The following is a 57,671-nucleotide window of genomic DNA, read 5'->3' as shown; positions in this document are numbered from 1 at the left end:
CCCTTCCCAGATCTCAACCTCAACCCCCACGCTGCCAGCGGACTCGACGGTCAATTGAAGCACAAGGTTCTAGGCCCGAGTGCACTATCGAGATCTACGATCACAAACACGATGCTCAACTTTGCCACCCACTTTTAACGCCGATTGCGTATCTAGACGCCTGGCATTAAGCCCCAACTTCCGATGGACACGCGGATCGATCCCCTCTGGCGACCAGCGCCATTGCAACATCGCGCAGAGCATGAGTATCAGGCGATGCCAATTTCAGGACAGGTTCTGAAAGACAGCCCGGAAAAATCCGATTAAGGATATCGACTCATCGAACGATCACGAATTTGCCGGATTCGGGTTGTTCATCCAGTATGCGGGAGGGCACTGAATACCAGCCACGGCCATCCAGGTCCGCGTCAGAAATCGCCATTCGCGATCGCTCGAACACTCGGCGTAATTGGGGGCATAACTGGGGGCATAATTCGATTTTTTCAGGCTGTAAATACCGATCTAGAGCCATGTCAAAATGTTCTTTGGCGACCCCGATAGCCTGTAATGCAATTCCACTAAACTCCATAAAAGCGTTTTATAACAACGACTTATTGATAATTTAAGTCTACTTCCGTCTGTCTAAATCCGATGGATTCCACGACTCATGGGGCATAACTGGGGGCAAATTCCGGCTCCTTAAAAGGATGCCCCCACCGACGCTCCAGATAATGCGGTTGTTTTCAAACGAAAACTCAGCGATGCCTTGATCCGCTTGCTGACCGAACCCGGCAAACACGCCGATGGCGAAGTCCCTGGGCTCTACTTGGCGGTAAGGGCGTCGAGCAAGGTCGGAAAATCCCCTTCCAAGGTTTGGCGATTGAAGTATCGCCTGCAAACCGCTTCTCCATCGGCGCATACCCCGACATTGGTCTCAAGGAGGCGCGCGACATTGCCCGCGGCGCACGCCGCGACGTGGCTAACCACACCGCTCCGCTCAAAACCAAGACCGCCAAGATCGAGGCGCAGTTGCTCAATGAGGAGCGCACCATCACGTACGTGGCCGAGCAGTGGTTGGCATTCAAGTCTGCCGAATTGGGGAGCAAATCCATCTCGGGCTTTACCGGAGCGCTGAACAACCACATCTTGCCTGCCATTGGTAAAAAACCGATCACCGAGATCAAGCTTGAGCACATCACCACGATCATTACCGAGCTGCGCCGCCAGCGCACACTGGCGATGGCCCGGCGCGTGCGCACCCGCGTGGTGGATGAAGAAGGCAAAGGCTGGGTGTTCGTCTCACCGGTTTACTTACCGAAAGACTTAACGGACATCTGAAGAGGCGTGGGAGCTGTGCAGGTTACTCAGATAAGTCTCGTTATCGCGAAAGTCAGCAGGGCAGATCCGGTACAAACTGAACACACGGCTTTCTGGCGTTTTGCGCAGGGGCGTTCGTAAGTTTCTGTTTCTAATAGCCCCCCGCTCCACGAGTTCAAGCATCCGCAGGCCTATGAGTAAAAAAGAAAAACAGCAGACCTGATATCGCCAGGCATGCCAGGCCTGCGCAGATCATGACGAGACCAAAGCCACCCGCCATCGCTGACCTGTAAAGATCGACAATCCAGGGCTGAGTCGACGGAAAAACATGGTCCACTATCGCTCGTCGAGCCAAATAAGCTCCATGACTTGGCCCACTGTCTTGTATTTCAACAGTAAGCCTATTGACCGCATAAACACTCATGGTGCTACCTAAAATAGCGATTCCCAAAGCCATTCCGGTCTGCCTCAAGGCGTTCATTGTCGCGGATGCAATGCCGGCACGTTCAGGCGGGACGCAGCCCATGACCATCATGCCGGTTGCGGGTACTGATAACCCTGTTCCAAAACCCAGTACGGCAAGGATCAATCCAATCCCGAGATAGGGAGTCCATGGATTGAAAACGACCATGGCGCACAAGGCCAGACCTATCAGCGCATAACCTGTGACCATCAGGAACTTCATCGAGAACCGCGCCACGAATCGCCCGAAAAACAAGGAGGCCAGTGCCATCATGACGAACTGCGGCATTAGTTTCCAACCAGTAATCTCCGGGCTGCTCCCCTGTACTTGCTGGAGAAAAAGGGACAAAAAGAAGAGGCTGCTGTAACTGGAGAAGCCGAGAATAAACGACGCCAGATTGGCCAGCACCAGCGGGCGACTACGGAATAATTTGATCGGAAACAGAGGCCGTTTGACGCGCAACTCAACCCATACGAATGCGATGAAGCCCACTGCGGCAGTAAGCAAAGGGATTAAAACCCTATCGGGCGAACTGCCATGTTCCCCGATTCCAATGAGGCCATAGCTGAGGGCCCCCAGCCATAGCATGCTAAGCGCCTGCCCTGCTGGATCGAACGCCGCGTGATCGAGATGCTTGCGCTCGGGAATACCATACGCACCCAGCACAGTTGCCAGAATGCCAAGCGGGACATTGACCAGGAAAATGCTCTGCCACCCGACACGCTCGACCAATATCCCCCCCACTAACGGCCCGCAAATCAACGCGAGTGCGCTAAAAGCGGACCACCCGCCAATCGCCCGCGCCCGCTGGCCGGGATCAGGGAATGCGTGAGCCAGAATCGGCATTGCCCCCGGTATAAGCATAGCGCCGGCAACGCCTTGGACAGCTCGCCCCCACAAAAGCATCGGCAGTTGGCTAGCCAGCGAGCAGATGACCGATCCAACCACAAAGAGCAAAACGCTACCAAGCCAAACCCGTTTGTGCCCATAGCGATCACCAAGAGGTCCGGCAGATAGCATCACCGCGGACAATGCGACTGCATAGATGTTGACGACCCATTGAAGACCCGCCAAGTCAGTTTGTAACGCTGTCTGAAGGGTAGGCAGTGCGACGTTGACGATGCTGATGTCCAGCGTCGCGAGAAATGTTCCGAGATAGGCGGCAGCGACCAAGGCGTGAATTCGATATTTGCGCATCGGAGTCCAATTTACGTTAAGGAACTTACCTTGATCCTATCCACTGACTGACAGTCAGTCAATAAGAAGACTTCGCTTGATGGCGTCGCCAAGATACAATTGACCGACCGATAGTCAGGGCTGAAAGGCTCGTACAGATGCCTCTTCCTCTCCTAGCCAGTCAACTTTTATGCAGGGCCCCAAACAGCGATGAAATATAAGAAAAGCCAAGTCGAGCCACCCACCTCGAAAACGCCGCGAACCAAGCCTGCGCACATACGCCTTGATGAACTGATGGCCGCCGCAGAAACGCTGTTTTTAGCGCAGGGCGTCGAAGCCACTACCATTGACGGGATCGCCGAACTGGCGCAGGTAGCGAAGGGTACTTTTTATATTTACTTTTCTTCCAAAAATGAGTTGCTTGAAGCGATGGGGCAACGTTACACCGCGCAGTTCCTGCGTCGTCTCGAGGAAGAGGTGGATAAGTGCGCTCCCGGAGATTGGCTGGCGCGCCTGCGCACCTGGATCCATACAAACGTTATTGCCTATGTCGAAACGTATAGAACGCACGACATCGTTTACACAAACCACCATCACCACAATCGTAGCAATCAAGAAAAAAATGCCATCCTGGAACAGTTGCAAGACATTCTGCTGGGAGGCAATGAAGCAGGCACCTGGCGATTTGATCAGCCCCGAATCACGGCCTTGATAATCTATGCCGGCGTGCATGGGGTCACCGATGATGCGATCGCTAATGAGGGCACCGACTGTGAGCAATTTGCTCGTGATGTTACCTCCGTGTGCCTTCGCCTGATTAACGTGGCTGAGGAGTCCAACTGAAAGCCCGGCCGCTGATGTTGAAAATCAGTGGCAAGCGTTATCTCCAAAGCGGCACCTATCGACTCCGCTTTAACCACGGTGGCCGCCTCTTCCCTGACCTTGCGGAACGTTACGTGATCGTTTTATCGGCGTCAGTGGCGTTTTTCCGCCCAGGCGATTCAGCTTCGTCGCTGCGTCCGCCCCCATATCCAGCGTCAATTCGTTGTTCTCGTGCCCGTCGGGCGTTGCAGCGATCCGCGTTAACTCCAGACCTCGCCGATTCGCTGTAATCGCGACCTACATTAACGCTCGTCCCAGGCTCAAGGCGCAGCACTTGCCTGCGTACCACTTCGCCTTCTTCGGTAGAACTCACAAAAGCCGCGAATCCTGTGTTGCCCCCTTCATTTCCTGCGACCCAAAAAAACTCATAAACACCCTGTTGACTGACCGGCAGTCATGAGTTAATAATTCTCATTAAGGATTAATCTGGAGTTCAAGGAATGACGTCGACACAGGTAATTGTGCTGCTGAAGGAAATAGGGTTACCGCCCGAGCTGCTCGCGTCAGCCGCCGGTGACTGGAGGCTGCGCACTGATCTGGGCCTGAGCTCGGCGGAAACGCTGGAGCTGCAACTGATGCTGGAGCAGTTGGGATGTGGCGGATTTTCGCTTTGGGATACGCATGACCATACCTTGCGAGAGCTTGAGCGACTGATCGAGTCAGCACACGCAACTGAGGGCCCTCGTGCCGGGGGTACGAAATGAGTCCTCATCCTGCATCACTGAACGAACAGTTGGCCGTGGTCCTAAACAAGGGCGGAGATGCACCTGCCTTAATTGCCGATGGCGAAATTATTTCCTATGCGCAATTGAAGTCGCGAGTTGCCTCTACAGCCGCACGGCTGCGAGCCCTAAGCATCTCGAAAGGCGATCATGTCGCGTTTCAGTTACCCAACTGCGCCGATGCTGTCATCTTGATGCTTGCGACGCTGATAACCGGCGCGGCTCCAGTGCCACTCCTTCCCGCCTATCGCGAACAAGAATTGCGACACGTCCTGAAAATGGTCAGGCCTCGTGTCATGGCCATGACCAAAGGTAACCGTCGCTTCAGCGCAGTGGGTGTGGCCAGCACTGTCAGTCGTGAAGAAGGTTTGGACGTGGTGCTGGGTCTTATTGATGAGCCTGACAACGGCGACAATTCAGACTGGCTAGCGCTTAGGGAATTCTGTTCAGCGTCATGTGACAACGCGTCAGCGCATGAACTGCGCGCGACACAGATGGGTGCAGAAGATACAGCGATGATGCTGCTGTCGAGCGGGACGACAGGACTCCCGAAGCCCATCGCTAGAAAAAACGCAGGCTACAGCTACATGATCGCTGAAGCTTGCCGGGTATTCGAACTCAGTCACTCCTCCTCCTATCTGGCGGTGCTGCCCATATCTCACGGTTTTGTCATCAACTGCCCAGGCATTCTCGGCACCCTCCTTTGCGGGGGAACCGTGGTTCTGTCCCCGGACACGTCCGCGCAAACGGCTTTGAGACTGATCACAAACCATGAAGTAACACATTCGACGCTGGTTCCAGCATTACTGGCCCAGTGGCTTGATCGAGTGAATCAGCAAGGGATTGCACCTCAGACATTAAGGCACATTCAAGTCGGTGGGTCGCGCCTGCCTGCTGATCTCGCAGCCCTTGCTGAATCAAGGTTAGGGATGCGTATCCAGCAGTGCTACGGGATGAGCGAGGGGCTTCTTTGCTTCACCCGCGGGACTGATTCGGACAGCGTCCGATTCAACTCACAGGGCCGCCCGTTGTCCGAGCAAGATGAGGTCCTGATTGTGGACAGCGACGGCACGCCGGTCCCGCCTGGCCAATCAGGTGAATTAATCACCCGCGGCCCCTACACCATATCTTCGTATTTCAACAATCCGCTGGCGACTTCCCGCGCCTTCACGCAAGACGGGTATTACCGAACCGGCGACATGGCCCACCTTGATTCGGCGGGCAACGTCTATATCGATGGGCGATTGACCGACTCAATCAATCGCGGTGGAGAAAAATTCAGCCCGGAAGAGATTGAAGCGCTTACTAAACAGCACGCGAAGATCCAGGACGTCGCGGTGGTGGGTATATCCGACCAGCGCTTCGGCGAAGTGCCTTGCCTGTTTGCCGTAGTGCACGAAGGAGAACAGCTTTCGTTATCCGAAGTCCGACGGCACCTGGAGATTGTTGGTATAGCGCAATTCAAACTGCCGGAGAGGCTAGTCCTGATAGAGGCGATTCCGCGCAAAGGCATCGGCAAAATTGACCGCGCGTCTCTACGCGCTCAAATCTACGGCGAGCGCCAAAGCGAAGCACAAGCATCCGGGTCGGGTGAGCTATGAAGCTCATACAAGCCCAGGCCGAAGGTGCCATTAGATTTAGCTTCGCGGCCTCAGTGCCTGTGCGACATCAACTGGTTGTGTTCCCTCACGCTGGCGGTAGTTCCGAGTTCTATAGAGCGTGGCGAGACCACCTGCCTGCGGACGTGGACCTCGTAATAATGCAATACCCTCAACCAGGCACGAGCAACGCGACAGTGAACTGGAGCGACCCACACGCAGCTATCCAACGCTGCATGAGGGGGTTGGCCAGTCTTCTTGGCATCGCGCCCACCACACTCTTTGGGCACAGCATGGGCGCCTTGCTCGCACTGCATATAGCGTCCTCCCTGGCATCGTCGAGATTCAGGGTGGCTCAACTCATCCTGTCGTCTCAGATGGCACCGGTGTCGCTGCAGACAATCCTTCAATCACAGCAGGATGTCGACCAGCTTGCAGAGCGTGCGATGGGGCTTGGCGAAGTGCCCGAGTTGAGCGCCTCTGCTGACACCGCTCAGACGGTTGTTGCTTCAGCTGTTCGTCAAGACCTGGCGCTTCTTCAAAAGCTTGCGAAGTTGCCGGTGGGTGACTTACCCACGACCCGCCTATTCGCGGGCGACAACGATCCGTTGATCGACAGAAAGCAGTTCTTCGAGTGGTCTCAATTGCTGCCCAAACATCCAGTGCTAGAGGTTTTTCCAGGCGGGCACTTCTACTTTCTCGGCAATGAGCCGTTGGTAGTGGACACCATCCTGGGCCCCTCTCGTACGGCGTGACCTCTACGTTCATTCAACCCAAACGCGTAATGGGAAATTTGTCATGGATTTCGACCTTTTCAATGCTCAATCAGCAGCTCCCAGCCCTGCCAAAGCGCTGGATATGTTTCCCCAACTCAGGGACTTCAGTGCGTCGCTGGGAAACACCCCGCTCGTGGAAGTGCCGGGGCCACAGAACGGAGGTCGAATCTTCGCCAAGCTGGAGTCGAAGAACCCTTCCGGGTCGATCAAGGATCGCGTGGCCTTCGGCTTGTTCTGTGATGCGATCAATGCTCACGACTTTGATCAGGGCCCGCTCAAGCTTCTTGATTCGTCCGGTGGCAACATGGCCAAGGCTTTAGCTCATTTGGGGCATCTATGCGGCCTGCCCGTGCACGTGGTGATACCCGACTCAGCGCCAGAGGTATTGCTTCAATCCTTGAGCGATAGCAACGCGATTGTCACGAAGGTGGACAGCAGCCATTTTCTGCTTGGCATCATCGCCCGCAGCCAGCAGATCGCCTGCACGGAGCCAGGCTGGACCTTGCTATCCCAGCATCTGAACTTGGTAAACACATCGGTGCATCAGTATCACACCGGCGCCGAGATCTGCCGTCAGCTCGACGGCCGACGCCCCGATGCCTGGGTAGCAGCCATCGGCACTGGAGGTACGCTTGCCGGCGTATACGCAGCGCTGGCGCAGCAAAACCAGGACCTGCGCGTCGTCGGGTGCACGCCTCGCGAACTGCCATTTGGCACGATGGAACCTCCAAACCGAACTGCCAGATTCGCAGGCGCAGGAGGATTTGGTTTCGGGTTCCGGCAACCGTTTGTCTCGTTGATTCCCTACGAAGTGCCGTTCCAGACCGTCTCACACGAGGAGTCTCTCAAAGCCATGTTCCGGTTCTTCGAGGAAACCGGCATCCCAATTGGCGGTTCGGCCGCGGCCAACTGGATCGTCGCGTGTAACGTCGCCTCTGAACTCGACAAGGAGGCCAGTGTAGTCACCATCTTCCCCGACGCCGGCAGCGACGCCGACCGCGAGCGGGGCCGGCAGTTGCTCGATAACGAGCGTCAAACGACAAGGAGCTAATGCTATGCCCATTAATGAACAGGACATGATGTCAAATCTGGTGAGCCTGGCCGATCTGGCCAGAGCTCAGTTGGACCTTCCCGACGGGCTCAACAAAGCCCGGCAGATTGTTGCAGAGCGCATAGGCACCGATCGCTTCGTCATGCTGCCACTGCTTGAACTCAGCGATATTCAGTTCAAGGCACAGGCTGACGACAGGCCCACTGTGGGCGATGTCAACTCGCATATTGATCGATGGATCGGGGATGACGGCGTCGAAATCGGCACCATCAGCGGCGAAGGTTGGAAGATCGCAAGCCTGGATAAAGACGTGATCTCCTATTATCGGGAAACCGCAGATACACGCTTGGGCAGAATCGAGACAGCGGGGGTCTGGAATTCATCCGCCATTTGGCAAGGGCGATGGCAATCATTGTTTGCCACCGGTGTCACCGGTGAGGTGACCGGGATGATTGGGGTACGGCAACTGTATCAAGAGGTCCCGCGCGAGCGCTATCGGGCCTTTGTATTGCTGATTCCGATCGAAGCGGCCGACGAAGCGATTCAGGGCCGGGTACGCCGCGGATACACGACTGATTGAATTCGGAGGTCGCATGTACGATCAGCACGTGGACCGCGACATTGCAGTCATTGGTATGGCTTGCAGGTTTCCTGGCGCCAACACCCTTGAGCAGTACTGGCACAACCTGGTGAACGGCGTCGAGTCGGTAATCGAACTCGGTGATACGCCTACCGATGCGCAGACCATGCCATTTGCCGCACCGTTGAATGACAACGTACTGTCATTCGATGCCACGTTTTTTGGCGTGGGTCATCGTGATGCAGCCTTGATGGACCCTCAGCACCGACTATTCCTCGAGTGCGCGTGGCATGCGCTCGAGCATAGCGGTATCAAGCCCGGACAAATGCCCGACACCGGTTTGTTTGCCGGCTGCAGTAGCTCAGCCTACCTTGGCCACTTGCAAGCGTCCGACCTCATGGAAAAATTCCAGCCGTCAGGGTTCGAGCTGCAAATTACCAATGATAAGGACTACTTGGTCACGCGGGCGGCGTGGCACCTGGGCATAGAGGGGCCGGTACTCGGTGTGCAGGCAGCCTGCGCTACATCGCTCGTCGCCGTCGCAGAGGCCGTCGAGGCCTTACGCGCAGGGCGATGTCGAGTAGCGCTGGCCGGTGGATGCACGTTGCGGTTTCCGCAACGTGCACCTTACCGGACTCAGCGAGGCATGATCTACGCACAGAATGGCCACTGCATGCCTTTCTCCAGCAAAGCGACAGGGACGGTGTTTGGCAGCGGTGTCGCGCTAGTGGTTCTGAAACCGTTATCCCTGGCGCTCGCTGAGGGGCAACGCGTGTTAGCCGTAATCAAAGGCTGCGCCGTCAACAACGATGGCGCCCGCAAGGTGGGTTTCACCACCACCAGCGTCGATGGACAACGACGCGTGATCAGCGCGGCCATGCTCGATGCCCATCTCACGCCCATGGACATGCGGGCGATGGAGGCGCACGGGACCGGGACAATTGCCGGTGATCCCATTGAGTTCAACGCATTGAACGACCTGTTTGCAATGCCCGGGAAAGGACACAACTCCTGCGCACTTGGCTCAGTGAAGGCCAACGTAGGGCACCTGGAAACATGCGCGGGCATGGCAGGGCTGATCAAGGCCGTGCTCCAGATCCAGCATGGTTTCATAGCGCCACAGATCCACATGGACGAGGTAAACCCTTCGATAGCATTGGATGCCAGCCCGTTTTATTTTCCCGCAATCGCTGAGCCGTGGCATACAACGGATAGTCGCAGCGCCATTGGGGTCAGTGCTTTTGGAATCGGCGGGACAAATGCGCACATAGTGCTGGCGCGTTCGCCACAAGCTCTCGATGAGACGACGACCGCCGCGACCGATTTTCCTTCAGTCATTCCCGTAACCGGGCAAAGCGAGGCTGCCTGCCACAGGTTGATACGGGCCTACCGCGCAGAACTCGCCGGGCTCCCCGCGGACCGCACGGCGTGGAGCGCCCAAACCACGCGTCGAGCGCTCAGGTATCGCGCAACCTTGTGTGTGGACAAGGACGGCGCACTGCAGGTCGCTGACCCGGTACGCGATACCGGCCGCCGCAAGCCGGACATCGTTTTCCAGTTCCCGGGCCAGGGCAGTCAGTTCCTCGGCATGGCCACCGGCCTGGCCAAGTCGAACCGACATTTCGCAAGTGATCTTCATGCCTTGGTACGTCTGCTGCGAGAACAAGCGGATGTCGATGTCTCCTTCCTGCTGGATGGAAATGCTGACACCGACCTGACCGATACCGCGACGGCACAGCCCGCGCTCGTTGCAGTTCAAATCGCGATGGCCCGGTTCCTCATTCGGCACGGCGTCGTACCTGACGCAATCGTCGGTCACAGCGTGGGCGAAATCGCAGGCGCCTGCATCGCCGGAATGCTGACCGCCGAAGAAGCACTGCTGTTCGCTGCTCGACGGGGCAGGTTGATGTCTGAATTGCCAGCTGGCTCCATGCTCGCCGTCTCCATGAGTGAGCAAGCCTGCCGGGATTGGCTCGCGGACGACGTTTCGCTAGCCGCCGTCAACGCCACAGAGGCCTGCGTTCTCTCCGGTACCAAGGCCGCGATCGAGCGCATACAGCGCTCATTGACCAGCCTCGGCATACGTTGCCGTGGTTTGACGGTATCCCATGGGTTTCACTCGTCCATGATGGCCCCCATCCTGGACGAACTGGCAGCCGCCGCGCCGACCGCCAAGGCGGCGCCTTCGGATATTCGCTTCCACTCGACCCTGCACGGCACAGCATTCGACTCGTCAGACCGCCTCGACGGAGCCTACTGGGCGCGGCACGCGCGTGAGCCGGTGAGATACCTGGAGGCGCTTACCACCATTGCGGTTCGTGAAGGGACGCTATTTGTCGAAGTGGGCCCCGGCACGACCTTGACGGCCTTGACAATGGCACTGCGGCCGCGAGACACCGCGATTCGCACGATGCGTGGCGAGCGAGACAAATCGCCAGAGCATGAGGTGTGGCATACCGCGCTTCAGAAAATCTGGATGGCCGGTGTGGACATTAACTGGCGCCCGTCGTGGAACCTGCCGGCCAGAACCATCCCGTTAACGCCCTACCCCTTCGACCGACAACGTCACGGCGTGACGCTTGAGACGCAGGGCAGCACACCTCGTACGGCCGAACCCGCACAGCAGCCTGAGTCGCGAAGGTACAACAGCGTTGCACAGGCCGCTGCCGCACTTTGGGAGAAGGTCACCGGGACGCCTCCATCCAGCCAGCATCAGTTGTTCAGTGACGATGGCGGGGATTCCTTGGCGGCGTTCCAACTGATTGCATTTGCAGACTCCGAACTCGGGGTCGTGTTGAACGTATCTGACTTCCTGGCTGATCCCACACCGTCGGGCCTATGTACATGCCTGACGGATGCCGGCGCCGCTAACAGCATTCACATTCATCCTAAAGAAGGGAACGCATAGTCATGGCAACCATCACTCATCCAACGTTCGGTGTCTATGAAGTCGAAACTGTAGTGGTAGACAGTCAGAGTTCATTCACCATCGCCTGCTCGCCCCACCGGCATGCGATGCCCAGCAATGGAGGTATCCGTTGGAGTCGATATAAAACACTGTCACATCAAAAAGATGAAGCAATCATGTTGGCAAGTGCGATGGATCTGAAACATGGTTTTTATCGAACCGGCTTCAGCGGCGGGAAAATCGTCGTAAATAGCAGTGCGCTACCTGATGAGGCCCCACACGTATTCGATGCCATCGGAGAAACCCTGAACCGCTATGCCGGCTCGATGTACACAGGGTGTGACATCAATACAAGCAGTGCGCATATGACGTACCTGAGAAAATCCACCCCGTGGATTCTGGATGCCATGGACAGCCCTCAGATCAGCACGTCAATTGCCACCGGATTTGGTGTCTGGAGTGCCCTGAAGGCGGTACTGAAGTGCTCTCCGAGAATCAACGGAACGCCTCTTGTAGCCATTCACGGCATGGGCAAGGTGGGCTTTGAAGTTGCCAGGCAATGTCTCGCCCATGGGTACAACGTGATCGGCTTCGACGTAAAGCCCATTAGCGATATTCCGGCCGGCCTGTGCATGTTGAGCGAGGAGGATTTCTGGTCAAGCGCCCCGGATGTGCTGTGCATTGCGTCCCTCTCCAGAATCCTTGATCTGCCCACGGTTGAACGTATACGCGCGCGCTGGGTTATCAGTAGCTCCAACACACCGTTTGACAGTACTCAAGCAGAAGCGAGGCTTCTGGCGCGTGGGGTTGGTTATGTTCCTGATTATGTAAGCAACGCCGGAGCGGTTATCTGTGACAGCATCGAGCGATCGTTCCCTGATGTTTTTCGTGCGATGACACAGGATCAGGCAAACAACTATACAGGGGCATTGATCGGTACCAAGACCGGCGAATTGATCAAACGGGCAGAACTGCTGGGATGCAATATTCCCACACTGTTATCGCGAACCTATTTTCATGCCGGAAATAATGTAGACCTCGACGTATCCCAACGGCACGATCCGTCTATCCACGCTGGTATAGACGCGCGCAGCTTCGCGGTTTAGACATAAGAGGACAATGAAGGGGATAGCTGTGGGTTTGTTATAACTTGGCCGCACCGCTGGCCCATCACAAGCATTTAAACTTTAAAGATCTCGCACATACCCAACTTATCTGGAAGAGCTATTCTTCCAACGTATTTAATTTGCTTGACGCGTCACGCAGTAACCGGGACTTCCATTACAACCGAGTCACTACGGCCCACGCGCATATAACACCGCTCAATTACCTGACGAACCCCAAAACATAACTAATTGCAGTGACGTTTTTTGTCGCCCACTTTAATTATCAGGAAGATACGATGCCCCCCAACACGCCAGAGACACACTACGATGTATTAATCATCGGCGGAGGAATACTCGGTCTCGCCAGCGCTTACTATGCGACAGCCAGAGGATTAAAAACATTGATTGTCGATCAGTACGGAATAGGCAACGACACCAATAGTTCCAAAGGCCTGGAGCGAATGTTCCGCTTGATGCAAGACAACGAGTCCGAAGCCCGGCTGGCCGAAGCGTCACTTGCAATATGGACAGAACTGCAGCGCGCGAGCGGAAAAACCCTGCTTGCTTCGGACGACCTTATCTTCTTTGGCCATCGGGATGCGCCGATGACTACCGAAGGTAACGTGCAACACATCAAACACACCATGGATAGCATGGGCATGCCCTACGAATACCTGGACTCCCCCGCCGCTATTCACAAAAGATTTCCGATGTTCAATCTGGCAGCCATGCCTGACGACTACGTAGGCCTGGTGCAGGCGGCAAGCGCGTCCATCAACGTGCAGGAAGCGGCCAGGACTTTTCTATTCGCCGCCCGGCAGACGGACCTCCTGCACGTATTGGATAAGCACGCCGTGATCCAGGTCGCCCCTCTTGAGGACCAGGCTGGCTATACGCTGTTGACTGAGGCTGATGGTCGCTCCGTGACCGTCCACGGAAAACATTTGATCACTTGCCCGGGGGTATGGGCAGATTCGGTGTTGAAGGGCTTTGGTCTCAAGCAAGCGCCCGGTTGGAAGATCTGGAAGATGAGTTACGCCTATTGGCCACTCAAGGAAACCCCCCCGAAGATTCCTATCTGGTTTGAGTTCGGGAATATCGATGCAAGCGACCAAGGTACGTTTTACGGCTTCCCACCCCTGGACTTCTCGCCAGACCGGCACAACATGGTAAAAATGAGCGCCGACTACACCTACGACACTTACGATGCGCCGTCAGCAATTCAACCGGGCGTGAACCCGAGATTGATGGAGGAACTCGTTGCGCACCTGGATCAACTGATTGCCCCCAATGCCGTCGACGCCACTCAATACCAGCATGCGGGGACGTGCCTTTACTCGATGAGCCCGGACGGCAAGCTGGTGATCGGGCGTATCCCGATGGCACCCGGCCAGCAGTCATTCCATGCCGGCGCCTCGATGTGCGTTATGGAGTCAGGCCGAGCCTTCAAATACGCGCCATTGTTTGGACGTATATTGGTTGAACTGGCTGTCGATGGGCACACCCGGTATCAGCACGACCTGGATATATTCTCGTCCACTCGTGATGGGCTGTTCGAACCTTCAACGTAACAGCGCTAAAACGGTGCCCACTACGAAGCGCGGTTTGTGCTCTCCCTTTCGTCTGCGCATCGTCAACACCGGTAGGTGCCCTGCTTCCAGGCAAGGGCACCGTTCACCCTGCACGCCAACAGCCCCTGAAGTACCGCCCAAAGAACAACCAGGCTACGGCTTGACCAGGCCCAGGTTTTCCCGGAAGCAGCGTCCTTCGTAACGCCTTCTGAGCAGCCCGCGCTTCTGCAGGAGCGGAACGACCTGCGCCACGAACTCGCTCGCGCCTCCCGGTAGGTGGGAGAACATGACGTTGAATCCATCGGCGGCCTCCTGCTGCAGCCACAGTGCCATCTGGTCAGCGACCATTTCGGCGGTCCCCACCATTTCCAGGCCCTGGTAACCGCAGACCCGCCTTGCCAACTCAAGAACGCTCAAGTTTTCCCGCGCCGCGAGCCGCACCACACGATCACGGCCGCTCTTGCTCGCATTGCTCTCGGGTATTTCAGGCAGTGGGCCTGCCGGATCGTAGGCAGAAATGTCGTGCCCCAACGCAATGGAGAGCGTCGCGAGGCAACTCTGATCATCTACCAGCTCATCCAGCCTCGATCTTTTGCGTTGCGCCTGCTCAAGATTGTCGCCTAATACGACAAGGACTGCGGGAACGATTTTCACCGCATCCGTGCGGCCTGCTGCCATAGCTCGTGATCGCATGTCAGCATAGAAAACCTGCGCAGATGCAAGATCGGTCTGATAAGTAAAAATGACTTCGGCCGTCTCTGCCGCAATCTGCCGCCCCGCTTCGGACGCACCGGCTTGTACTATGACGGGGCGCCCCTGAACAGGTCGAGCTACATTGAGCGGGCCTTTCACCGCGAAGTGAGGGCCTTGGTGATTGAGTGTATGCAGCTTGGCAGGATCAAAGTAGATGCCATTGGCTGCATCCATGCAGAAGGCATCCGCCTCCCAGCTTTCCCAAAGCCCCTCCATCACCTGCGAGAACTCTCGGGCGCGGCGGTACCTTGCGCCATGCTCAAGGTGGGACTGCGCGCCGAAGTTGGCTGCCTCGTTCGGATTACTCGACGTGACCAGATTCCACCCAGCCCTACCTGCACTGATGACATCCAGTGAGGCCAGGCGGCGCGCGAGCATGTACGGTTCGTTATAGGTGGTACTGGCGGTTGCGATCAGCCCGATGTGCCGCGTCACTGCCGCCAACGCCGGAAGCAGTGTCAATGGATCAAGCGTAACCACGCTGGAGCTTCGCATGAGCGTGTCGACGGAACCTGCGCGAACCGCAAGTGAGTCAGGCAGAAAGAGCCCATCAAACCGACCCTTCTCAAGGATTCTGGCGAACCACTTCATGTGCTCGAAGCGTCTGTGGAAGTCGGGTATGGCACCCGGATAGCGCCAAGCACCGGCATGAATGCTGGGCATGGCCAACAGGATGAGTTTCTTGAGTGGTCTGGTCATTGTAGGGTGCTCGACATGGAATTCGGTGCTCGCAAAGACCGATCCACAATCAGGAATGGAGCCCCTTGCGAGCAGTATTCGAGGCGCGCTTGCACGCCGTAGACTTTTTCCAGCAACGCCGGTGTCAGGACATCGAGGGGGCGGCCGGTGGCATGCACCCGCCCTTGATGAAGGACCACCACGTGGTCCGCGAAGCGCAATGCGTGATTGATGTCGTGAATGGCCATGACGACGCACATCGAGCGCGCTCGCGCCAACCGACGCAATAAATCGAGCACATCGAACTGGTTTTGCAAATCCAGTGCGCTCGTGGGCTCATCCAGTAACAAGACACTGGGTGCGCGGATCATTGCCTGGGCAATCGATACAAGTTGCCGTTGGCCGCCGCTCAATGCGGCCAGCTCGCGGTCGGCGAGCACGTTAATCTCCAGCGTCTGGAGCATACGGGTGACCTCATCCAACTCACTGCCATCAACGCCCCAGCCGCTGCCCTGCTTGCTCGCAAGCAGCACTGCTTCAAACACTCGCAGCGAGGAGTTCATGGAAATATCCTGGGGGACGTGTGCGGGGCGGTTGCGATGATGAATGGACCAGGTCTCGACAGCCTGCCCTGCCACAGTCACGGTGCCTGCGCCACCCAGCTCGCCCGCAATCCGGCGCAGCAGCGTGGACTTACCGGCAGCGTTCGAACCCAGCAGCGCCGTGATGCTACCCGCCGCCATGGGCCCGAAGCTGACGTTCTGCAATACCGCATGGCCGTCGAAGGCTACCGACACGTCCGCGATGTTGAGCAGTGCAGTCATCGCGTCTTCGCTCGCAGAATCAACGCAAAAAACAAGGGCACGCCCACCAGGGATGTCACTATTCCAATCGGCAGGGTTTGCCCGGCGACCAGCGATTTGCTCAGTACCGAGGCCGCCGACAGCATGCATGCCCCACATAGCGCAGAGGCCGGAAGGAGAAAGCGCTGGTCCTCGCCTACCAGCATTCGGGCAATATGCGGCCCCACCAATCCAACGAACCCGATGGTGCCCACAAAAGAGACGCAGATAGAGGCGAGCAGACTGCTGAGCAGAATGCCGCGCAGGCGCAGGCGCGCTACGGGAATCCCCAAAGCCGTCGCCCGGGCCTCTCCGAGTTGTAATGCCGTCAACGCCCAGGACTGGCGGGCGAACGTAAACGATACGATCAGGAGAATGACACTCATGATGCCGAGCTTGGGCCACGTAGCACGCGAAAGACTGCCCATTGTCCAGAAGACGACAGCAGACAGCGCCTGTTCGGGACCGATGTACTGCAGCGCCTCCAGCAGTGCCGAGAACGTGAAGACCAGGGTCGTGCCCAACAGTATGATCATTTCGGTGGTGATACCGCGTTTGCGACTCAGGCGATGAATGAACAAGGCCGCTGCCATCGAAACGAGGAACGCATTGACGGGGATGGCGTAGGCGACAGCCGAAGCAGGCAGAACGCTTACCCCCAATATCAGACCGAGTGCGGCGCCAAAACTCGCCGCGGCCGACAAGCCCAAGGTGAACGGGCTCGCCAGGGGGTTGCCGAGCACTGTCTGCATTTGCAAACCCGCAATCGACAGACTCGCGCCGACGACCAGAGCCGATAGCGCCACGGGTAGTCGAATGTCCCAAAGTATCACGCTCACCTGGCTCGACGACGCGTCTTGCATCAAGACGGACAGCAGCTCCATCAACCTGTAATGCGCCGGGCCTATGGAAAGGTCGATCATGAAAAACACAAGGGTAAGCAGGCCAATGCCGACGATCATGCTCAAGCGGCGTTTCGCCAGGCGGCTGTATAAGCTCCGCCCGCGGGTGAGTTCGGCCTGTGTGCCGATGGCTTGCTTCGTCATAGTGATGCTCCATCCAGGCTCAGCCAATAACCGGGCTGATAAGGAACCGGAAGAAAACGCGCGTGGAACTCGCGAAACGTAGCGTCCGGATCCAGCGATGCGAAGAGTTCGGGATGAAGCCACTTTGCTATCCGCTGCAGTGCGACAAAGTAATACGGATTGTCATAGAAGGGATGCCAGATGGCGTGGACCCTCCCCGCCTTCACCGCCGACAACGAACGATATGCCGGCCGGCGCATCAACCGGCGCAAACGCGCGAGCCCTTGCGCGGAGTCGGCGCCGGGTCCGAGGTTGACCCAGTCTCCCGCAGGCGAATAAAGCGACCAATTTGCGCCGGTCACCAGGATGACATCCGGGTCGCTGGCAATAACCTGCTCGGGATGCAAGGTACCAAAAGTACTGTGCAGGAAATGAGAACCGAGGTTGTCACCTCCAGCGACTGTCACAAGCTCACCGAAATTGCCTTCGCCGTAAGTCAGGCAGCAGTCGTCATACAGACCTGCGGCACGCTCGACCATTACACGAGGCCGCATTCGAACGTTTTCCAATGGCACCGTGACACGTTCGATCTGCTCTTGGCGAAAACGCAGGAATTCGTCGGCACGATCGGTTCGCCCAAGCAGTGCACCGAGGATCTGCACGCTTCGCACGGTGTTATCAAACATCTTGGTGCGAAAATCAACGAACACGATCGGAATGCCCACCTGTGTCAACCGTGCCATCAGGCCCGACGACTCGGCGGCGGCCTTTGAACTGAGGTTCATGATCACCACGTCCGGCGCCAACGAAATCGCTAATTCGCTACCAATGGAGTCGAGCGTCGCGGCCGGAAACGATGGAATGCGGCCCATCTCGGGAAACTTCCGCAGATATGCCCGATAGCCATCCAGGTCCGCAGCCTTGAAGTTCTCGCCCCAACCCACAACATCAGCAAATGGCCGGTCCGGAAGCAGCACCGCCAAGACGTAAGCCAGCGTGCCGTCCCCCAGCAGCACCCGCTTTACAGGTCGATCTATGTGTACATCACGGTCAGCAACATCCTTGAATGACACACGTGCGGGCGCAGCGGTGAGACTTCGAGAAAGGCTGATCAACATTCCAGCCGCCATCAGGCGCCCCAGAACACGGCGCCTTGAATACAGAACATCGCCCATTTGGCTCACCAGCGGTAAGTGAGAGAAGTGGTGGCCGTGCGATCCTGCCCGACAAAGCAATACAGGGCCGAGGTACAACTTGCGACGTATTCCTTGTTAGTCAGGTTGCTGACATTGAGCGCCAGCGAAGCGCCTTCAAGCGAAGGCGCAATTGAACCCAGTTCATAGTTCAACGCCAGATCAAAAAGCGTGACCGCCGGAACCTTGAACGTGTTCGCTGGATCGCCGTACGACGCGCCCAGGTAACGCGAGCCTGCTCCGATTTTCAGGCCGGACAAAGATCCGCGCCCTATGAGGTAATCAAGCCACAGGGCAGCGCTGTGTCGGGGGGTTTGTGTCAGGCTGTTGCCTTGGTAGGTCGTATCCTGGACCAAGGCGTTATCCAGGTAACTGTAACTGGCAAGCAGATTAAGATTTTCGACTAGCTCGGCAGTGGCTGAAAGATCGACACCACGGCTGCGCACCTTGCCCGCCTGGGTGTTGAACCCCAGATGGGCCGCATCGGCGGTTTTGACGTTGGTTTGTTCCAGATTGTAAATGGCGGCGGTCAGCAATGTTCTGGAGTCGGCGGGGTGAAACTTGATGCCTATCTCCGTTTGTGTCGTTTCAGTCGGGACGAACGCACTCCCGTTGTAACCGCTGCCTATCAACGGATTAAAAGACGTGGCATAGCTCACATAGGGAGAAATGCCGTTGTCAAACTGGTAACTCAGGCCTGTTCGCCCCGACCACTTCCCGTTGTTCATCTTGGTGGAGACCGAAGTAGGGGAATAACTTCGCGTCACGTCGTCTGTTTCGGATTTATCGTAGCGTGTGCCCAACGTCAGACGCCATCGGTCATAAGAAATCTGATCCTGTACATAGACGCCCAAGCGATCGAACTCCTGTTTCTCGGACCAAGGTGCTGCGCGGCTTGCCGTGAAGTCTGGTTTGACATGCGGGCGATAGTCCGAGCCGTAGGGGTCAACAAGATAAGGGCCACTGCTATAGAGGGCACTGGTTACAGTGCCCGAGGCAAAATCGGCACCCACGATAACGTCGTGCTTAGTAGGCCCGAGCTGGAGGCTGCCACTGACATAGTTGTCCATCGAGAACGTATTGGAACTGGAAGGGGAAATCTCATAAGTGTTTTTTAGCAGTGGCTTGCCATTGACCACCGAATACCCGTAGACAACGCTTCTTTGCAAATCCGAGGCGATATGCATGTAGCGCATAGTGCTCGTCACCTTCCAGTCGTTGTCGAAAGAGTGGGTGAAGTTGGAGCTGATGTAATTCTGTTCACGGGACGAGTCATCAAACGACATATCCCGGTAGTTCCTGTCCCGATCTATTGATGGATAGGGACTTTTATTCAGCCCAAGCAGATTGGCTGGCAAAGAGTTGTAGTTCGGTATTTCGGGCTCCCGAGAGTGAACAAGCTGGACAGTCCAAGAGGTTTGCTCCGTCGGCTGCCACGTCAGCGAAGGCGCAAGGTAGAGCCTTTTGTGGTGTACATCTTCGATCTGGTCATTCGCCTTCAACCCTGTCGCGGTAAAGCGATAGAGCAGCGTCCTGTCACTGTCGAGTGGACCGGTTGAATCCACGCCAAGAAACGTACGGCCGAAGCTGCCAAATTGTGTCGTGACCTCATGCGACTCCACCTCTTGGGGCTTGCGAGTTACCTGGTTGACTATGCCTCCGCCGGTTGATTGCCCATAAAGATAGGACGACGGTCCTCGCAATACTTCGACACGCTCCAGTGTGTAGGGATCGACCTGGGGCGACCAACTGCCAGGGTTACTGATTAAGCGCAGCCCGTCCAAATAGTAATCGGCTTCGACGCCGCGGATTTTTGTGAAGTCGAGCTGATCTCCGAAGGCCCCGTATTTTTCGCTATTGGCGCCTGCCGTATAGCGCAGTGCCTGGCTGGTCGTTTTTATTTGCTGGGTATCCATTTGCTCGCGCGTGACTACCGACACGGATTGAGGAATTTCCAGGATCGAAGTGTCGGTCTTGCTGCCCAACCCGGATTGTTCCGCAACATAACCGTGTACGAGACCGGATTCGCCTCCCTTGGTGCTCACCCCAGTGACACTGGTGGCCGGCAAGGTGACCACACCTGCAACGGGTGGGATTGGATCATTCTCGGTCGTGCGCTGCGCAAGGTCATCAGCGTGAGCCATTTGATAAGCACACAGGGTTAGCGCAGAGGCGATCACCGCACACTGCTGGGCGGTGCGGCGAAAGTAGTTTGGTTTCGAGCTTGGGGAGGGATGAATCAGCGGCCAGTTGTTCATTCTGTACACGGCGTCAAGCGGATTGGGAGGCAAATCCTATCCACTGACTGACTGACAGTCAATGTAAATGAGAAGTAACATTAACTGTGCCTTGCGTGCCTGTGTAACCACCGCAGCTCAATTACCGGGCGCGACTTGTATGGACCCGTGCAACGAGGGTGCTGCCGCGCCTGCGCAACGATGTGAAAATGCCCCCAAAGCCACCATTTTCCGCAGAAGGGATAAGGCATCATGTCGATACCCATTGGCCAACAGTTCAATATCATGGGGTGATCCAAGACATGCATGAACTTGGTGATGCTTACCACCGCGTAGCGTGCCCGGGCCACCCTTTGATGAGCGATCAACGACTACATTCTGTCGGAAATCGCCACTCAAGAACCTGATACACCTGGGGGCAAAACGGGGGCATATCTGAAACTTATCTGCCCGAGAACACAGCGCTAGAGCCTAGTCAAAATGTTCTTCGGCGATCCTGAGAGTCTTTAGGTTTCGTCGGGCAGGCTGTTTAGCTGATCATTTTTGCCTCTCCACAAACCATGTAGCTCCATTCACTTCCAGTGGATTGCTACATTGGGGGCACATCTGAGGGCATTGGATGCCCCCAGCATTGGGCCAAGTGGGCTATTGATGAGGATGGATGCACTGAGGGAGATGTGGATCCTCGCCCCTACCCCGTATCAATGACCGAGCCCTAGTGAACGCACAACCCACCACGCTGGACAAATGCGTGCAAAATTATGATGGCATAATGCCTCGATAACCGGCAAAATCCACACGTTTCCAACGGATTTGAAGGACCGGTTCCGATGACATGGCCAGTCATGCTGAAACTCGACAGCGCAGCCTACCCGCTCAGCGTGGTGCAACGCGCCGCTTATTGCCTGGCCGACACTGTCACGATCCAGGTCGGTATTGACGCCAATCAGATAAGCGTCACGGCCCACCCCGCTGAAGCAAGGTTAATGCTTTCCCCGGAGCAGGCTCACTCGCTGATCCTTCAGCATCTGAACGACTTCGCCCTACGCGATCATATCAACCGCGAAACAGCAGGGTTACGTGAAATCCTGGCCCGAGCCGCGCTCGCTGGATGTGGGATTTCCCAGTGACACTGATTGCGACAGACGCCAAGCACTACCGCTTGCTGCCTTTTCGATTCATGCGCATGAATACGGGACAAGACCGTGACATCCTACTCACCTCCGATACCGGTGAGTACATGCACGTGAACGACGCGCAATTACGAGCCCTCAGTTACTTCGACGTTCAAGCAAGTACGCCTTTTTACAAGGACCTGCTGGCCCGCCACTTCATCTACGAACCAGGTCGCCACGACCCGTTCCCGGAAATGGCCGCGCAGTATCGCAGCCGCAAAGACTTCCTCTTCCAAGGCCCTGCACTGCACTTGTTCGTGGTTACATTGCGCTGCAACCACACCTGCCAGTACTGCCAGGTGTCGCGGGCCCCTCTGGGCGGATCCGGCCACGACCTGTCGGAAGCGGATGCACAGGCGGCGGTCGATCGCCTGTTCGAATCGAACGCTCCCGCCCTGACTGTGGAGTTTCAGGGTGGCGAACCGCTTCTGGCCTTCGAGCGCGTCCGCCAGATTGTCGAATGGGTCGTTGAACGGAACGTGGTTGAACAACGGGATATCCAGTTCGTCATTACCACCACGCTGCACCACCTGACGGAGGAAATACTCGACTTCGCAGAACAAAATCGCATCCAGTTTTCGACCTCGCTCGATGGGCCGGCGCCCTTGCACAATGCCAACCGCCCTACCCCGTCACGAGACTCCTACGAACGCACTGTAAAAGGCATCCAGTGGGTCCGTGAGCGCCTTGGCCATGATGCAGTTTCCGCGCTGACCACGCTGACTTCAAGAAGCCTCGAACAACCTGAAGCGATCATCGATGAGTATGTAAGCCAGGGCTTCTCCAGCATCTCACTTCGGCCTCTGAGCCCTTATGGATTTGCCACCAAGAGTGCCCATCGACTTGATTACCCTATTGAGCGATACCTGGCCTTCTACAAGAAGGCACTGGCCTATTTGCTGCATATCAACCAACAGGGCGTATACCTCTCAGAGAGTTATGCGAGCTTGCTGCTGAAGAATATCCTGACACCCTTCTCCTCCGGCTATGTAGACCTGCGCTCCCCCGCTGGCGCAGGCACTGCGGCGCTGGTCTACAACTATGACGGTGACGTCTATCCCTCGGACGAAGCCCGAATGTTGCTGGAGATGGGTGAAGACGGTTTGAGGCTCGGCACCGTGCAGCAACCCTTGTCTGAATTACTCGCATCGCCCGTTATGAATGCGTTGCTCGCCAGTGGTGTAGCAGAGGCGCTGCCGGGCTGCTCCGATTGCGCACTTGTCCCGTACTGCGGTGCTGACCCCGTCGAACACTACGCCCGTCAAGCTGACCCGATCGGGCACCGAGTGTTCAGCAGCTTCTGCAAGAAGAACATGGGGCTGCTGAAGCATCTTTTCGGCCTGCTTTGCGATGGCGACGACAACGTGCAGAGGGTGCTGCTGTCTTGGTTGAACAGGCGCTCTTACAACAATGTCCGGTTCCCGGGTTACAGGGGCTGATGGCGATGCTGCGCAAAGATACCCACTTCGAAATCCATCACCTGAATGAGCCGAAACTGCTCAAGGTCATCACTCTGGATGAGTTCATCGAACAAGGCCTGGCTGTTTGTGCCGGAAGCGCTGAGTTCGGTGACCTGCTGCTTTGGCTACCAAACGAAGAACGGCTGCGGAGCCCGCATCTGCTCTCATTACCAGTGGGTGGATTCCTGATCCCGGAGCCATTGATCGGCGACTTCGACAGCGCGCGGCCACACCTGCACACCCCCAAAGATGCGGATGTCGTGCAGCCCGGCGATGTCATTGCCATCACACCAGGCAACGCGTTGGTGCGAGTGCTCTATCGACGAGGCTCAGACAGCAACCTGCTGTTCATGACCGATCGCTGCAACAGCCTCTGTCTGATGTGCTCACAGCCGCCCAAAGATATCGATGACCGTTGGCACATTGAGGAGAACCTACGGCTGATCGACCTGATGGACCCGGGCGAGGAAAATCTGGGAATCAGCGGCGGAGAACCAACGATTTATCGCGACGGCCTGCTCGAAATCCTGGCCAAGTGCAAAGCCGTTTTGCCGCAGAAATCCATTCATGTGCTCAGCAACGGGCGCCTGTTCCAAGACCCAAGCTGGATCGCAGCGCTCTCTACCATCGGCCATCCTCAGTTGAGCTGGGGCATCCCGCTGTATGCCGACAATGCCGAAGACCATGACCATGTGGTGCAGGCTCCAGGCGCGTTCAGCGAAACCCTGCAAGGTCTTTACAACCTGGCGCGCGCCAACCAGATCATCGAGATACGCGTGGTACTCAATCGCCTGACCACGCCACGCTTGCCCGAGCTCGCCCACTACGTGTTCAGGAACCTGCCCTTCGTGCGGCATGTTGCGCTGATGGGTATCGAAAGCACCGGCCTGGCCAGGAAAAACTACGAAGAACTGTGGATTGACCCGCTGGACTATCAGGAGTCGTTGAGCCAGGCCGTGTATTTCCTGTTCAACCGCGGAGTGCCGGTTTCGATCTACAACTTGCCCCTGTGCCTGATCCCGGCCCACCTCTCGCGTTTCGCCCGCCAGAGCATCTCGGACTGGAAGAACCTGTTCATTGATACCTGCCAGCAATGCGCTGCCGTCAAACATTGCTCTGGCTTCTTCAAATCGCACACCGACCGCTGGCAGAGCCGCGGCGTACAACTACTATCGACCGAGGCCTTTAGCGCCTATGCAAGGAGTGCACAGTGAAATTGCTCGACCGCTGGAAAGTCCTGATCAGTGGGATCAGCTTGCTGCCAATGGCAGGTACCACCCTGGCACAGGCGGGCCATCTGTCGCTCGCCGATGCGAACTGGCAACCCAACGACAAGCTACAGCCCCCGGTATTTGCCGATACGCTCAATGCGCCAGACACCGTCAACATCTATGCGGCACATCGCTCGCACAGTTCTCACCGGTCCCACAGTTCGCACAGTTCTCACTACAGCGGCTCGGGTGGCTATAGCGCACCTCGCTACTACAGCCCACCCGCTACCAGTACCCGAAGCTACAGCGCGCCGAGTGTTTCGAGCGGCACCTCAAGCAGCAACAGCCTTTACCAGTCGTCTGGCACTACCAGCGGGACTAGTTCGAGCACTTCAAAGAGCCGCGCGACCAGTGAGCAGAAAAGCAACCTGGTCACCCGTGTGCAGACCGCGCTGATGGTGCGCCAGTATTACCAAGGCACCATTGATGGTGTGATGGGCAAGGCGACACGTGGTGCGTTGATGGCTTTTCAGATGGACAGCGGGCTGACCGTGAATGGCCGGATGGATACGCCATCGCTGAATGCGTTGGGTATCAGGATTCCATAAGTCACTTCAGGTCAAAGCTAGCGTCCGTTCAGCAACGAAGGAATTATCCCATGCAGCACATCATTCAAGTCGACAACACTCTCTGGGCATTGATCAGCCGCCTGCAAGGCAAGGAACTGCAAACACCGTCGCGTAAAGCCCGTTTCCGTATCACGACCGTTGATGCAAATCGCGTTGTGATTGAGACAGGATCGGAAAACTCGCAGTTGGCGCTGACTCGAGCAGCTTTCCAGCAAACGTTGGACTACCTCGCCGGAAACAATCATTTCGGCCAAGCACAAGCGGTGGAAATCAGCTCCAACCATACGTACGAAAAAGCCGGCCCACTTTGCCAGGCGGCTCGTTACCGAGCAGAAGGCAAACCGGGGCGTACCAACATCACCTACATTCTGCCTATTCTGGAGCAGTGCCAAGCAGTAGGCATCCGGGCCATCCCCCCAAACAGCACTTGGCTGCTGCCCTGAGCCGAGTTATAGCCCCCCCTTTTAAGGCCTAAACTTGGTCGACCTAAGTGGGATTTGGCGCTTACTCAGCAATACGTACGGATACGGAAATGGCAAGGATTGATCTGCAAGTCCCCTTCTCAGAAAAAATGAAGCGAAATCACTCGGTGCCAGGTGGGACCCGAGCCTGAAGACTTGGTACATCCCTGAGGGGGTCGACATCGCCCCCTTGGTCACAAAGCAGATCCATCACTTCACCAACAAGTTCAAGCAGGCCTACAGCAAAACGGTAGGCAGCCGTTATCTGATGAATCACTGCGAAAATTGCGGAGCCAAGCTCGGTGATTTTTTCATGCACAGCGAACCTGGAGGAGCTTTCTTCCCGACCTCACCACAAGAAGCTCAGCGAATGACTCTCATCAGAATCAACGAACGGTTCGACGCAAACTGCAGCGTCGGCTTTGCATCCGAAGATTTTTTCGACTGGATGCAGGTTCGCGAACAACCCTAAATACTCTATCCAATACCGTACTGCTCGAGGACCTCAGCTTTCCACGACATCGGACCTTACTGAGTTTTCCAAGCCTTCAGGCCGAAGTGATTACCACCTTTCGTTTCGATGACTTCACCGCTTTCAGGGGAACGTGTCGCTTACCCTCAACCTATGAACGACTGAAAGCCATCTGAATCCATCTGGTTTCTGTCGGAAATCGCCACTCAAGAACCTGATACACCTGGGGGCAAAACGGGGGCATATCTGAAACTTATCTGCCTGAGAACACAGCGCTAGAGCCTAGTCAAAATGTTCTTCGGCGATTCTGACAGCCTCTGAAAAACGCCTGCGCAAACCGCTAGTAGCCAAACAACGACTTACTCTCCAGATACTCATCAAACCCACACTCCCCCCACTCGCGGCCGTTGCCCGACTGCTTGTAGCCGCCAAACGGTGCAGCCTGGTCGGCGCGGGCGCCATTGAGGTGGACCATGCCGGTACGCAGTTGACGGGCAATCCCCAGGCTGCGTTCAAGGCTGGCCGAGGTGACGTAACCGGACAGGCCGTAGGGGCTGTCGTTGGCGATGGCGATGGCCTCGGCTTCGCTGTCATACGGGATGATTGCCAGGACCGGGCCGAAGATTTCCTCACGCGCCACCAGCATGTCCGGGGTGACATCTGCAAATATCGTCGGCTGCACGTAGTAGCCACGCTCAACGCCTTCAGGCCGACCTGGCCCCCCGGCGACCAATCTCGACCCTTGGGCAATGGCCTGGGCGATCATGTGCTGTACCCGTTCGTACTGCATGGCGTTGGCGATAGGGCCAATGGCCGTGCTCGGGTTGCTGTCGTCGTAACACATCTGCGCGAGCACGTGCTGGGCAATCTCAATCACCGCCTGTTGCTGTGCACGTGGCACCAACAGGCGTGTCGGTGCATTGCACGATTGGCCGCTGTTACGCATGCAGCCCAACACCCCATGGCGCACTGCGCTGGGCAGACTGGCATCGTCGAGCAGGATGTTGGCAGATTTGCCGCCCAGCTCCTGGGACACTCGCTTGACCGTCTGTGCCGCCGCCTGGGCCACTGCAACGCCGGCGCGGGTGGAGCCGGTGAAAGACACCATGTCCACCTCTGCATGGCGCGCCAGCCCAGCGCCCACCCCTGGGCCATCGCCGTTGACCAGGTTGAATACCCCTGCGGGCACCTCGGCCTCATGCAGCAGCTGGGCAATGATCCGGGCTGACAACGGCGCACGCTCGCTGGGTTTGAGCACCACGGTGCAGCCCACCGCCAGCGCTGGCGCGAGCTTGCAGGTGAGTTGATTGAGTGGCCAGTTCCAGGGCGTAATCAGGCCGCACACGCCGATGGGCTCGCGCACCACTAGGGTGTTGCCCAGGCGTCGTTCGAAGCGGTACTCGCGCAACACTTCCAATGCCTGCATCAGGTGGCCCAGGCCAGCCGGCACATGGGCGCTGCGGGCCAGGGACAGCGGCGCGCCCATCTCCAGATGAACCGCTTCGATCAACGCTTCGCTGTGGCGCTTGTAGGCTTCGATAATGCGTTGCAGCAGTTCGATACGCGCCTTGAGCGAACTGGCGGCGAACCCCGCAAACGCTCGCCTGGCCGCGCCGACCGCACGCTCCAGGTCATGGCTGTCGCCAAGGATGATGCGCGCCACCACCTGCTCGGTGCGCGGGTTTACCACGGATTCGATGGTGGTGCCGTGGGGCTTGACCCAGGCGCCGTCAATGTAGAACTCAAACAGATCCGACATCCCTTGCACTCCCTTCAGGCAACGTGTTTCAGGGCGCTGCCCAGGGTGTCGAACACCAGGGCAATCTCCTGCGGGCTGATGAGCAGTGGCGGCGAAATCACAATTGTGTCGCCCGAGCCGCGCACCAGTACGCCGTTCTCGAAGCACCACTGCGCAACCTCGCTGCCCCGTGCGCCTGGAAACCCTAGGCGCGGCTCGAGTTCAACGGCGCAGAGCAGGCCGATAGCACGTACGTCCAGCACCGCGCTGACGCCCTGCAGCGCAAGTGCACTCGACTGCCACAGCCCACTCACGGCGTTGACGTGTTGGTTGATGCCCAATTCGCGATGCACCTCAAGGGTCGCCAACCCGGCTGCGCACGCCAGCGGGTGCGCTGAATAGGTGTAGCCGTGCATCAGTTCGATGACAGTGGCCGGCCCGGCCATGAACGCCTCATACACCGCACCGCTGACCAGTACGCCGCCCATGGGCACCGCGCCGTTGGTCAGGCCTTTGGCGGTGGTGATCAGGTCCGGGAGCACGCCGAAGGCTTGCGCGGCAAAGGGGGCGCCGACGCGGCCAAAGCCGGTGATCACCTCGTCGAAAATCAGCAGCACGCCGTGCCGCGTGCAGATCTCGCGCAAACGTTGCAAATAGCCCAGGGGCGGCGGATAAACGCCGCCGGAGCCGGTCACTGGCTCGACGATCACGGCGGCCACGGTGCTCGGGTCCTGGATATCCAGCAACTGTGTCAACGCATCGGCGTAACTGGCGCCCTGTTGCGGCTGCCCGACGCTGAAACGCATGCCGGCGTCATAGGGCAACGGCAGGTGCGAGACCTCGCCCAGCAGTGGGCCAAAGTCACGCTTCTGACGGCCGATACCAGAGACCGACAGCCCACCGAAGCCCATGCCATGGTAGCCCTTGGCGCGCCCGATAAACTTGGTCCGGCGGCAATCGCCACGCGCCTGGTGATAGGCCCGCGCGATCTTCAGCGCGGTGTCCACCGCTTCAGACCCTGAGTTGGTGAAAAACACCTGCTCCATGCCGGCGGGGCTGACGTCGATCAGGCGCTCGGCCATCTCCAGGGCCTGGGGGTGGCTCATCTTGAATGACGAGACAAAGTCCAGGCGCCCCGCAGCTTCGCGAATCGCCTCGACGATTTTCGGCTGGCCGTGCCCGGCATTGACGCACCACAGCCCGGCCATTGCATCGAGTACCCGGCGCCCGTCGGTGGTGGTGTAGTACATGCCATCGGCACTGGCGAACATCATCGGCTGTTGCTGGAACTGGCGCATCGGCGTGAATGGCGCCCAGAACCCGCGATTCACGCGCGCTGAAGGCTGGGAAAGATCGTTCATAGAGACTCCTGCAAAGCAATGATGGGATGGCCGGTCAGCGTCGGGCGCTGCAACGGGCCTGCGTTAACGTTGACGCTGCGGTCCACAGACAACCTGCCGTGTTCGATACGGCAGGTGATCCGGTCACAAAACGCCGTCTCGACAAACTGCCAGGTCATGCTCAACACCCCCGCTTCGGTCCAGCGCGCCTGCGCCACCACCGGGGTGAGCTCCGGCTGGTATTGGTGATGCAGATAGTGGCCGGTCATGCTGGTCCGGCTTTCGATGCCGGCCACAAGCCCGGCACGAATGCAATGGGTGCCACGGGGGTCGGTGAGGTAGAAATCACAATGCTCTGGGCCAAACTCCAGGCGCACTTCGCTGACCTGGTCTTCGTTGGCCTGCATGACGAACGTGCCACTGAATTCGGCCTGGCGCGGCGAACTCGCGGCGCCAGACATGACGGGCCGCTGTTGCCGCGCCAGCAGCGCCGCCAACCCGGCATCCGCCGCGCCGTCAGTGGGCACACCCAGCGCCGGCACCAGATGCTCCCACAGCAGGCTGTGCAAGCGCCGCTCGCCCAGCGCCAGCCCGGCGGTGAAGGCAATCACCGCGTTATGGCGCGGTAACACGATGCACTGCTGGCCAAACACTCCGGAGGCGTAGTAACCACCGTGCAGGGTCATCCACCACTGGTAGCCGTAGCCTTCGCGGCGCGTGACAGCCGCGTCGCTCGACTCGTCACGGCCCAGGTAGCGCTTGCCATCGAAGGCGCCCATCCATACATCGTCGACATGCCCACGGGTCGCGTCGGCCACCCATTCCCGGGACAGCAATTGCTGCCCTTCCCAATGACCTTGTTGCAAGTGCAGCACGCCGAACTTGAGCAAGTCCTCGGTGCGGCAACTGAGGCCGTTGCCCCCGGTGTTGAAGCCGCCCGGTGCAAGGTCCCACTCGATGGGCCCCATGCCCATGGGCTGGAAGATGCGCGCGTTGCACAGGGCGTACGCCGTCTGGCCGCTGACCACACTGACAATCGCCGAGAGCATGAAGCTCGACGCACTGCTATAGATGAACCGCTGCCCTGGCGGGTCTTCGACCGGCTCATTGAGGAACAACCGCACCCAACTGTCAGTGCGCCCGCGCCAGGCGCCACCGGAGATGCCCTGGCGATGCCCGGTGCGCATGGTCAGCAGATCCCGTACGGTCATGGCCGCCAGGTTAGCGCTGATGGAGGCCGGGCAATCGGCGGCAAAAAAGTCCACCACCTTGGCATCCAGTGACAACACACCGTCATCCACCAACAGCCCGACCGCCATGGACACCCAGCTTTTGGTCGCCGAGTGCTGAACATGCAAGCGTGCGGCGCTATAAGGCGCCCAGAACGCTTCGGCCACTACCGCGCCATCGCGGTACAGCATGAAACTGTGTAACTCCAGGCCCGCAGCGTTCACCGCATCGATGAAATCACTCACGCCACGCGCCGATACACGTTGTTGACTGGGCAGTGCCCGGCGCAACGGCAAACTCGTCATCTGATCTATCCCCTCATTTGCACTGCTTGGGCGTGCAACAGGCTGCTGTTGCACGCCATTACCGCTACCAGAGCGCCACGGTGTAGCCCAGGATCACTCGGTTTTCGTTGGTGTCACGGGCGAAGTTGCTGGTGGCGCTGGCGTTCTGCCAACGCAGCGATACGTCCTTGAACGTACCGCTCTGCACCACATAGCCCAGGCTCAAGTCCCTCTCCCACTCGCGCCCTTCGCCGTCAAAGCCGATGACCTTGGCGTTATCGCCCTTGGCGTAACGCGTGGAGAACAGCAGGCCCGGAATGCCCAGCGCAGCGAAGTCATAGTCGTAGCGGGCATGCCACACGCGCTCACGGGTCTGGGAGAAGTTGGCCAGTTGGTACTCGCTAAACAGGTAAGTGTTGGTACCGTCCACATAGGTGAACGGCGTCGAACCGTACTGCTCCTGGTAACCGCCGCTGAGGTTGTGGCCGTACAGGCCATAGCCGATGCGCGTGCTCAGCGCCCGGTTATCCACCTTGCCGGCCAGGGCTGCGGCGTCTTCGCTGGCGCTGAAGTAGCGGATGTCCGTCTTCAGGGTGCCCGGGCCCCACTTGAGGCTGTTTTTCAAGCCCAGGTAATGCTGTTGGTACAGGCTTTCCAATTGTGCGAACTGGTAAGTCACGAAGGTCGTCGGCGTGAGTGCGTATTCGCCGCCGGCGAAGCGGAATTCATCGCTCTTTGCGCTGCTTTTGTAGGCGCCGTATTGGCTGGTAAGCCCCATGTCCTCGTAGTGGGTCGAGTCGCGCTGCTTGACCTGGTCCAGTTGACCGGCGGTCAGGGTCAGCTTGTCGATGTCCTTGGAGGTGAGTGCCGTGCCGCTGAAACTTTGCGGGAACAGGCGGCTCAGGTTCGGCTGCAGGGTCGGCAGGTCTGGCACCATGTAACCCACGCGCAACTCGCTCTTGGCCAGGCGCGCCTTGCCGGTGAGGCCAAGTTTGGAGTAGTTGTCATGGGCTCGGCGGGCGTAGCTGGGAGCGCCGGGCTCGGCCATGCTGGAGCGCGCCAGCAGCCCCGTACCGGAGTTGTCCGGGCTCGAATCGAGCTTGATGCCCAACATCCCGACCGCGTCCAGGCCAAAGCCCACGGTACCGTCGGTAAAACCCGACTCGAGCTTGAGGATAAAACCCTGTGCCCATTCGGCACGCTTGTTCTGCCCGCTGGATTCGCGGTAGTCGCGGTTGAAGTAGTAGTTCTTCAATTCCAGCGCGGCTTTGCTGTCGGCGATGAAGTCGGCCTGGGCAAACAGGGGCATGAAACCGGCCCCCATGACGCTGGCACTGGCGACGACTTTGTTGATGCGGTTATTCATGTGTAGGTTCCTGGCAGACAGGTTGAGTGGGGTTGTTTTTGTTTTCTTCGGCCATGGCTTCGCCCGCTTCGCAAATCGGCGATTTGCGAAGGGTTGGGTTTTGATGCCGTGGCCTGAGGTGCAGCAGTACCTAAATCACACTGGCACGGAGGCGGTAGCTGCCGTCCGCGCGTTTCTCCAAGGGGCTGGCCGCCGCAAGTAGCCGGCGGGTGTAAGGGTGTTGCGGGGTGTCGAAAATCGTGTCACGCGGGCCCATTTCGACCACCTCGCCCTGGTTCATCACCGCCACGCGGTGGGCGATGCGCTCCACCGCCGAGAGGTCGTGGGAGATGAACAGGCAGGCAAAGCCATATTGGCGTTGCAGACGCTCGAACAGTTCGAGGATCTGTTTCTGGATGGTCATGTCCAACGCCGAAATCGGCTCGTCGGCAATCACCAGCTTGGGCCGGCGCACCAGCGCCCGGCCGATCGCCACGCGCTGGCGTTGACCGCCGGAGAGTTGATGGGCAAAGCGCTCGCGAAACTGTTCGGGCAAGCCCACGTCGACCAGGGTGTCGGTGACCCGTTGGCGTTTTTGCGCAACCGTCAGGGCCGGCTCATGGCGCAGCGGCTCGGCGAGGATCTGGCCGACCGTCATGCGCGGGTCGAGGGACGAATACGGGTCCTGGAAGATCATCTGGCATTGCAGGCGATGCGCGCGGTTGGCGGCGTTGAGGATATCCACGCCCTGGAACAGAATCGCCCCGGCGCACGGGTTGACCAACCCGACGACCGCACGCCCCAGGGTGGTCTTGCCCGAACCGCTGCCACCGACCAGGGCCAGGGTCTCGCCCGGCGCAATGCTCAGGTTCACCGAGTGCACCACGCGCTTGGGCACGCTGCGCCCCCAGAAACTCCGTGGCCCCGGGTGCTCGATACACACATCCCGGACCTGCAGCAACGGGCTGTCGGCCGCCGGCAATGGCCCCAGCGTCCCACGCCGGGGCAGCGCTTCGAGCAACTGCCGGGTGTATTCAGCCTTGGGGGCAAAGAGGATGTCTTCGATACGGCCCTGCTCCACCGCCTTGCCCGAGCGCATCACCACCACTTTATGGGCATACCGCGCCACCAGGGACAGGTCGTGGCTGATGAACAGGATCGCGGTGCCCTGCTCGCGGGTCAGCTCCAGCATCAACTCGATCACGTCCAGTTGCGCCAGGCAGTCCAGGGCCGTGGTCGGTTCGTCGGCGATCAGCAGCGCCGGGCGCAGCAACATCACCGAAGCCAGCATGATGCGTTGGCGCATGCCGCCGGAGAATTGGTGCGGGTAGGATGCCAGGCATTTTTCGCCGTCCTTGATGCCGATGCGTTGCAGCATGGCGATGCAGCGCCCGTGGATCGTCGCCGCATCCAGCGCGGTATGCAGCTTGAGCGCCTCGCTCATCTGCCGGCCAATGGTCAGCGCGGGGTTGAGCGAGACCATCGGCTCCTGGAACACCATGCCGATCCGCGCACCACGCACCGCACGCATGGCCTTGGCATCGCTGCTGTCCAGCGCTTGCCCCTGGAACAGGATGCGCCCGCCGCACACCTGCATGGGTGCCGGCAGCAAGCCAATGGCGGCGCGGGCGGCCATGGTCTTGCCACTACCCGACTCGCCCACCAGGGCGACGATTTCGCCAGGGGCCATGGTGAAGCTGAAGTCGTCGACGGCCAGCGGACCGTCCACGCCAACGCGAATCTGCAGATTTTCAACGGCCAGTAAAGGCACTGGAGCGCTCATGCTCATTTCCTCATGCGCGGGTCGAGACGATCACGCAACGCATCGCCGAACAGATTGATAGCCAGCAACGTCAGGCTGATAAAGATGCCCGGGAAGATCCCCAGCCACGGCGCCGTCGAGATATAGGTGCGGCTTGCCGAGAGCATGCTGCCCCAGGTCGCGGCCGGCGGTGGAACCCCGAGGCCGAGGAAGCTCAACGCGCTCTCCGAGAGCAACGCCCAGCCAAACATGCTGGTGGCCAGTACACAGAGGGGCGCCAGGCAGTTGGGGGTGATGTGGCGGAACATGGTGTACAGCTCGGAGTTGCCGATCACCCGCGAAGCCTCGATGAACTCCAGCTCACGCAGTGACAGCACGCTGCCGCGCACCACCCGCACCACCGATGGGGTGTAGGCGATGCCCAGGGCGAGCACGATGCCGTACTGGCTGGCGCCGACAATCGCCATGATGCCCAGGGCCATGAGGATGCCGGGGAACGCCAGCAGCGCGTCGTTGAGCATCATCAGCACCCGGTCGGTCCAGCCGCGCAGGTAACCGGCGAGCATGCCGATCACCGTGCCGCAGATCACCGCCACGCTGACCGAGAGCAGGCTGATCCACAGGCTGGTACGCGCGCCAATGATCAGGCGGCTGAACACATCGCGGCCAAACTCGTCGGTGCCAAGCCAATGCACGGCACTCGGTGCGTGCAGGCGTGAGAGCAGGTCCAATTTGAGCGGGTCGTAAGGCGTCCACACCACGCCGAGCAATGCCAGTAACACCAGGACCGCGAGCAAGCTGCCGCCGATCAGGGCGTTGAGCGGCGGGTAACGCCGGCGCCGCCGAGGCGAGATCACCGCCACGGTGGGCACGGCAGGAGTCTTGAGGTTCATAGCTTCACCCTTGGATCGAACAGCGGATACAGCAGATCCACCAACAGGTTGACCAACACATAGATGCAGGTGACCAGCAGCAGGCACCCCTGCAGCACCGGGTAGTCGCGGGAGAAGATCGCATCGACCATCAACCGGCCGATGCCGGGCAAGGTGAACACGGTTTCCAGCACCGCAATGCCGCCGAGCAGGTTGCCCAGGATCAGGCCAATCAAGGTCCAGGTCGGCGCAAATGCGTTGCGCAAGGCGTGTCGCCACAGCACCGCGCTTTCCGACAAGCCCTTGGCCCGGGCATGGGCGATGTACTCCAGGCGTAGCACCTCGATGGTGCTGGCCCGGGCCATCCGGGCAATGGCGCCGAACTCCACCAGCGTCAGGGTGACGATCGGCAGCACCACATAGGTCAGCGCTTTCATAGGGTCGGTGGCGAAGCCGACGTAACCGATCACCGGCAACCAGCCCAACTGAATGCCGAAGACATACAGCAGCAGCAAGCCCAACCAGAAGCTCGGCACCGACAGCAACAACGTTGCCGTCGCCACCAGCCCCAGGTCCATCGCACTGTTTTGCTTCCAGGCTGCGAGCAAGCCCACCGGCACCGCGAGCAGGGTCGCCAGCAACACCGCCACCAGCACCACGGTCGCACTGACGCTGAAACGCTCGACCAGCAACTCCAGCACCGGCTGACGGCTGCTGATGGACACCCCAAGGTCGCCACTGAGCACCGACTTGATCCAGATCAGGTACTGGGTCAGCACCGAGTGGTCCAGGCCCAGGCTGCTGCGCATGTCGGCCAGGCTTTGCGGGTCGGCCATGTCACCCAGCATCAACAGTGCCGGGTCGCCGGGGATCAGGCGGATCAAGGCAAATACAATCACCGAGATCAGCAACAGGGTCGGCACCGCCATGCCGAGCCTGTGCAATATGAATCGAAACATAGCGCTACGCCTTACTTGGAAGTGTCGGCCAGCTTCACGCCCCACAGGCGCGGCTTGGCAACGGGCCAGGAACGATAACCCTCAACGCGCTTACCCATGGCGCCGATGGCAGTGCCGTTGTAGATGACCACCATGGGCACATCCTTGAGCATCAGCGTGTGCAGCTGGTCGAACAGTGGCCGGCGCTTGGCAGGGTCAACTTCCCGCTGGGCCTCGCGCAAAATCGCCAGGGCCTGGGGGTTGTCCCAGACTTTACGCGGCTCCTTGTCCTTGTCGCCGATCACCGATTCGTAGCTTTGCGCCGCATCGAAACGCCCCGAATAGGAGAACGACATCATTTGGTAGCTACCGCTCTGGTAACGCTCCAGCTGCGTGCCCCACTCCAGGGTTTCCATCTCGATGTTCAGCCCTGCTGCCTGGGTCATGGCCTGGCTGAGCAAGCCCATGTCGAACATCTGCGGGTAGCGCTTGTTGACCAGCATGCGGATTTTTTCCCCGCGGTAGCCGGCCTCTTTCAACAAGCGCCGGGCCTCGTCGAGGTTGTAGGTGTAACCCTGCTGCGCGATGCCGTCGTAGTACGGGCTCGCGGTGGGAATCACTGAGTTGTTGACCACCGACAAGCCATCGGACAACGCCGCCACCATCTGCGCGTAATCCAGGGACAAGGCCACCGCGCGCCGGATGCGCACATCCTTGAGCAGCGGGTCGCGGGTCTGGAACAACAGGCCGCTGATGGTCATGATCGGGCTGACCTGGATCTGCAGGTTCTTGACCTGCTTGAGTTGCGCGGCATCCATCGCGGTCACGTCCGGCAGCAGGTCCACGCCACCTGACAGCAGCGCGGCCTTGGCCGAGGCTGCATCGGGGATCACCTGGAAGCGCACGGTGTCGACAAACGCCTGCTTATTGCCGGTGTAACCGTCCGCCTCGCCTTCGGCACGCGGGGTGTATTGCTTGAAGCGATCCAACTCGACGTACTGGCCCTTCTGCCATTTGCCCAGGGTGAACGGGCCGGTGCCAATCGGTGCGCGCCAACTGCCATCGGCGGCCAGGGAGTCTGGGTGCAGGATGCCGCTGCCGGCACAATCCGGACGGGCCATGGCGGCCAGGAACAAGCCATTGGCCTGGTCCAGGGTGAACACCACGGTTTTCGGGTCTGGGCTTGAGACATCGACGATCTTGGCCGCGCCGCGCCCATCGAACTCCGCCAGGCAACGCCACTGGGTCTTGGGATCGAGGTAGCGCTGCCAGGTCCATTGCACCTGCTTGGCCGTCAATGGCTGGCCGTTCTGGAAGAGAACGCCGTCGCGCAGGGTAAAGGTGTAGCGCAGGCCATCGGCCGAGACGGCAACCGCACTGGCCAGCATCGGTGCGATGCTGGTGTCTTCGCGGTACGCCACCAAACCTTCGACGATATGCATCATCACCGCGTCGGTATTGTCGTCCCGGTTGACCCCTGGGTCGCTGCTGCGGATATCACCGTTGATGCCGACACTGATGACCTGGTCTTGGGCAACGGCCATGGAAAAGGCGCACGCCGACATCGCAACGGCCACTGCCGTCTTTACGTAACTATTCACGGGAGAAAGACTCCTTGAAGAAATTTTCCGGTCAGTGGCGAGAGCCAAGGCAGGACCGGCATCAGAATGAGTGAATCCTTGGTTATTGTTATACGGTCTGTTCTGAGTGCATCTACCTACGGTGTATCAGCCCAGGCTGCGCTTGTGGCGCAACACCTTGGCGAAAAAGTCCTGGGCGGCCGGCATGGCCTTGACGCCCTGGTGCGCGACGTTGGGCAGCAAGTCAAAGTGCACCTGCACGCCGGCGGCTTCGAAGCTCGCCTTCAAGGTGGCCAGGCGCTCAGGTCGCGTGCGCCCGGCAGCGTTGGCACCGGCCATGTAATGTTTGCCACCTTCACGGTGGGTGATTTCCCAGGTTTCGAGGTCTGAATCACCCACCACCATGTGCACCGGCAAGCGCTGCAAGGCTGGCAGGTTCAGCGGCTTGCCGAAGCGCGTGGCAAAGTCCCGCACGCCGACCCACCAGTCCTGATCGGCATCGAGCAGGGTCACCGAGCCCGGTGCACCGATGGACGCCGCCCAGAGTTTCTCGGGGTGCAGGTAGCAGAAGCGATGGGTGAATTGCCCCCCACCGGAATAGCCGAACAGCGCGAAGGTTTCAAAGCGGCGGCCGTAGCGCTTGCCGACACTGGCAATCATGTCGAGCAACACCTGGTCGTAGCGGATATCGCCTTCGACCATCTGCTTGTAGCCATCGCCATTGCCGTCCCCCAGCACGCCGACCGGGAACAGCGGCGACAGGATCACGCAATCGTTCCAGCGGCCAAATTCGGCGAAGCCATTGCGGTAAATCTCCATCGCACGGGTTGAACCGTGCAGCGACACCACCAGGTCGACTGGCCGGGTGCTGTCCTCGATGGCTTCAGGCACATAGAGGGTGTAGGCAAACCGGCTGTCCCCGTGATGGGAGTACACGGTGGTCGCGCCGAGGTGATACACGTTCTTTGCAGCACGCAATGCTGCGTGTTCAGGGCTGATATCTGGATTGCTCATTGGGTAAGTTCGCCGAGTCAGTTCGGGCTTGAGTATTGGCCGGGCCCTATAAAAAGAAAAACTAATTTAACTTTAACCTGAGTAAACAAAACCTTTACGATTCAGGCACACCCATGACCACGGGCCTGCCCATGAGCAACATTCGCTTCTTCAAGACGTTTATCGCCGTCGCCGAATACGGCAGTTTCGCCGCCGCCGCCGACCGGGTGGCCCTGACCAATGCCGCTGTCGGCCAGCAAATGCGCGCCCTCGAAGAAGAGATGCGCCGGCCACTGTTCGACCGCAGCCAGCGGCAGATCAAGCTCAGCCGCGATGGCGTGTTGTTGCTGCCCAAGGCCAAGCGCCTGTTGGCGGACTACGAGCAAATGATCGCCGAGGCGCCCGATGGCATGGCCATGGAGGGCGAAGTGTCCATCGGCGGTATTACCTCCGGCATGGGCCTGCTCGCCAATTGCCTGGTGCAACTGAAAAAGCTGCACCCGCGCATCTCGGTCAACCTGATGACTGCCCGCTCCGACGAGGTGGTCAACCTGGTACACGCCGCCAAGCTCGACGCGGCGTTGTTGATCGAGACGGCGCGGCAAAACTTCGACGGCTTGAGCTGGACCCTGCTCTACAACGAGCCCATCGTCATGCTCGCCAACACCGCGCAGACCGCGGGTATCAACGACGCCGTGGAATTGCTCAGGACCCAGCCGTTCATTCGCTATGACCGGTCCACCGCCGTAGGCCGCAAGGTGCAATCGATCATCAAGAGTGAATCGGTCGAGCCGCTGGAAATCCTCGAATTGAACTCGATCATCGGTATCGCCGACCTGGTCCGCCAGCAAGTCGGTGTGGCAATCGTGCCGCTGTTGAAGAACTTTGACTGGCACAAAGACCCCAGCCTGCGCGTACTGCCGCTGCCTGGAGACTTGGCGGTACGCCGGGTGGGGATTCTGGAGCAAGGCACCAAAAGTGCGATTACCGGGGAGATTCGCAAGTTGCTGATGCAGGCAGTGGCGAAGTGAGCCTTACCTGGCAGATTGCCGAGCGTGGCCGCCCCTAAGGCTCACGCTCGGCCAGTTCTTCCAGCAGATCCGCGGACGGCACAAAAAACAAGCCACCGGTGACCGCCGTACTGAAATCCAGCAGCCGGTCATAGTTGCCGGCAGGCCGGCCGACAAACATGTTCTCCAGCATCAGCTCCAGCGGCTGCGGCGTGCGCGCATAGCCAATGAAATAGGTGCCGAACTCCCCCGCTCCCGGCCGGCCGAAGGGCATGTTGTCGCGCAGGATCTTCACTTCCTCGCCATCCTCGGTGATGGTGGTCAAGGCACTGTGGGAGTTGCTCGGCTTGGCCTCATCCGCCAGTTCGATATCCGCCAGTTTGGTACGCCCGATCACCCGCTCCTGGGCCTCGGTGGACAACGCGTTCCAGGCGCCCATGTTGTGCAGGTACTTTTGCACCAGCACATAGCTGCCGCCACTGAACGCCGGGTCTTCGTCAGCGACGATGGTGAAACCGACAGCCTTGCGCCCGGTCGGGTTCTCGGTGCCATCGACAAACCCGATGATGCTGCGCATGTCGAAATTGCGAAATCCCTGGACCTCATCCACCACGACCACCGCATCCCCCAGGGCCGCCATGATTTGCGTGGCCAGTTCAAAACACAGGTCCATGCGCTCGGCGCGAATGTGCAGCAACACATCCCCAGGCGTGGCAACCGCCATGCGCCCCGCTACGCCAACTGCCTGAAACGGATGCAGGGACGCCGGGCGTGGGTTGCCGAACAGCGCGTCCCAGGCCGTCGAGCCGAAGCCGCAGACACAGGTCAGGCTACCGTCGGGCACGCGCTTGCCCACGGAGCGCGTAAGGGCGGCGATATCGCCGCACCACTGGCGTACCGTCCTGGCCGCATCGCTACCGGGAGCAAGTGTGGCGACCATAAAAATGGCCGCGCGGGTGATCGGAGTGCACACAGCCTGAGGTTCAATATTCGGGTTCATCGTGACGGATTCCACACGCAGCTCCACGGTTAAAGGAGAGAGTAAAAAATCCTACACCCATTACTAAACGATATAAACGACTGTGAGATTTGACAGTTATGTGCGCGTTCGCCGTCGCGTAGTTTTTGAACAGAGTAAAAATCAAGGAGAGGATGATGGCGCACAACCCCATGGGCACCGACCCAACCGACGACGAAAACGATCCGATCTTCAATGCCACCACGCAAAAGCGCAATGTCGTGGACCCACGCACGGGGTTGTTTGAGGTTTACGTGCCCTTGCCGTCGCTGACGGGCAATGCCGGCAACGGGCCGGTGATCGAAATGAGCCTGCACAATACGCCCGTGGTCAATAACGAGGCAGCGCTGGGGGATGGCTGGTTCTATGCCATGACCACCTACAGTGAAAAGCACAAGAAGCTCACGATGCATTCCGGTGAAGTGTTGACGGTGGAAAAGGATAAAGATTTGAAGCAATCCGCCGTGATTGCGCAATGGAACAACGGCAAGTTGACCGTGCACCGCAAAGGTGGCCGCAAGGAAGTGCTGGTACTGCTGCCAGACACCGGCATCTACGTCCCCGAGTCCCTGACCACCGATGGTTACAACAGCGTGACCCTGAGCTGGATGACCACCGCCCATGTGATCGGCGGCGCAACCTACTACCAGATCCAGTTGACCGAAATCCGCGACGCCACCCGCAGCCTGCTCAAGGTGCAATACACCCCAGGGGACCCGGCTGCCACGCCGGTCATCAGTTCGGCCACGTTGACGTTCTGGCCCGACGACGCCGCCGAAACCCTGAGCTACAGCCTGGCCATCGAGAATTACGCCCTTAAATCCGTCAGCCTCGCAGCAGATATCAAAAGCAGTTTCGAGTACCTCGATCACCCGACCTGTGGCTGGCTGCTGACCAACATCACCAGCTTTGACGGGCTGCAGGAGCAGGTGGAGTATCAGGACAACGGACTGACCTTCCCGGACAACCCCAAGCTATCTGCCCTGCCCTGTGTCAGCACCCATACCCTGACGCCCAATGGCGGCGGCACACCGGTGGTGACCACCTATGTGTACCAGCGCCAGGACCCGGATCACTACCGCACGATCATGAGCGAGGGCGTGCCGGCCATTCGCACCACGACCTATAACTACAATGAACAGCATAACGTCACCTCCGAAGTGCTCGTACAAGGGGCGGCACAAACACAAAAAAAATACACGATGACTGTGCAAGAAGAACTACTAAGTCGCACGACATCGACGATATACAGCAAGGCCGGCAAGAGTCGGGAAGAGAAAAACGAAAACCGCTTCAATACCCACTCTGCACTTGTCAGAAATCGACAAGAAAGAGTAACTACAGTAGTGGACTACATACCTGCCCCAGAAAAAGGTGAAATTAAATCTACTGAGAGCGAGACTACCTTAACAAACTTGCTGAATCAGATCGCATTAACTTCCGAGCAGCAGACCGACAAAGAGCCTGATGAATCATGGACGCCTATCCTGACACTCCCCACCCAGCTGTTTCCTTCCACTTACGTTGATACTGAAATCGTCGACGATCCAGGGCTGCTGGCAATAATTCCAGAACTGCTGCCAGGGACATTCCCCCAACTATTAAATATTTTCACCTTTAAATACCACGCCTATAAACAAATACCCAATCTAAGCGAATCTAAAATCATCAGTACCTTACAAGGTAGTCTCGCCAGCGAACTGAACTACAATGCAGCACTCATCGGCCAGCTTATCGAATACTTCGAAGGTGACGACTTTCGCAAGGGTCGCGTGAAGACCCTTACCCAGAGCACCCTGGGGACCAAGGACCGGCGCCCCGTGCAGACCGATCCAATACGCACCTTTGACTACACACTGGGAGGGGTTGGTAACACCGAACTGACCACCACGACCACCGACACCGACACAACCGGCAAGACCCGTACGTCTTCACAAACCCAAAGCACCCTCAGTGGCCGCCTCCTGCGCCAAGTCGACGCTGATGGCAATCGCACCGAGTTTACCTATAGCCAATACGGGCAGTTACTCAGCCTGACCGTCTGCGCGCACAGCACCACGTATCGCCAAGTCACCGCCTATGCCTACCCCGCGCCCGGGCAAGTGAAAGTCACCGAGCCCAACGGAAAAACCCACTTGACCCAATACGACGGGCAGGATCGGTTGGTGAGTGAATACTTGCTGGAAGGTAACCTGCGTAAGCAAACCAAGGCCGTTACCTATGACAGCCTGGGACGTGAGCTACGGACATCAAGTTTTGATTATGACCGGCACGGGACCCAGCTCATCCAATGGCAAGAGATGCGATACGACGACTGGAATGAAGTCAGCAGCCAGCACTACAGCGATGGCCGGGAAGACTTCAATCAATATGACCCCGTCGCCATGACCCGTACGCAATGGACCGGCAAGGCCGCCGACAAGCACACCACCGTGACGACGTACAACTCGGATGAAACCATCAAGAAAATTGAATGGAAAGGCCAGAATGGCGCCGTCTTTCAAACCCAGACAGCCAGTTACAATCGGGCCAAGCAAATTAAACAGTTGGTTACCGACAGCGAGTTCGGAATTATCACCATCAACTACATCTACGATGCCAATGGTCGCCTGCTGAGTGAACGGCGTAGCGAAAAAGGCCGTGGGTTGCTCGACGTGCCCTTCATCTATACCTACCACTACACCTATCCACAGCACTGGCTATTGAGGGACGCCACACAAATCGAGCTTGAGTCCGGTGGCAAACGGCAGGTCCTGGGCAAGCGCAGCTTCGACACTTGGGGCCGGGTAACCTCGCTGACACGCGGCTCTTGCACCGAGACTTACACCTATAGCGGTACAAGCACAGTACCCGCGACCACTGTTACCGCCGACGGCCGCGTGCTCAAGCATGACTACATCAAGGAGCTGGGCAATCGCCTGGCCAAGACCAGTACCGCAGATGCCAGCGCGCAAAACACCTTTACCTACGCCTATGGCACACAAGGCATTGCCACGGCGACCGAGGGCCAACAGTTCCTCCAGTACAACCATGACCTCTATCTCAGTATCACCCGGCAACAGGTGCAAACCGAGCCAGGTCAAAGCAAGGAAGTGCTTTACACCCACTCAATGAATGGGCGCTTGCTGGACAGTACCGACGTACTGAGTAACCAGACACTGTTTCTCTACAAGACTAACGGGCAGCGCTATGCCAGCAATAACTTTCACTACACCACTGACCACATTTACGATGATCAAGGGCTGTTTCAGGAGGAAGTCGTTGCCGGCCCCTACAACCTTGAGCCCACTTCCCCCATCACATTCCATGTGAAGTACACCCACGATCTGCAACAACGTGAGACCAGCCGCCAATTCATACTCCCCGGTAAAGTTGACCTCCTGCTGGAGCAAACTTATTACGCCGATGACAAATTGAAATCGGCCCAATTGAAACAGGGCGCCACCCTCCTCGGCTCCCGCAGCCTGACCTATACGCCGGGCGGCCGGGTCAAGTCCTGTACCACCACTGGCGTCTGGCGGCCAAGGACGCCGAAGAACAAGGAGATCGACAAACAGGAATTTACCTACGATGCACTGGGTAACGTGCTTACCTGCATCACCACCATCGGCACCGCGAAAAACACCGCAACCTATACCTACGACGCTGCCAATGGCTACCGCCTTACAACAGTCAAGAACAGCCACGCGGACTACATCGCGTCTGCCAGCTTGAGTTATGACGCAGCGGGACGGGTAACCCAGGACCAGACGGGCAAAAAATACAGCTATGACTGGCTCGGGCGGCTCATCCAGGCTGGCAGTGCGCGTTATAGCTATGACCCGTCCAAACGCCTGATGACCCGTAATGGCGGTGACGAGCCAAGTCAAGTGATCTACGACGGCCTCAAGGCTTGCGGGGATTACGCCACCGCCAGTAACGACAACAGCCGCAACCTCAACCCCGGCAGCGCCGCCTGTACGGTCCAACAAATCAAGCGCTCCGGGGTCGACAGAACACTGTTTGAACTGCGGGATCTCAACGGCAGCGTGTTGGTCAGCTACGATGTCCAGGCCCAGACCCTCAAGCATCATGCCTATACCGCCTACGGCGAGCATTTTTCGGATGAGCCCGACTCGGTACTGGGCTTCAACGGCGAATACCGTGACAGCACCACCGGCCAGTACCCGCTGGGCACAGGCGAACGCTGGTATGACGCATCCAGCATGCAGTTTCTTACCCAGGATGACCTCAGCCCGTTCGGTAAGGGTGGACCCAATCTGTATGGCTATTGTGCCGAAGGGGACCCGGTCAATTATCAGGACCCCACCGGGCATTTTTCCGTGGATAAGCAATTACGGGCGATTTGGGGGGACGACCTGCCTGGCCCGGAGGGCTTGGGCGAAGGAGGATCTTTGATTCATACGTACCTGTGGGGCGCGGTCGGTGTATTGACCGCCGTGATGACAGGAGGGACGGCACTGTTACTGACGGCGGCGATTGTTGGGCTCGCCGCCACTTCGCTCGCGACCGGTATTGCCTCAGTGGTTATCCAGGACACCAATTCCGCGGCTTCCGGCATCCTGGCCTGGATATCCCTGAGCACCGGAGCAGCAGCAGGGCTGACCACGCTGGCAGCCAAAGTTGTGAGGGTTGGCGCGTATCTGGGGCGGTCTCTCCCAGCAGTCGCCAGGAACCTCATGAGCAAGACATCCAACGCCGTGACCGGCACCCTCAGGCAGTCGCGGCTAATCCGAGGAATGGAGCGCGTCTGGGCAAAATCATTCCCCCGCCCAACCGTGAATTGGCAGGTCCGCTACAACGATGCGTCACTACTGCACCCCCGGGGGACTTCGAGTCTGTTCGATACCGGTGATGTAAATACGCTTTCGTTCGTGACCTCGGGGGTCCTGGGAGGTCTGGGGGTCCTTGAGTCTGAGCCCGCTCAGTTTGCCGATACATTCATCGGTGATATTACTTGGTTGCCCTTCGGCAGTTTCAGGGGGTTGTGGTTGACCAGTAAAGGTAGATGATTCGGTACACCCTGCGCCTTGCAAAAAACTGACCGAGCAAGGCCTGGGGCCCTGCTCGGTCAGGGTTTAAAGCTGCGGCCAGGTGTAACGGAGGTTCAGCCGGTTCTCATTGAGGTCGCTGCGGTAGTTTGAGCGCGCCGTCACATTGCGTATTCGAATGCCCAAGCCAGTGGCACGGCAGACCCTGCAGGTAAAAGGCAAATCAACCAAGGTCGCCCCCCCCTACCGGCAAGGTCACGCCGGTGATGTAGGAGGCCTCGTCAGAGGCCAGGAACAGGATCGCGCCCACTTGTTCGTCGATGCTGCCGTAACGCTTCATCGGGCTGCTATCCAGGGTCTGGTCGACGATTTGTTGGTACCACGCGCGCTCCTGCGCGCTCTGCGGCTGGTTATTGCGCGGGATGCGCCGGGGCGGTGCTTCGGTGCCGCCGGGTGCGGTGGCGTTGACGCGGATGCCGCTGCCGGCGGTTTCCAGGGCCAGGCAGGCGGTCAAGGCATTCACTCCACCCTTGGCCGCGCCATAGGGCACGCGATTGACCCCCCGTGTGGCGACCGACGACACATTGACGATGGCGCCACTGCCCTGCTCCAGCATGTAGGGCAGCACGCAATGGCAGCACCACAGCGTGGGGAACAGCGAACGGCGCACTTCGGCCTCGATTTGCGCCTCGGCGTAATACTCGAAGGGCTTGGCCCAGATGGTCCCGCCGACGTTGTTGATGAGGATATCGACGCGCCCGAAACGCACCTTGGCGGCGGCCATCACCTGGGCACACTCGGCATGCTGCTCCAAGTCGGCGATGAGGGTCAGCACCCGGGCATGCTGCAACTCGTGCACCAGTTCCGAGCGATCGATTGCGACCACCCAGGCGCCCTCCGCCAGCAAACGCTCGGCGACGCGCCGGCCGATGCCCTGGGCGGCGCCGGTGACCAGCGCAACCTTGGTGTCAAAACGTAGATTCATGCTGGTTTCCTCAGGCGGCATCGCAGTTGGCCATGGCATTGGCGGTGAATTTTTCGTAATGGAAGCTGGCCGGGCTCACGCCCTGGTGCTTGAAGTGCTCGCGCACCGCATCGACCATCGGCGGCGGCCCGCACAGGTAAACGTCGACATCACCATCGTTGAGAACGTTGCCGGCCATATGCTGGGTGACATACCCCTGGCGCGGGTGCGCGGTCTGCGGATCGGCCACGCAGGTGACAAGCGTGAGGTTGGGCAACCGCGCAGCGAAGGCCTCCAGGGCCTCGACCAGCACCAGGTCCTGATCCCGCGTCACCCCATAGATCAGCGTGATCGGCCGGCTTTCCCCCCGCAGGGCCAGCACTTCAAGCATCGACAGGAACGGCGCCAGGCCGGTGCCACCGGCCAATAACAGCAGCGGCCTGTGCACCTCACGCAGGTAAAAACTGCCCAACGGCCCGGTCATCGGCACGCTGTCGCCCGGCTGGGCGCGCTCCAGCCAACTGCTCATCAACCCGCCCGGTACATGCTTGATCAGAAAACTGGCGTGCGTGTCGCCAGGGCGGCTGCTGAATGAATAGGAGCGCGTCTGCCCGCTGTCGGGCACGCCGATGTTCACGTACTGGCCGGGTAGAAACACCGGCGCCTGATCCAGTTCGAAACTCACCTGCAGTGCAGCATCGGCGTGGCGGGTGATGCTGGCCAGCGTCGCGACGAACTGCGTGGTGCCGGTCTTGCACGCGCTGGACGGTACCGGCACGGCAATCACGCAATCGGACTGCGGCACCATCTGGCAGGTCAGTACCTGGCGCTCCTGGGCTTCATTCGCGCTCAGGGCGTCTTCGATATAGTCATCGCCCAAGTCATAGGCGCCGGTTTCACAACGGCACTTGCACGTGCCACAGACACCGTCCGAGCAGTCCATGGGCAGGTTGATGCGTTGGCGGAAAGCAGCATCGAGCACCTTCTCCCCCACCTTGCAGTCGATAAAACGGGTAACCCCATCTTCGAAGTTCAGGGCAATGGCATACGTCATGGCGGTGTCCTCAGATGTGGTAGATGTCGATGACCTGGTGGATGTAATCGTTTTTCAGCACCACCTTCTTGTGTGTGATCAGCGGCTGCTCGCCGCGGATATCCAGGCTATAGAAGGAGGTGCCGAAATAGCTGTCCGTGGTCTTGTAGCGGTGGCTGAGGGTGTGCCAGTTGAAACGCAGTTGCACCTGGGCGCCATCGTCGGCCAGCACTTCGAGGTTGCAGAGCAAGTGCACGGTGCGCGGCTCGGGCGTGCTGGCGCTGGAGCGTTCGGTCTTGATCCGGAAGATGCGGTCTTCCAGGCCATCGCGGCTGGGGTAGTAGATCAGCGAGATTTCGCGTCGCGGGTCTTCGGTGAGGGTGTCGTAGTCGTCCCAGGCAGGCATCCAGAATTGCACCTTGGGCGAATAACACGCCAGCCACTCATCCCACTGGCGGTCATCCAGCAGGCGCGCCTCGCGGTACAGAAAGTCCAGCAGGCAGTCACGGGACAGGCTCATGGCTGCAGCTCCCGGTCGCTGGCGATCAGGCCTGGCTGTTCACGCTCTATTGCACGCTGCAGGCTTGCGGCCCAATGCGCATGCTGGCGCACGAACAAGCCTTCGTCTTCGGTTTTGCCCCCGCTCAATTGCGGGTGCATGCCCATGGCCCTGGCGTTGTCGTCGGCCCCTTCCACCCACTGCTTGGCGCCACGGCTCAGGTCATTCCACAGGGTGGTCGCGCCCTGGTAGCCGGTCTGGCAGGCGCGGAACTCTTCCAGGTCATCCGGCGTGCCCATGCCGCTGACGTTAAAGAAGTCTTCGTACTGGCGGATCCGCGTTGCCCGCTCCTCGGCGCTTTCGCCAATCGGCGCCATGCAATAGATCGTCACTTCGGTCTTGTCCACCGCGAGGGGCCGCACCACACGGATCTGCGTGGAGAACTGATCCATCAGGTACACATTGGGGTAGAGGCACAGGTTGCGGGTCTGGTCGACAATAAAGTCAGCACGCGCCTGGCCCAGGCGCTCGGCCAGTGCCGCGCGGTGGGCATGCACCGGGCGCACCTCGGGGTTGAGCAGGCGCGTCCACAGCAGGATATGCCCGTGATCGAAGGCGTAGACGCCGCCCAGGCTTTTCGACCAGCCATTGGCATCGACCGTGCGCGTGCCTTCGGCCTCGTAGTTGCGCCGGCCCATGGTCGCCGAGTAGTTCCAGTGCACGGAGCTGACGTGGTAACCGTCTGCGCCGTTCTCGATCTGCAGCTTCCAGTTGCCGTCGTAGACATACGAGGAACTGCCGCGCAGCACCTCCAGGCCCAGGGGGGCCTGGTCGACCATCTGGTCGATGATGACCCGGGTCTCGCCCAGGTAATCACTCAGTTGCGGCACCGCCTCGCTGAGGCTGCCGAACAGAAAGCCACGGTAGTTTTCAAAGCGCGCCAGGCGCGTGAGATCGTGGGAGCCGTCGCAGTCGAAGCTGTCCGGGTAGGCGCCGGTTTTGCCGTCCTTGACCTTGAGCAGCTTGCCGGCGTTGCTGAAGGTCCAGCCGTGGAATGGGCAGGTAAATGAGCCCTTGTTGCCCTGTTTGCGCCGGCACAGCATGGCGCCACGGTGGGCACAGGCGTTGACCAGGCCATGCAAAGTACCCTGTTTGTCGCGGGTGATGACCACCGGCTGGCGGCCGATCCAGGTGGTGTAGTAGTCGTTGATTGCCGGCACCTGGCTTTCATGGGCCAGGTACAGCCAGCCGCCTTCGAAGATGTGCTGCATCTCCAGGGCGAACAGGTCGGGGTCGGTAAAAATGTCGCGGCGGCAGCGAAATACCCCGGTAGCGGGATCTTCCTGAACGGACTCGCGCAATTGTGCAGCGAGGCGGTCGAGTGTAGTGGTCATGGGGCAGGCCCTCCGTTGTTCTTGTATCAGGCGCCCTCACCGTACGTGCTCCTCCCACTCCTCAATATCCGCTTCCTGCACATCAGTATCCGGCTGGCGCGAGCCGCTTAGCGATGGCGCTTCCAGGTCTGCGAAGGCAGCTCGCCAAAGCGTTTGCGATAGGCCTCGGAGAACCGCCCCAGGTGCATGAAGCCATGGTCCAGCGCCACTTCCGTCACACTGCGCGCACTGCTCAGTTGCAAACGCGCATGCACCCGCTCCAGCTTGCGCCGGCGCACATAATCACGGGGCGACAGGCCGACCTGGCGCGCAAACAGGCTATACAGCGACCGCTCGCTGACCTTGGCCACCGCCATCAATTGCTCGATACCGATGTCCTCGCCCAGGTGCTCCTCGATAAACTCGCGCACCGCCTCGAAACCACCGCCATGCGCCGCCTGGGGCACCACCCGCAACACATTGCTGGCCAGCAGCGCCAACAGCTTGTTGGCGACAATCCGCTCATACAGGTCCTGCACTTGCGGCTCGACGGCGTTTTCCGCCTCATGGCAGATCAGCCCCAGTAACTGCAGAAAACCATCCATCTCACTCAGCGCATGGCGCGCCGCCGCAAAACGAATACCCGGTTGCGGCAGCGTCCAGTGCTGCGCCAGGCAAGCGTTTTCCAGCAGGCGCACCGGCAACTTGATGATGAATTTTTCGCAGTCGGCGGAATAGGTCAGGTCCACCGGGTCATCCGGATTGATCAGCAGGATCTCCCCCGGCCCGAAGACCTGCGCGTTGCCCCGGGAGTTGGAGCGGCAGTGCCCGTTCAGCAGGATCTGCAAGTGATAGATCGTTTCCAGCGCCACCGACGTCACCTGCACCGGCGCCCCATAGCTGATACGGCACAGGTCCAGGCTGGAAAAGGTCCGGTGGCTGATACTCGCCAGGGGCCGGCCCTTGGGCGGCAGACGGATACAGTGGTTGCCCACGTGCTGGTTGACATAGTCCGACACGGCGTAGGCATCGGCGCCCTGGAAAATCTGGCTGCGCTCACTCAATAGCACGGTCATGGTGCGCCTCTTTATAGTTATTGGCCTCAGGCTGAGGCGTGATGTCGCGAGCGTCCAATATGGATAAGGTCTACATGGATACCCTTAAGGTATGGTGAGCTTTTCGCGACTCGGTAGTTCGCACCAGGCCGGCGATCACGCAGCGCATGCAGTCTATTGTTACTGTTTCATCAATAATGCTTTTCTACCTTGAGTATTTATCCGGAAAAACCCTGCGCCTAAACTGCGCGCAATTTCCAGGCAGCCATAACGCGCTAACTCTTATAAGGCGATCCAACGCCAAACTCCCTTTCCTAGAGCCCTCGGCGGCGCCCGCGTCGATTGACTACTCCCTCCCTGCCAGCCCCGATCAGCGCGACTGCCTGCTGCCGATTGAATGCCTTGCCCCCCTGCACATTGATTGCGTGCACTTTCCATTGACTAACGGAACGTATTAAAAAAATGACGGATGATCATCAACCCAAAACTCGCAAAGTTGCACTTGGCACGACCGCGAGGGTGCTGTTTTGCTTGCTTGTGCTGCTCGTAGCGCTGGCAATGATTTACGGCGGTTTCAAACTGGTTGCGCTGGGCGGCTCGAGTTACTACTTGATCGCGGGGCTGGCGTATTTGCTGCTGGCGGCGCTGATGTTCTTGCGCAAAGGGATAGGCCTTGCCCTTTCAGTCATCATCGCCTTGGCAACCTGTGCCTGGGCGTTTTACGAAGTGGGCCAGTTCAGTTACTGGGAACTGCTGCCGCGCCTGGTCGTTCCGGCAATTGTCCTGGCGCTCAGCCTGTGGGTCGGCGCTACGTTCCCCACCACTTCATCACGCGCCCGGCGTTTGGCCAACGGCATGGGGCTCGTTGTGTTTGCGGGGCTGATCGCAACGTTTGTGGCGGCGTTCTATCCGCACGGTGCGATTTCCAATCCAGTCGCTGCGAAGGCTGCGCCCGCACCCACGGAGCCCGCCTCGGCGTCCGAAAACTGGGCATCCTTTGGCCGTAGTGCATCAGGCACCCGCTTTGCGCCGTTCAACCAAATCACCCCGCAAAACGTCAAGGACCTGCAAGTTGCCTGGATCTACCGAACCGGCCGCAGAACCACAGGGGGCGGCGCCGGTGTGGACGAAAACACTCCGCTGCAGATCGGCAACGTCTTGTATTCGTGCACCCCGGAAAACCTGATCACCGCCCTCGACGGCGATACTGGCAAGCCGATCTGGAAGTTCGATCCCCACGCCAGCAGCGCAGAGCACGTAACTTGCCGTGGTGTGGGCTATTACGACATCGATAAGGACGACAGTCTGAGCGCTGAAGTCAAAACGTCGTACGGCGACCAGCAACAATGCCGTCAGCGCATTCTGGTGTCGTCTGTGGATGCCCGTTTGTTTGCCCTTGATGCGCACACCGGCAGCCTGTGCGCGAACTTTGGCGACAAGGGTTACGTCGACCTGAAAAAAGGCATGGGCCCGACCGAGAACAGCAAGCGCTATCACCCCACATCGCTGCCGGTGGTCATGGGCCATCTCACCGTGGTCGGCGGCTGGGTGCGTGACATCGTCGCCAAAGAGCCTTCTGGCGCTGTGCGTGCCTTCGACGTGCTGACCGGCGCGCTGGTGTGGGCATGGGACATCGGTGCGCCTGAGGGCCAGGATGCAACCGCTGGCGACCAAGAGTTCACCCTGGAAACCCCCAATGTCTGGACCATTCCTACCTACGACAAGGCATTGAACCTGGTCTACCTGCCCACCGGTAACGGTCCGCCTGACTATTGGGGTGGCGACCGCAACCAGGCCAAGGAAAAGTATGGCTCGGCTATCGTCGCCGTCGATGCTTCGACCGGCAAAACCCAATGGGTTTACCAGACCGTTCACCACGATGTGTGGGACTACGACCTACCCTCCCAACCTGTGCTGTACGACATCAAGAACGCCCAGGGCGAAAAAACGCCGGTGCTTATCCAGACCACCAAAACCGGCAATATCTTTGTCCTGGATCGCCGCACCGGCCAACCGGTCACTGAAGTTCAGGAGCGGGCGGTGCCTACTTCGCCAGCGGCCGAAGGCGAGCACCTGTCGCCGACGCAACCCCATTCGGTAGGCATGCCGGTGATTGGTGCCGAGCCACTGACCGAAAAGTCCATGTGGGGCGTAAGCACCTTCGACCAACTGTACTGCCGGATCATGTTCAAGGACTCCGTTTACGTAGGGCCCTTCACCCCGCCAACTGAAAAGCCCTACATCGAATGGCCAGGCTTGCTGGGCGGCATGAACTGGGGTGGCATCTCTATCGACGAAAACACCGGCATGATGTTCGTCAACGACATGCGCGTCCCTTTGCGCATGGCGCTGGTTACCAAGGAAAACACCAAGAAGTTCAAAGTCTCGACCGATGAAGTGCCTGGCTTCATGGGCACCATTCGCCCACAAGTTGCCGGCATCTATGGTGGGGTGAAAATCGACATCCTCCAGTCGCCCCTGGGCGTGCCGTGCAACACCCCGCCATTTGGCAGCATGAGTGCCATCGACCTGAACACGCAGAAACTGGTCTGGCAGGTTCCGTTGGGCACCGTGCAGGATACCGGCCCGTTGGGTATCAAAACCCACCTGCCGATCCCGCTGGGCATGCCAACGCTGGGGGGCCCGACCTCGACGGCCTCGGGGCTGGTGTTCTTTGCCGGCACCCAGGACTACTACCTGCGGGCTCTTGAGTCGGCCACCGGTAAAGAGGTGTGGAAAGCCCGCCTGCCAGTGGGTGCGGTTGCGGCACCGCTGATCTACAAGTCACCGGCCACCGGCAAGCAGTATGTGGTGATCTCGGCGGGTGGCATGAGCCATTCGCCGGATGTGGGTGACTACATCATTGCGTATGCGCTGCCAGAGAGCGCCGATAAACCATAAATCGTTGGTTAGCGCCGTCTAAAAATAATCCCCGGTTTCGGGGATTATTTTTGCTGGCTGGGAGGCAGGCCTGGACACTACTCAACCATAAGCCCGCGACGCACTCGCCCTGCCCTTTTATAGGCTCTGACCACCGTGTTGGTCTCACAAGAAATGATCCCCTCCAGGGACCCCATCCGCGCCGTTGAAACGGCCCACAGATCATGAATATCACGACACAACACATGCCAAAACAACTGCGAACGTCCGCTGGTACCGAACAGGCAACGCGTGTGCTCATCCTTTGCCAGCTCCAGGGCAATGCCATCTGCCGCACCCGGTCGGGTTTGTAACGACAGGATCGCCTCTACCCCATAGCCAACCAACAGCGGTTCGAGCTCCACACGAAAGGTCAGGGCATTACTGTCGACCAGCCCACTCAGCATCCGCTGAACCTTCGGTTCACTGACGCCACAGGTTTGGGCAAGCACGCCCAGGCTGGCCCTTCCATCGAGCATTAACGCGCCCAGTAGCCGCATCTCATCGGCATTCAGGCTCACAGGCCCGGCCGGCACCGGTTCAGTAGGCACCGAACCGTCAATCCGCCAGCGACTCGCTCGTCGGAACGACCTGAGCACCACCTGCGATTGAACCTGCCTTACTCCCGGCACCAGCGGCAACGCTCGCACCACCATGTCAGACAGCGCTTCCACATTCGGCAAATTGATCTCGGTGAAGATGTCGAACTCTCCAGTTGTCGCCATCACCACCTGCGTCTGTGCCAGTTGCGCCAAGTGCTCCGCTACTTCCTTCTGCCGCCCGTCGGCTACCCGAATCCACGCATGCAGCACCGGGCCACTCCCGACGACAACCGGATCAAGCTCGCCGATCACCCGGATATATCCACTGTCCATCAAACGTTGCAGGCGACGCGAAAGCGTCCGCTCGGCCACATCGCAGCACGTACTCAAATCCCGCCAAGTGCCACGGGGATTTGCCTGTAGTGCAACCAGGCAGGCCAGATCGGTTTCATCCAGCGCAAAATGTCTTTTTTCATCCGACTCAACGGTTGACGAGACCATATTCTTACAATACCTTCGCTCAAGTGGCCAAATTAAAACAAAACAAACCAGCAAATGTCTAAAAATAATTACAATTCAAAAACCAAAGGCACAAGCCAATGAATTATGCGACTCAAACGTCCCAAGCGGTAAAGCCGCAGGTATCAATCGCGCGCAAAATTGCGGCTGGCAGCATTGGGAACGCGGTGGAGTGGTTCGACTGGACGATCTATGCGTCGTTCGCGGTGTTCTTTTCTACACAGTTTTTTCCGAAAACTGACGAAACGGCGTCCCTGCTGGCGACTTTCGCTATTTTCGCCGTAGGTTTCTTCATGCGTCCAATCGGCGGTTGGGCGCTGGGGATCTACTCTGATCGCTATGGCCGCAAATCAGCATTGGGCGTCACCATCATGTTGATGGCTGGCGGCTCACTGATGATCGGCATTACCCCCACCTATGAGCAGATCGGGCTGCTAGCGCCGGTGTTGCTGGTGGTTGCACGACTGATGCAGGGTTTGTCGTTGGGCGGTGAATACGCGTCGGCCTCTACTTACCTGGCCGAGTTAGCGCCAGACCACCGTCGCGGCTTCTTTTCCAGCTTTGTCTTCTTCAGTTCCGCCGCAGGCATTCTGACCGCATCGGCGATCGGCTGGGCCCTTACTACCCTGCTCACCGACGAACAAATGAGAGAGTTCGGCTGGCGCATTCCGTTCTTGCTCGGTGCCTTGGGCGGTGTCGCTGGTATTTGGCTGCGTATGTCGGTGCCTGAAACCGAAGCCTGCACCTCGCAACCGGCTAAAAAGGTAGAGAAGCAACCTCTACGCACCCTGCTACGGGATTATCCGCGCGAGACCCTGCGAATTGTCGGCTTTTCGATCCTCAGCACATTTGCCTTCTACCTGTTCGTTATCTACATCCCCACCTATGCCATCCGAGCACTGCACGTGGAGTCCTCGACAGCCTTTGCGGCAAATACGGTTGCCATGGTTGCGTTCATGTTCGTGCACCCACTGTTCGGCATGCTCTCAGACAAGTTCGGGCGCAAGCCGCAACTGATCGTTTTTGCCCTGGGTTACCTGCTGTTCTTCTACCCGATTATCACCAACATGCAGCCGACGTTCTCGTCGATCCTGATGGTGGAGCTGTTCGGCCTGTTGCTCTACGCGCTTTATACCTCGATCGCCCCAGCCATCATGTCTGAACAATTCCCGAGCAGCGTTCGCGCCGTCGGTATTGGTGCGCCCTACAACCTGATGGTGGCCTTGCTCGGCGGTACTACGCCATACCTGCTGACCTGGCTGCAGAGCCACGGCCAAGAGAGCTGGTTCTTCTATTACGTGCTCGCAGGCGCCGCGCTCACCCTTCTGACCTTCATCAAAATGCCAGAGACCGCCGGAAAACCACTGAAATAGGCACTGGCTCGAACAACGCGATGCGATCCCCGTCAACGCCCGTCGAACACGGGGATACCGACTCACAAATCTTAGAATCCAGAAATTATGTGCGAACGATCCCAAGCCCTTTGTTTCCAGACTGCCCTGCAAATTGCCCATCTGATCGCTACCCGGCAGATCACCTCGCGCGCCGTCACACAATACTTTCTGGACCGTATTGCACGCAGCAGCGCGCTTAACGCCTTCACGATAGTGTTCGCAGAGCAAGCCTTGGCGGCCGCCGATGCCGCCGACAGTGCACTCGATACAGGCCAACCCTTGAGCCCATTGCATGGCGTGCCGGTTGCCATCAAAGACAACATCGAAATCGCCAACACCCTGGCCTCGGCAGGTTCGTTAAGCCGCCTGACCACTATCAGTTCCGCGACCAGCGCCGTCGCGCAACGTTTACAGGCGGCGGGAATGGTTATCGTCGGCAAGACCCAGATGACCGAATTTGCCTTCGGCTTATCCGGGCAGAACCCGACCCGAGGCACGCCCTGGAACCCCTGGGACGCCAAGTTGCATCGCGCCCCGGGCGGGTCCTCTTCAGGCGCGGCGGTTGCAGTTGCAGCAGGACTGGTACCGATTGCCGTCGGTGGCGATACCGGCGGATCGATACGAGCTCCCGCATCGCTTAATCATTTGGTTGGCTTCAAACCGTCCAGCGGCCTCATCAGCCTGGACGGTGTCGTTCCACTGGCTCCCAGCCTGGATGTGCTGGGCCCAATCGCCCGCGACGTAAACGACGCGCATGCGCTCACCGCCATCATTGCCAGCCCGTATACGGGCAATGGGTTGAAGGTTGAGGCTGAACTTGCCAGTGAGTGGGTGCCCACCAAGCCGGGCACCGTATTTGTACTGGACCAGGGTGCGTTCCCCAGTGCGCTGTCTATTGGCACCCGCCGGGTATGGGACCAGGCCTTGGGCAATCTGAACGCGGCCGGCTGGACGCTCGAAAGCTGGGCGCCCAATGATGAGTTGGATATCGGTCAGCTTTCCGAATGCAACTCGATGATCATTGCTTATGAGGGCTATCGCGAGTTTGGGCACCTGGCCCATGACCCCGCGCAGCTACTCTGGAAGGTGGTGCGCAATCGAATCCTGGCGGGTGCGGATATCAGCCGTGATGCCTACGAACACGCCGTTGCGCAGCGTGCAACGGCAGCCGCGGCATTCACCCGTGCGATCGGCTCATTTGGGGTGTTGTTGATGCCTGTCAGCAGCCACGGTGCCTTGCCCCTGGATGACGAGGACGTCAATCACGCCAGTATTGGCAAGTTCAGCCGAGCCAGTAATTACCTGGGCACTCCGGCAATCGCCCTGCCCGCCGGATTCGATGAGGCCCAGATGCCGATTGGCGTGCAGCTGCTAGGCCCGGTATTTACAGATATGCACTTGCTGAAAACAGCGAGCGCCATGGCGCCTTCGCTTTTACTTGACGGGCGCACGCCTGAGCTTGAGCGATGGGGGCTTTAAACCAGGTACAAACAGCAATCGCCCAAAACGACCAGTCCCAGTCACAGGCCGATCGAGATGGCAGCCCAAGAAAAGATTGTTAATGCGAAGCACTATCATTAAAGTGCAGGACTTTCCTCTGCGTGATCTCTGCTAATGTCGAGCATGACCACCGAAGAGCTTGAGGTGGCGTTTCGGGCCCATGCCACCGAGTTGCGTTCGTTTCTTCATCGTCAGTTGCGCAATCCTGAGACTGCGGCCGATCTGACCCAGGAAACCTACCTGCGCCTGCTCCGCCAGCCACCCCGCAAGCCGGTGCTCAATCTACGCGGCTTTATCTTTAAAGTTGCGCGCAACTTGGCGATTGATCATGCGCGCAGCAGGCAGACGCGAGAGCGCCTCGACGAAGGCACCGCCTACCTCTACGAGGTGACCGGCGAGAGCCCGGCGCTGTTCGATGTGGTGGTCGCGCAACAAGAACTGGCCGCGATGGCTCACGCACTGCACCGCTTGCCTACCCAGTGCCAGGAGATATTCACGCTGTGTCGG

43 protein-coding genes and 2 pseudogenes (1 of these 45 cut by a window edge) are annotated in these 57,671 nt (G+C 58.9%); 22 read left to right on the top strand and 23 right to left on the bottom strand.

The features are described 5' to 3' along the window. Window positions 1-745: 745 nt before the first annotated feature. A pseudogene (locus AC19YY_RS21030) lies at window positions 746-1,272 on the top strand (tyrosine-type recombinase/integrase); the annotation flags it as partial. A gap of 199 nt (window positions 1,273-1,471) precedes the next feature. On the opposite strand, the gene AC19YY_RS21025 reads toward AC19YY_RS21030, so the two are convergent. After that, window positions 1,472-2,956: a DHA2 family efflux MFS transporter permease subunit gene (locus AC19YY_RS21025; protein WP_170057353.1), complete on the bottom strand. Its 1,485-nt coding sequence runs from the start codon at window positions 2,954-2,956 to the stop codon at window positions 1,472-1,474. Between the two features lie 189 nt (window positions 2,957-3,145). On the opposite strand from AC19YY_RS21025, the gene AC19YY_RS21020 reads away from it, so the two are divergent. From AC19YY_RS21020 to AC19YY_RS20980, 9 genes are all read left to right on the top strand, one after another. After that, on the top strand, window positions 3,146-3,778 hold the full coding sequence (locus AC19YY_RS21020; RefSeq protein ID WP_169951535.1) for a TetR/AcrR family transcriptional regulator: 633 nt from the start codon (window positions 3,146-3,148) through the stop codon (window positions 3,776-3,778). Window positions 3,779-4,257: 479 nt separating this feature from the next. After that, on the top strand, window positions 4,258-4,521 hold the full coding sequence (locus AC19YY_RS21015; RefSeq protein WP_500604806.1) for a hypothetical protein: 264 nt from the start codon (window positions 4,258-4,260) through the stop codon (window positions 4,519-4,521). Beyond that, window positions 4,518-6,140 carry an AMP-binding protein gene (locus AC19YY_RS21010; protein ID WP_500604805.1) on the top strand — a complete coding sequence of 541 codons (1,623 nt, stop codon included), beginning with the start codon at window positions 4,518-4,520 and terminating at the stop codon, window positions 6,138-6,140. The genes AC19YY_RS21015 and AC19YY_RS21010 overlap by 4 nt, the downstream gene beginning before the upstream one ends. Continuing rightward, window positions 6,137-6,892 carry a thioesterase II family protein gene (locus AC19YY_RS21005; protein ID WP_500604804.1) on the top strand — a complete coding sequence of 252 codons (756 nt, stop codon included), beginning with the start codon at window positions 6,137-6,139 and terminating at the stop codon, window positions 6,890-6,892. Before AC19YY_RS21010 ends, AC19YY_RS21005 begins: the two co-directional genes overlap by 4 nt. Before the next feature lie 43 nt (window positions 6,893-6,935). Beyond that, window positions 6,936-7,964, top strand: a complete 1,029-nt coding sequence (locus AC19YY_RS21000; RefSeq protein WP_169951527.1) for a pyridoxal-phosphate dependent enzyme — start codon at window positions 6,936-6,938, stop codon at window positions 7,962-7,964. A gap of 4 nt (window positions 7,965-7,968) precedes the next feature. Next, on the top strand, window positions 7,969-8,544 hold the full coding sequence (locus tag AC19YY_RS20995) for an allene oxide cyclase barrel-like domain-containing protein (RefSeq protein WP_169951525.1): 576 nt from the start codon (window positions 7,969-7,971) through the stop codon (window positions 8,542-8,544). Between the two features lie 13 nt (window positions 8,545-8,557). Continuing rightward, window positions 8,558-11,452, top strand: coding sequence for a type I polyketide synthase (locus AC19YY_RS20990; protein ID WP_500604803.1), 2,895 nt, complete (start codon window positions 8,558-8,560; stop codon window positions 11,450-11,452). 2 nt (window positions 11,453-11,454) lie between these two features. Beyond that, window positions 11,455-12,558 (top strand): hypothetical protein, encoded by a 1,104-nt coding sequence (locus AC19YY_RS20985; RefSeq protein WP_500604802.1) that lies wholly within the window; start codon window positions 11,455-11,457, stop codon window positions 12,556-12,558. A gap of 296 nt (window positions 12,559-12,854) precedes the next feature. After that, the gene (locus AC19YY_RS20980; RefSeq protein ID WP_500604801.1) at window positions 12,855-14,129 is read left to right on the top strand and encodes an FAD-dependent oxidoreductase; all 1,275 of its coding nucleotides are present in this window, start codon (window positions 12,855-12,857) and stop codon (window positions 14,127-14,129) included. A 153-nt stretch (window positions 14,130-14,282) separates the two neighbouring features. Here AC19YY_RS20980 and AC19YY_RS20975 read toward each other — a convergent pair whose 3' ends face one another. Genes AC19YY_RS20975 through AC19YY_RS20955 form a run of 5 tightly spaced genes read right to left on the bottom strand, consistent with a single transcriptional unit; the run spans window position 14,283 to window position 20,878 of the window. Beyond that, window positions 14,283-15,581 carry an LLM class flavin-dependent oxidoreductase gene (locus AC19YY_RS20975; RefSeq protein WP_169951516.1) on the bottom strand — a complete coding sequence of 433 codons (1,299 nt, stop codon included), beginning with the start codon at window positions 15,579-15,581 and terminating at the stop codon, window positions 14,283-14,285. Next, entirely contained in the window at window positions 15,578-16,384 is an 807-nt protein-coding gene (locus tag AC19YY_RS20970) for an ABC transporter ATP-binding protein (RefSeq protein ID WP_170041447.1), read from the bottom strand. Before AC19YY_RS20970 ends, AC19YY_RS20975 begins: the two co-directional genes overlap by 4 nt. Beyond that, on the bottom strand, window positions 16,381-17,448 hold the full coding sequence (locus tag AC19YY_RS20965; RefSeq protein WP_170041448.1) for a FecCD family ABC transporter permease: 1,068 nt from the start codon (window positions 17,446-17,448) through the stop codon (window positions 16,381-16,383). The genes AC19YY_RS20970 and AC19YY_RS20965 overlap by 4 nt, the downstream gene beginning before the upstream one ends. Next, window positions 17,445-18,602, bottom strand: a complete 1,158-nt coding sequence (locus AC19YY_RS20960; protein WP_172311343.1) for an ABC transporter substrate-binding protein — start codon at window positions 18,600-18,602, stop codon at window positions 17,445-17,447. Before AC19YY_RS20960 ends, AC19YY_RS20965 begins: the two co-directional genes overlap by 4 nt. Before the next feature lie 5 nt (window positions 18,603-18,607). Continuing rightward, on the bottom strand, window positions 18,608-20,878 hold the full coding sequence (locus tag AC19YY_RS20955; protein WP_500604800.1) for a TonB-dependent siderophore receptor: 2,271 nt from the start codon (window positions 20,876-20,878) through the stop codon (window positions 18,608-18,610). A gap of 809 nt (window positions 20,879-21,687) precedes the next feature. Here AC19YY_RS20955 and hxsD point away from each other — a divergent pair. The 6 genes from hxsD (at window position 21,688) to AC19YY_RS20925 (ending at window position 26,265) form a co-directional block, all read left to right on the top strand. Continuing rightward, window positions 21,688-21,987 (top strand): His-Xaa-Ser system protein HxsD, encoded by a 300-nt coding sequence (hxsD, locus tag AC19YY_RS20950; RefSeq protein WP_500604799.1) that lies wholly within the window; start codon window positions 21,688-21,690, stop codon window positions 21,985-21,987. Further along, window positions 21,984-23,471 (top strand): His-Xaa-Ser system radical SAM maturase HxsB, encoded by a 1,488-nt coding sequence (gene hxsB / locus AC19YY_RS20945; protein ID WP_500604798.1) that lies wholly within the window; start codon window positions 21,984-21,986, stop codon window positions 23,469-23,471. Before hxsD ends, hxsB begins: the two co-directional genes overlap by 4 nt. Further along, window positions 23,471-24,706 carry a His-Xaa-Ser system radical SAM maturase HxsC gene (gene hxsC, locus AC19YY_RS20940; protein WP_500604808.1) on the top strand — a complete coding sequence of 412 codons (1,236 nt, stop codon included), beginning with the start codon at window positions 23,471-23,473 and terminating at the stop codon, window positions 24,704-24,706. The genes hxsB and hxsC overlap by 1 nt, the downstream gene beginning before the upstream one ends. Beyond that, a complete protein-coding gene (hxsA, locus tag AC19YY_RS20935; RefSeq protein WP_500604797.1) occupies window positions 24,703-25,311 on the top strand; it encodes a His-Xaa-Ser repeat protein HxsA in 609 nt (202 codons plus the stop codon). Before hxsC ends, hxsA begins: the two co-directional genes overlap by 4 nt. Before the next feature lie 50 nt (window positions 25,312-25,361). Then, entirely contained in the window at window positions 25,362-25,775 is a 414-nt protein-coding gene (locus AC19YY_RS20930) for a hypothetical protein (protein WP_500604796.1), read from the top strand. A gap of 208 nt (window positions 25,776-25,983) precedes the next feature. Next, window positions 25,984-26,265, top strand: a complete 282-nt coding sequence (locus AC19YY_RS20925) for a hypothetical protein (protein ID WP_500604795.1) — start codon at window positions 25,984-25,986, stop codon at window positions 26,263-26,265. 56 nt (window positions 26,266-26,321) lie between these two features. Here AC19YY_RS20925 and AC19YY_RS20920 read toward each other — a convergent pair. The 10 genes and pseudogenes from AC19YY_RS20920 to AC19YY_RS20875 form a co-directional block, all read right to left on the bottom strand. Continuing rightward, window positions 26,322-26,387, bottom strand: a pseudogene (locus tag AC19YY_RS20920) (transcriptional regulator); the annotation flags it as partial. Window positions 26,388-26,605: 218 nt separating this feature from the next. Continuing rightward, window positions 26,606-28,024 carry an aldehyde dehydrogenase family protein gene (locus AC19YY_RS20915; RefSeq protein WP_500604794.1) on the bottom strand — a complete coding sequence of 473 codons (1,419 nt, stop codon included), beginning with the start codon at window positions 28,022-28,024 and terminating at the stop codon, window positions 26,606-26,608. Between the two features lie 14 nt (window positions 28,025-28,038). Further along, a complete protein-coding gene (gene aptA, locus AC19YY_RS20910; RefSeq protein ID WP_500604793.1) occupies window positions 28,039-29,364 on the bottom strand; it encodes an omega-aminotransferase AptA in 1,326 nt (441 codons plus the stop codon). Continuing rightward, a complete protein-coding gene (locus tag AC19YY_RS20905; RefSeq protein ID WP_500604792.1) occupies window positions 29,361-30,878 on the bottom strand; it encodes a serine hydrolase domain-containing protein in 1,518 nt (505 codons plus the stop codon). Before AC19YY_RS20905 ends, aptA begins: the two co-directional genes overlap by 4 nt. Before the next feature lie 64 nt (window positions 30,879-30,942). Then, window positions 30,943-32,223 (bottom strand): OprD family porin, encoded by a 1,281-nt coding sequence (locus tag AC19YY_RS20900; protein ID WP_170041452.1) that lies wholly within the window; start codon window positions 32,221-32,223, stop codon window positions 30,943-30,945. A gap of 130 nt (window positions 32,224-32,353) precedes the next feature. Beyond that, window positions 32,354-33,985 (bottom strand): ABC transporter ATP-binding protein, encoded by a 1,632-nt coding sequence (locus tag AC19YY_RS20895; protein WP_492634636.1) that lies wholly within the window; start codon window positions 33,983-33,985, stop codon window positions 32,354-32,356. 2 nt (window positions 33,986-33,987) lie between these two features. Next, window positions 33,988-34,857 carry an ABC transporter permease gene (locus tag AC19YY_RS20890; protein ID WP_169951500.1) on the bottom strand — a complete coding sequence of 290 codons (870 nt, stop codon included), beginning with the start codon at window positions 34,855-34,857 and terminating at the stop codon, window positions 33,988-33,990. Continuing rightward, on the bottom strand, window positions 34,854-35,795 hold the full coding sequence (locus tag AC19YY_RS20885; protein WP_500604791.1) for an ABC transporter permease: 942 nt from the start codon (window positions 35,793-35,795) through the stop codon (window positions 34,854-34,856). Before AC19YY_RS20885 ends, AC19YY_RS20890 begins: the two co-directional genes overlap by 4 nt. Window positions 35,796-35,806: 11 nt before the next feature. After that, window positions 35,807-37,375, bottom strand: a complete 1,569-nt coding sequence (locus tag AC19YY_RS20880) for an ABC transporter substrate-binding protein (RefSeq protein ID WP_170057368.1) — start codon at window positions 37,373-37,375, stop codon at window positions 35,807-35,809. A 126-nt stretch (window positions 37,376-37,501) separates the two neighbouring features. Further along, window positions 37,502-38,368, bottom strand: coding sequence for an alpha/beta hydrolase family protein (locus AC19YY_RS20875; RefSeq protein WP_170041455.1), 867 nt, complete (start codon window positions 38,366-38,368; stop codon window positions 37,502-37,504). Window positions 38,369-38,499: 131 nt separating this feature from the next. Here AC19YY_RS20875 and AC19YY_RS20870 point away from each other — a divergent pair, with 131 nt between their 5' ends. Continuing rightward, the gene (locus AC19YY_RS20870; RefSeq protein ID WP_169951961.1) at window positions 38,500-39,378 is read left to right on the top strand and encodes a LysR family transcriptional regulator; all 879 of its coding nucleotides are present in this window, start codon (window positions 38,500-38,502) and stop codon (window positions 39,376-39,378) included. 34 nt (window positions 39,379-39,412) lie between these two features. Here AC19YY_RS20870 and AC19YY_RS20865 read toward each other — a convergent pair whose 3' ends face one another. Continuing rightward, on the bottom strand, window positions 39,413-40,357 hold the full coding sequence (locus tag AC19YY_RS20865) for a Dyp-type peroxidase (RefSeq protein ID WP_169951960.1): 945 nt from the start codon (window positions 40,355-40,357) through the stop codon (window positions 39,413-39,415). A 155-nt stretch (window positions 40,358-40,512) separates the two neighbouring features. Here AC19YY_RS20865 and AC19YY_RS20860 point away from each other — a divergent pair, with 155 nt between their 5' ends. Next, window positions 40,513-45,387, top strand: coding sequence for an RHS repeat-associated core domain-containing protein (locus AC19YY_RS20860; protein WP_500604790.1), 4,875 nt, complete (start codon window positions 40,513-40,515; stop codon window positions 45,385-45,387). Between the two features lie 202 nt (window positions 45,388-45,589). Here AC19YY_RS20860 and AC19YY_RS20855 read toward each other — a convergent pair whose 3' ends face one another. The 5 genes from AC19YY_RS20855 to AC19YY_RS20835 form a co-directional block, all read right to left on the bottom strand. After that, window positions 45,590-46,351 (bottom strand): 1,6-dihydroxycyclohexa-2,4-diene-1-carboxylate dehydrogenase, encoded by a 762-nt coding sequence (locus tag AC19YY_RS20855; protein WP_500604789.1) that lies wholly within the window; start codon window positions 46,349-46,351, stop codon window positions 45,590-45,592. 10 nt (window positions 46,352-46,361) lie between these two features. Continuing rightward, complete coding sequence (benC, locus tag AC19YY_RS20850) at window positions 46,362-47,384, bottom strand: benzoate 1,2-dioxygenase electron transfer component BenC (protein ID WP_500604788.1); 1,023 nt, start codon at window positions 47,382-47,384, stop codon at window positions 46,362-46,364. 10 nt (window positions 47,385-47,394) lie between these two features. Further along, window positions 47,395-47,883 carry a benzoate 1,2-dioxygenase small subunit gene (benB, locus tag AC19YY_RS20845; protein ID WP_500604787.1) on the bottom strand — a complete coding sequence of 163 codons (489 nt, stop codon included), beginning with the start codon at window positions 47,881-47,883 and terminating at the stop codon, window positions 47,395-47,397. Then, window positions 47,880-49,256 (bottom strand): Rieske 2Fe-2S domain-containing protein, encoded by a 1,377-nt coding sequence (locus AC19YY_RS20840; RefSeq protein WP_170041459.1) that lies wholly within the window; start codon window positions 49,254-49,256, stop codon window positions 47,880-47,882. The genes benB and AC19YY_RS20840 overlap by 4 nt, the downstream gene beginning before the upstream one ends. Window positions 49,257-49,363: 107 nt before the next feature. Next, window positions 49,364-50,311: an AraC family transcriptional regulator gene (locus AC19YY_RS20835; protein WP_500604786.1), complete on the bottom strand. Its 948-nt coding sequence runs from the start codon at window positions 50,309-50,311 to the stop codon at window positions 49,364-49,366. A 441-nt stretch (window positions 50,312-50,752) separates the two neighbouring features. On the opposite strand from AC19YY_RS20835, the gene AC19YY_RS20830 reads away from it, so the two are divergent. Continuing rightward, window positions 50,753-53,191, top strand: a complete 2,439-nt coding sequence (locus tag AC19YY_RS20830) for a membrane-bound PQQ-dependent dehydrogenase, glucose/quinate/shikimate family (RefSeq protein ID WP_500604785.1) — start codon at window positions 50,753-50,755, stop codon at window positions 53,189-53,191. A 77-nt stretch (window positions 53,192-53,268) separates the two neighbouring features. On the opposite strand, the gene AC19YY_RS20825 is transcribed toward AC19YY_RS20830, so the two are convergent. Further along, on the bottom strand, window positions 53,269-54,252 hold the full coding sequence (locus AC19YY_RS20825) for an Lrp/AsnC family transcriptional regulator (protein ID WP_170041461.1): 984 nt from the start codon (window positions 54,250-54,252) through the stop codon (window positions 53,269-53,271). Window positions 54,253-54,350: 98 nt separating this feature from the next. Here AC19YY_RS20825 and AC19YY_RS20820 point away from each other — a divergent pair, with 98 nt between their 5' ends. The 3 genes from AC19YY_RS20820 to AC19YY_RS20810 form a co-directional block, all read left to right on the top strand. Continuing rightward, window positions 54,351-55,643, top strand: a complete 1,293-nt coding sequence (locus AC19YY_RS20820; protein ID WP_172311321.1) for an MFS transporter — start codon at window positions 54,351-54,353, stop codon at window positions 55,641-55,643. A gap of 87 nt (window positions 55,644-55,730) precedes the next feature. Then, a complete protein-coding gene (locus tag AC19YY_RS20815; RefSeq protein WP_500604784.1) occupies window positions 55,731-57,143 on the top strand; it encodes an amidase in 1,413 nt (470 codons plus the stop codon). Between the two features lie 135 nt (window positions 57,144-57,278). Next, window positions 57,279-57,671, top strand: partial view of an RNA polymerase sigma factor gene (locus AC19YY_RS20810; RefSeq protein WP_170041464.1) — the 5' portion only. 114 nt of this gene lie beyond the right edge of the window; the window shows 393 of its 507 coding nt (coding positions 1-393); it begins with the start codon at window positions 57,279-57,281; the stop codon falls past the right edge of the window.

It is taken from the genome of Pseudomonas sp. MF09156, from assembly GCF_059862305.1.
Note: the sequence above shows the minus strand (reverse complement) of the source record. Positions and strands in the feature narration are given on the sequence as shown.

Bases quoted from the DNA above. Each gene is read 5' to 3' on its own strand.
- benC (WP_500604788.1), bottom strand. From the start codon at position 47,384: ATGACGTATGCCATTGCCCTGAACTTCGAAGATGGGGTTACCCGTTTT.
- AC19YY_RS20900 (WP_170041452.1), bottom strand. From the start codon at position 32,223: ATGAATAACCGCATCAACAAAGTCGTCGCCAGTGCCAGCGTCATGGGG.
- AC19YY_RS20895 (WP_492634636.1), bottom strand. From the start codon at position 33,985: ATGAGCGCTCCAGTGCCTTTACTGGCCGTTGAAAATCTGCAGATTCGC.
- AC19YY_RS20955 (WP_500604800.1), bottom strand. From the start codon at position 20,878: ATGAACAACTGGCCGCTGATTCATCCCTCCCCAAGCTCGAAACCAAAC.
- AC19YY_RS20875 (WP_170041455.1), bottom strand. From the start codon at position 38,368: ATGAGCAATCCAGATATCAGCCCTGAACACGCAGCATTGCGTGCTGCA.
- hxsC (WP_500604808.1), top strand. From the start codon at position 23,471: ATGGCGATGCTGCGCAAAGATACCCACTTCGAAATCCATCACCTGAAT.
- AC19YY_RS21005 (WP_500604804.1), top strand. From the start codon at position 6,137: ATGAAGCTCATACAAGCCCAGGCCGAAGGTGCCATTAGATTTAGCTTC.
- AC19YY_RS20960 (WP_172311343.1), bottom strand. From the start codon at position 18,602: ATGGGCGATGTTCTGTATTCAAGGCGCCGTGTTCTGGGGCGCCTGATG.
- AC19YY_RS21015 (WP_500604806.1), top strand. From the start codon at position 4,258: ATGACGTCGACACAGGTAATTGTGCTGCTGAAGGAAATAGGGTTACCG.
- AC19YY_RS20965 (WP_170041448.1), bottom strand. From the start codon at position 17,448: ATGACGAAGCAAGCCATCGGCACACAGGCCGAACTCACCCGCGGGCGG.
- benB (WP_500604787.1), bottom strand. From the start codon at position 47,883: ATGAGCCTGTCCCGTGACTGCCTGCTGGACTTTCTGTACCGCGAGGCG.
- AC19YY_RS21025 (WP_170057353.1), bottom strand. From the start codon at position 2,956: ATGCGCAAATATCGAATTCACGCCTTGGTCGCTGCCGCCTATCTCGGA.
- AC19YY_RS20905 (WP_500604792.1), bottom strand. From the start codon at position 30,878: ATGACGAGTTTGCCGTTGCGCCGGGCACTGCCCAGTCAACAACGTGTA.
- AC19YY_RS20930 (WP_500604796.1), top strand. From the start codon at position 25,362: ATGCAGCACATCATTCAAGTCGACAACACTCTCTGGGCATTGATCAGC.
- AC19YY_RS20820 (WP_172311321.1), top strand. From the start codon at position 54,351: ATGAATTATGCGACTCAAACGTCCCAAGCGGTAAAGCCGCAGGTATCA.
- AC19YY_RS20840 (WP_170041459.1), bottom strand. From the start codon at position 49,256: ATGACCACTACACTCGACCGCCTCGCTGCACAATTGCGCGAGTCCGTT.
- AC19YY_RS20915 (WP_500604794.1), bottom strand. From the start codon at position 28,024: ATGTCGGATCTGTTTGAGTTCTACATTGACGGCGCCTGGGTCAAGCCC.
- AC19YY_RS20855 (WP_500604789.1), bottom strand. From the start codon at position 46,351: ATGAATCTACGTTTTGACACCAAGGTTGCGCTGGTCACCGGCGCCGCC.
- aptA (WP_500604793.1), bottom strand. From the start codon at position 29,364: ATGAACGATCTTTCCCAGCCTTCAGCGCGCGTGAATCGCGGGTTCTGG.
- AC19YY_RS21010 (WP_500604805.1), top strand. From the start codon at position 4,518: ATGAGTCCTCATCCTGCATCACTGAACGAACAGTTGGCCGTGGTCCTA.
- AC19YY_RS20830 (WP_500604785.1), top strand. From the start codon at position 50,753: ATGACGGATGATCATCAACCCAAAACTCGCAAAGTTGCACTTGGCACG.
- AC19YY_RS20815 (WP_500604784.1), top strand. From the start codon at position 55,731: ATGTGCGAACGATCCCAAGCCCTTTGTTTCCAGACTGCCCTGCAAATT.
- AC19YY_RS21020 (WP_169951535.1), top strand. From the start codon at position 3,146: ATGAAATATAAGAAAAGCCAAGTCGAGCCACCCACCTCGAAAACGCCG.
- AC19YY_RS20870 (WP_169951961.1), top strand. From the start codon at position 38,500: ATGAGCAACATTCGCTTCTTCAAGACGTTTATCGCCGTCGCCGAATAC.
- AC19YY_RS20865 (WP_169951960.1), bottom strand. From the start codon at position 40,357: ATGAACCCGAATATTGAACCTCAGGCTGTGTGCACTCCGATCACCCGC.
- hxsD (WP_500604799.1), top strand. From the start codon at position 21,688: ATGACATGGCCAGTCATGCTGAAACTCGACAGCGCAGCCTACCCGCTC.
- AC19YY_RS20985 (WP_500604802.1), top strand. From the start codon at position 11,455: ATGGCAACCATCACTCATCCAACGTTCGGTGTCTATGAAGTCGAAACT.
- AC19YY_RS20970 (WP_170041447.1), bottom strand. From the start codon at position 16,384: ATGACTGCACTGCTCAACATCGCGGACGTGTCGGTAGCCTTCGACGGC.
- AC19YY_RS20890 (WP_169951500.1), bottom strand. From the start codon at position 34,857: ATGAACCTCAAGACTCCTGCCGTGCCCACCGTGGCGGTGATCTCGCCT.
- AC19YY_RS20995 (WP_169951525.1), top strand. From the start codon at position 7,969: ATGCCCATTAATGAACAGGACATGATGTCAAATCTGGTGAGCCTGGCC.
- AC19YY_RS20980 (WP_500604801.1), top strand. From the start codon at position 12,855: ATGCCCCCCAACACGCCAGAGACACACTACGATGTATTAATCATCGGC.
- AC19YY_RS20975 (WP_169951516.1), bottom strand. From the start codon at position 15,581: ATGACCAGACCACTCAAGAAACTCATCCTGTTGGCCATGCCCAGCATT.
- AC19YY_RS21000 (WP_169951527.1), top strand. From the start codon at position 6,936: ATGGATTTCGACCTTTTCAATGCTCAATCAGCAGCTCCCAGCCCTGCC.
- AC19YY_RS20990 (WP_500604803.1), top strand. From the start codon at position 8,558: ATGTACGATCAGCACGTGGACCGCGACATTGCAGTCATTGGTATGGCT.
- AC19YY_RS20885 (WP_500604791.1), bottom strand. From the start codon at position 35,795: ATGTTTCGATTCATATTGCACAGGCTCGGCATGGCGGTGCCGACCCTG.
- AC19YY_RS20860 (WP_500604790.1), top strand. From the start codon at position 40,513: ATGGCGCACAACCCCATGGGCACCGACCCAACCGACGACGAAAACGAT.
- AC19YY_RS20835 (WP_500604786.1), bottom strand. From the start codon at position 50,311: ATGACCGTGCTATTGAGTGAGCGCAGCCAGATTTTCCAGGGCGCCGAT.
- AC19YY_RS20825 (WP_170041461.1), bottom strand. From the start codon at position 54,252: ATGGTCTCGTCAACCGTTGAGTCGGATGAAAAAAGACATTTTGCGCTG.